Origin of the sequence: Streptomyces sp. Inha503, assembly GCF_047215865.1 — a bacterium.
GTDB lineage: Bacteria > Actinomycetota > Actinomycetes > Streptomycetales > Streptomycetaceae > Streptomyces > Streptomyces lycopersici.
Window position 1 is genome coordinate 11467964 of record NZ_CP178360.1, and the last position, 56220, is coordinate 11524183.

General features: G+C 71.4%; 47 protein-coding genes and 5 pseudogenes (2 of these 52 only partly in view). 29 read left to right on the forward strand and 23 right to left on the reverse strand.

Features of this window, described 5'->3' with window-relative positions:
* Window positions 1-2163, forward strand: the 3' portion of a protein-coding gene (locus ACJX2R_RS47200; protein WP_413105165.1) for a helix-turn-helix transcriptional regulator. The gene continues 690 nt to the left of window position 1, outside the view; 2163 of the gene's 2853 nt are visible here — the last part of the coding sequence; its start codon lies off the left edge, out of view; its stop codon occupies window positions 2161-2163.
* Between the two features lie 4 nt (window positions 2164-2167).
* Here ACJX2R_RS47200 and ACJX2R_RS47205 read toward each other — a convergent pair whose 3' ends face one another.
* A complete protein-coding gene (locus ACJX2R_RS47205; RefSeq protein WP_413105166.1) occupies window positions 2168-2647 on the reverse strand; it encodes an Lrp/AsnC family transcriptional regulator in 480 nt (159 codons plus the stop codon).
* Window positions 2648-2798: 151 nt separating this feature from the next.
* On the opposite strand from ACJX2R_RS47205, the gene ACJX2R_RS47210 reads away from it, so the two are divergent.
* On the forward strand, window positions 2799-5150 hold the full coding sequence (locus ACJX2R_RS47210) for a transketolase-like TK C-terminal-containing protein (protein WP_413105167.1): 2352 nt from the start codon (window positions 2799-2801) through the stop codon (window positions 5148-5150).
* A gap of 9 nt (window positions 5151-5159) precedes the next feature.
* Here ACJX2R_RS47210 and ACJX2R_RS47215 read toward each other — a convergent pair whose 3' ends face one another.
* On the reverse strand, window positions 5160-6347 hold the full coding sequence (locus ACJX2R_RS47215) for a YbfB/YjiJ family MFS transporter (protein ID WP_413106129.1): 1188 nt from the start codon (window positions 6345-6347) through the stop codon (window positions 5160-5162).
* A 442-nt stretch (window positions 6348-6789) separates the two neighbouring features.
* On the opposite strand from ACJX2R_RS47215, the gene ACJX2R_RS47220 reads away from it, so the two are divergent.
* The 4 genes and pseudogenes from ACJX2R_RS47220 to ACJX2R_RS47235 all read left to right on the forward strand — a co-directional run bounded on the left by ACJX2R_RS47220 (window position 6790) and on the right by ACJX2R_RS47235 (window position 9881).
* Entirely contained in the window at window positions 6790-7503 is a 714-nt protein-coding gene (locus tag ACJX2R_RS47220) for an SDR family NAD(P)-dependent oxidoreductase (protein WP_413105168.1), read from the forward strand.
* Between the two features lie 228 nt (window positions 7504-7731).
* A pseudogene (locus tag ACJX2R_RS47225) lies at window positions 7732-8232 on the forward strand (SDR family NAD(P)-dependent oxidoreductase); the annotation flags it as partial.
* 54 nt (window positions 8233-8286) lie between these two features.
* Complete coding sequence (locus ACJX2R_RS47230; RefSeq protein WP_413105169.1) at window positions 8287-8904, forward strand: TetR/AcrR family transcriptional regulator; 618 nt, start codon at window positions 8287-8289, stop codon at window positions 8902-8904.
* Between the two features lie 53 nt (window positions 8905-8957).
* The gene (locus tag ACJX2R_RS47235; protein ID WP_413105170.1) at window positions 8958-9881 is read left to right on the forward strand and encodes a LysR family transcriptional regulator; all 924 of its coding nucleotides are present in this window, start codon (window positions 8958-8960) and stop codon (window positions 9879-9881) included.
* 36 nt (window positions 9882-9917) lie between these two features.
* On the opposite strand, the gene ACJX2R_RS47240 is transcribed toward ACJX2R_RS47235, so the two are convergent.
* Window positions 9918-10868 (reverse strand): SDR family NAD(P)-dependent oxidoreductase, encoded by a 951-nt coding sequence (locus ACJX2R_RS47240; RefSeq protein ID WP_413105171.1) that lies wholly within the window; start codon window positions 10866-10868, stop codon window positions 9918-9920.
* 158 nt (window positions 10869-11026) lie between these two features.
* Here ACJX2R_RS47240 and ACJX2R_RS47245 point away from each other — a divergent pair, with 158 nt between their 5' ends.
* From ACJX2R_RS47245 to ACJX2R_RS47255, 3 genes are all read left to right on the forward strand, one after another.
* Window positions 11027-11611: a TetR/AcrR family transcriptional regulator gene (locus ACJX2R_RS47245; protein WP_413105172.1), complete on the forward strand. Its 585-nt coding sequence runs from the start codon at window positions 11027-11029 to the stop codon at window positions 11609-11611.
* Between the two features lie 121 nt (window positions 11612-11732).
* Window positions 11733-12428: a response regulator transcription factor gene (locus tag ACJX2R_RS47250; protein WP_413105173.1), complete on the forward strand. Its 696-nt coding sequence runs from the start codon at window positions 11733-11735 to the stop codon at window positions 12426-12428.
* Between the two features lie 5 nt (window positions 12429-12433).
* Window positions 12434-13744, forward strand: a complete 1311-nt coding sequence (locus ACJX2R_RS47255; protein ID WP_413105174.1) for a sensor histidine kinase — start codon at window positions 12434-12436, stop codon at window positions 13742-13744.
* 64 nt (window positions 13745-13808) lie between these two features.
* On the opposite strand, the gene ACJX2R_RS47260 is transcribed toward ACJX2R_RS47255, so the two are convergent.
* The 3 genes from ACJX2R_RS47260 to ACJX2R_RS47270 are packed head-to-tail and all read right to left on the reverse strand — an operon-like array spanning window position 13809 to window position 16871.
* On the reverse strand, window positions 13809-14687 hold the full coding sequence (locus ACJX2R_RS47260; protein WP_044567048.1) for a LysR family transcriptional regulator: 879 nt from the start codon (window positions 14685-14687) through the stop codon (window positions 13809-13811).
* Entirely contained in the window at window positions 14671-16278 is a 1608-nt protein-coding gene (locus ACJX2R_RS47265) for an MFS transporter (protein ID WP_413105175.1), read from the reverse strand. The genes ACJX2R_RS47260 and ACJX2R_RS47265 overlap by 17 nt, the downstream gene beginning before the upstream one ends.
* The gene (locus ACJX2R_RS47270; protein ID WP_413106130.1) at window positions 16275-16871 is read right to left on the reverse strand and encodes a flavodoxin family protein; all 597 of its coding nucleotides are present in this window, start codon (window positions 16869-16871) and stop codon (window positions 16275-16277) included. The genes ACJX2R_RS47265 and ACJX2R_RS47270 overlap by 4 nt, the downstream gene beginning before the upstream one ends.
* A 210-nt stretch (window positions 16872-17081) precedes the next feature.
* Between ACJX2R_RS47270 and ACJX2R_RS47275 the strand changes: the two genes are divergently transcribed.
* From ACJX2R_RS47275 to ACJX2R_RS47320, 10 genes are all read left to right on the forward strand, one after another.
* Entirely contained in the window at window positions 17082-17888 is an 807-nt protein-coding gene (locus ACJX2R_RS47275) for a 2-amino-3,7-dideoxy-D-threo-hept-6-ulosonate synthase (protein ID WP_164422713.1), read from the forward strand.
* A complete protein-coding gene (locus ACJX2R_RS47280) occupies window positions 17885-18922 on the forward strand; it encodes a 3-dehydroquinate synthase II (protein ID WP_262697774.1) in 1038 nt (345 codons plus the stop codon). Before ACJX2R_RS47275 ends, ACJX2R_RS47280 begins: the two co-directional genes overlap by 4 nt.
* Window positions 18922-20307 (forward strand): class I adenylate-forming enzyme family protein, encoded by a 1386-nt coding sequence (locus ACJX2R_RS47285; RefSeq protein ID WP_413105176.1) that lies wholly within the window; start codon window positions 18922-18924, stop codon window positions 20305-20307. The genes ACJX2R_RS47280 and ACJX2R_RS47285 overlap by 1 nt, the downstream gene beginning before the upstream one ends.
* Window positions 20308-20373: 66 nt before the next feature.
* Window positions 20374-20652 (forward strand): phosphopantetheine-binding protein, encoded by a 279-nt coding sequence (locus tag ACJX2R_RS47290; protein ID WP_198276827.1) that lies wholly within the window; start codon window positions 20374-20376, stop codon window positions 20650-20652.
* Entirely contained in the window at window positions 20649-20912 is a 264-nt protein-coding gene (locus ACJX2R_RS47295; protein ID WP_191063597.1) for a phosphopantetheine-binding protein, read from the forward strand. The genes ACJX2R_RS47290 and ACJX2R_RS47295 overlap by 4 nt, the downstream gene beginning before the upstream one ends.
* Window positions 20902-22113, forward strand: a complete 1212-nt coding sequence (locus ACJX2R_RS47300; protein ID WP_413105177.1) for a beta-ketoacyl-[acyl-carrier-protein] synthase family protein — start codon at window positions 20902-20904, stop codon at window positions 22111-22113. Before ACJX2R_RS47295 ends, ACJX2R_RS47300 begins: the two co-directional genes overlap by 11 nt.
* A complete protein-coding gene (locus ACJX2R_RS47305; protein WP_413105178.1) occupies window positions 22110-22712 on the forward strand; it encodes a hypothetical protein in 603 nt (200 codons plus the stop codon). The genes ACJX2R_RS47300 and ACJX2R_RS47305 overlap by 4 nt, the downstream gene beginning before the upstream one ends.
* Window positions 22709-24424 carry a class I adenylate-forming enzyme family protein gene (locus ACJX2R_RS47310; protein ID WP_413105179.1) on the forward strand — a complete coding sequence of 572 codons (1716 nt, stop codon included), beginning with the start codon at window positions 22709-22711 and terminating at the stop codon, window positions 24422-24424. The genes ACJX2R_RS47305 and ACJX2R_RS47310 overlap by 4 nt, the downstream gene beginning before the upstream one ends.
* Window positions 24421-24972, forward strand: coding sequence for a hypothetical protein (locus ACJX2R_RS47315; protein ID WP_413105180.1), 552 nt, complete (start codon window positions 24421-24423; stop codon window positions 24970-24972). Before ACJX2R_RS47310 ends, ACJX2R_RS47315 begins: the two co-directional genes overlap by 4 nt.
* Window positions 24969-25889: an NAD-dependent epimerase/dehydratase family protein gene (locus ACJX2R_RS47320; protein WP_413105181.1), complete on the forward strand. Its 921-nt coding sequence runs from the start codon at window positions 24969-24971 to the stop codon at window positions 25887-25889. The genes ACJX2R_RS47315 and ACJX2R_RS47320 overlap by 4 nt, the downstream gene beginning before the upstream one ends.
* A gap of 583 nt (window positions 25890-26472) precedes the next feature.
* Here the strand turns inward: ACJX2R_RS47320 and ACJX2R_RS47325 are convergent.
* The 7 genes and pseudogenes from ACJX2R_RS47325 to ACJX2R_RS47355 form a co-directional block, all read right to left on the reverse strand.
* Window positions 26473-26943 (reverse strand): annotated as a pseudogene (locus ACJX2R_RS47325) (LLM class flavin-dependent oxidoreductase); the annotation flags it as partial.
* Window positions 26944-26968: 25 nt separating this feature from the next.
* A pseudogene (locus ACJX2R_RS47330) lies at window positions 26969-27196 on the reverse strand (transposase domain-containing protein); the annotation flags it as partial.
* 11 nt (window positions 27197-27207) lie between these two features.
* The gene (locus tag ACJX2R_RS47335; RefSeq protein WP_413105182.1) at window positions 27208-28254 is read right to left on the reverse strand and encodes an aldo/keto reductase; all 1047 of its coding nucleotides are present in this window, start codon (window positions 28252-28254) and stop codon (window positions 27208-27210) included.
* Between the two features lie 135 nt (window positions 28255-28389).
* The gene (locus ACJX2R_RS47340) at window positions 28390-29313 is read right to left on the reverse strand and encodes an LLM class F420-dependent oxidoreductase (protein WP_413105183.1); all 924 of its coding nucleotides are present in this window, start codon (window positions 29311-29313) and stop codon (window positions 28390-28392) included.
* Window positions 29314-29441: 128 nt separating this feature from the next.
* Window positions 29442-29720: a hypothetical protein gene (locus ACJX2R_RS47345; protein ID WP_413105184.1), complete on the reverse strand. Its 279-nt coding sequence runs from the start codon at window positions 29718-29720 to the stop codon at window positions 29442-29444.
* A gap of 163 nt (window positions 29721-29883) precedes the next feature.
* Window positions 29884-30281: pseudogene (locus ACJX2R_RS47350) on the reverse strand (nitroreductase family protein); the annotation flags it as partial.
* On the reverse strand, window positions 30278-30877 hold the full coding sequence (locus ACJX2R_RS47355) for a glutathione S-transferase C-terminal domain-containing protein (RefSeq protein WP_413105185.1): 600 nt from the start codon (window positions 30875-30877) through the stop codon (window positions 30278-30280). The pseudogene ACJX2R_RS47350 and the gene ACJX2R_RS47355, both read right to left, overlap by 4 nt.
* Window positions 30878-31197: 320 nt before the next feature.
* Here ACJX2R_RS47355 and ACJX2R_RS47360 point away from each other — a divergent pair, with 320 nt between their 5' ends.
* The 5 genes and pseudogenes from ACJX2R_RS47360 to ACJX2R_RS47380 all read left to right on the forward strand — a co-directional run bounded on the left by ACJX2R_RS47360 (window position 31198) and on the right by ACJX2R_RS47380 (window position 34970).
* Window positions 31198-31305 (forward strand): putative leader peptide, encoded by a 108-nt coding sequence (locus tag ACJX2R_RS47360; RefSeq protein ID WP_317259499.1) that lies wholly within the window; start codon window positions 31198-31200, stop codon window positions 31303-31305.
* A gap of 32 nt (window positions 31306-31337) precedes the next feature.
* A complete protein-coding gene (locus ACJX2R_RS47365; RefSeq protein ID WP_413105186.1) occupies window positions 31338-32591 on the forward strand; it encodes an LLM class flavin-dependent oxidoreductase in 1254 nt (417 codons plus the stop codon).
* 19 nt (window positions 32592-32610) lie between these two features.
* Window positions 32611-33987: an NtaA/DmoA family FMN-dependent monooxygenase gene (locus tag ACJX2R_RS47370; RefSeq protein WP_413105187.1), complete on the forward strand. Its 1377-nt coding sequence runs from the start codon at window positions 32611-32613 to the stop codon at window positions 33985-33987.
* Window positions 33984-34331, forward strand: a pseudogene (locus tag ACJX2R_RS47375) (hypothetical protein); the annotation flags it as partial. The gene ACJX2R_RS47370 and the pseudogene ACJX2R_RS47375, both read left to right, overlap by 4 nt.
* Window positions 34329-34970 (forward strand): LysR substrate-binding domain-containing protein, encoded by a 642-nt coding sequence (locus tag ACJX2R_RS47380; RefSeq protein WP_413106131.1) that lies wholly within the window; start codon window positions 34329-34331, stop codon window positions 34968-34970. The pseudogene ACJX2R_RS47375 and the gene ACJX2R_RS47380, both read left to right, overlap by 3 nt.
* On the opposite strand, the gene ACJX2R_RS47385 is transcribed toward ACJX2R_RS47380, so the two are convergent.
* Complete coding sequence (locus ACJX2R_RS47385; protein WP_413105188.1) at window positions 34902-35837, reverse strand: NADP-dependent oxidoreductase; 936 nt, start codon at window positions 35835-35837, stop codon at window positions 34902-34904. The genes ACJX2R_RS47380 and ACJX2R_RS47385 overlap by 69 nt on opposite strands.
* Window positions 35838-35977: 140 nt before the next feature.
* On the opposite strand from ACJX2R_RS47385, the gene ACJX2R_RS47390 reads away from it, so the two are divergent.
* Window positions 35978-36457, forward strand: a complete 480-nt coding sequence (locus ACJX2R_RS47390; RefSeq protein WP_413105189.1) for a MarR family winged helix-turn-helix transcriptional regulator — start codon at window positions 35978-35980, stop codon at window positions 36455-36457.
* 21 nt (window positions 36458-36478) lie between these two features.
* Here the strand turns inward: ACJX2R_RS47390 and ACJX2R_RS47395 are convergent, their stop codons facing one another.
* The 8 genes from ACJX2R_RS47395 to ACJX2R_RS47430 all read right to left on the reverse strand — a co-directional run bounded on the left by ACJX2R_RS47395 (window position 36479) and on the right by ACJX2R_RS47430 (window position 50296).
* Window positions 36479-37693, reverse strand: coding sequence for an acyl-CoA dehydrogenase family protein (locus ACJX2R_RS47395; RefSeq protein WP_413105190.1), 1215 nt, complete (start codon window positions 37691-37693; stop codon window positions 36479-36481).
* Between the two features lie 39 nt (window positions 37694-37732).
* A complete protein-coding gene (locus ACJX2R_RS47400) occupies window positions 37733-38227 on the reverse strand; it encodes a flavin reductase family protein (protein WP_413105191.1) in 495 nt (164 codons plus the stop codon).
* Between the two features lie 228 nt (window positions 38228-38455).
* Complete coding sequence (locus ACJX2R_RS47405; protein ID WP_413105192.1) at window positions 38456-39826, reverse strand: PucR family transcriptional regulator; 1371 nt, start codon at window positions 39824-39826, stop codon at window positions 38456-38458.
* A 32-nt stretch (window positions 39827-39858) separates the two neighbouring features.
* On the reverse strand, window positions 39859-40581 hold the full coding sequence (locus ACJX2R_RS47410; protein WP_413105193.1) for a thioesterase II family protein: 723 nt from the start codon (window positions 40579-40581) through the stop codon (window positions 39859-39861).
* A 68-nt stretch (window positions 40582-40649) separates the two neighbouring features.
* Complete coding sequence (locus ACJX2R_RS47415) at window positions 40650-42434, reverse strand: amino acid adenylation domain-containing protein (protein WP_413105194.1); 1785 nt, start codon at window positions 42432-42434, stop codon at window positions 40650-40652.
* A gap of 13 nt (window positions 42435-42447) precedes the next feature.
* Window positions 42448-43626, reverse strand: a complete 1179-nt coding sequence (locus ACJX2R_RS47420; RefSeq protein ID WP_413105195.1) for an FAD-dependent monooxygenase — start codon at window positions 43624-43626, stop codon at window positions 42448-42450.
* Window positions 43623-49289, reverse strand: coding sequence for an amino acid adenylation domain-containing protein (locus tag ACJX2R_RS47425; RefSeq protein ID WP_413105196.1), 5667 nt, complete (start codon window positions 49287-49289; stop codon window positions 43623-43625). The genes ACJX2R_RS47420 and ACJX2R_RS47425 overlap by 4 nt, the downstream gene beginning before the upstream one ends.
* 440 nt (window positions 49290-49729) lie before the next feature.
* Window positions 49730-50296: a TetR/AcrR family transcriptional regulator gene (locus ACJX2R_RS47430; RefSeq protein WP_413105197.1), complete on the reverse strand. Its 567-nt coding sequence runs from the start codon at window positions 50294-50296 to the stop codon at window positions 49730-49732.
* An 88-nt stretch (window positions 50297-50384) separates the two neighbouring features.
* On the opposite strand from ACJX2R_RS47430, the gene ACJX2R_RS47435 reads away from it, so the two are divergent.
* Both ACJX2R_RS47435 and ACJX2R_RS47440 read left to right on the forward strand, forming a co-directional pair.
* Window positions 50385-51308, forward strand: a complete 924-nt coding sequence (locus tag ACJX2R_RS47435) for an SDR family oxidoreductase (RefSeq protein ID WP_413105198.1) — start codon at window positions 50385-50387, stop codon at window positions 51306-51308.
* 348 nt (window positions 51309-51656) lie between these two features.
* On the forward strand, window positions 51657-53282 hold the full coding sequence (locus ACJX2R_RS47440; protein WP_413105199.1) for a DHA2 family efflux MFS transporter permease subunit: 1626 nt from the start codon (window positions 51657-51659) through the stop codon (window positions 53280-53282).
* Between the two features lie 92 nt (window positions 53283-53374).
* Here the strand turns inward: ACJX2R_RS47440 and ACJX2R_RS47445 are convergent, their stop codons facing one another.
* On the reverse strand, window positions 53375-54538 hold the full coding sequence (locus tag ACJX2R_RS47445; RefSeq protein ID WP_413105200.1) for an ROK family protein: 1164 nt from the start codon (window positions 54536-54538) through the stop codon (window positions 53375-53377).
* Between the two features lie 168 nt (window positions 54539-54706).
* Here ACJX2R_RS47445 and ACJX2R_RS47450 point away from each other — a divergent pair, with 168 nt between their 5' ends.
* Both ACJX2R_RS47450 and ACJX2R_RS47455 read left to right on the forward strand, forming a co-directional pair.
* Window positions 54707-55666, forward strand: a complete 960-nt coding sequence (locus tag ACJX2R_RS47450) for a carbohydrate ABC transporter permease (RefSeq protein WP_413105201.1) — start codon at window positions 54707-54709, stop codon at window positions 55664-55666.
* A gap of 27 nt (window positions 55667-55693) precedes the next feature.
* Window positions 55694-56220 carry the 5' portion of a carbohydrate ABC transporter permease gene (locus ACJX2R_RS47455; protein WP_371105926.1) on the forward strand. Its footprint extends 385 nt past the window's final position, so 527 of the gene's 912 nt are visible here — the first part of the coding sequence; it begins with the start codon at window positions 55694-55696; its stop codon lies beyond the right edge, outside the window.

The following is a 56220-nucleotide window of genomic DNA, read 5'->3' on the forward strand; positions in this document are numbered from 1 at the left end:
AATCCGTTCCTGGCGATCGATCTGGTGCGTGCCTTCGCCGGTACGGACGCCGTCAAGGTGGCGGCGGGCGTGGCGAGCCTCGTGCACGATGGCATCCCCGCCGGTTTCCGGCGGAGCGTCGCCGCGCGGCTGGACCGGCTCCCGGAGGATGCCGTGCGCCTGCTCCAGATGGGGTCCGTCCTCGGCCGTGAATTCGACCTCGGGACGGCCGCCCGCATGCTCGGCAGACGGGTCGGCAGCCTGCTGTCGGGCGTCGAGGCCGCCCTGAACGCCGGTCTGCTCTCGGCCGACGGCCCCCGCCTCGCCTTCCGCCACGACCTCATGCGGCAGGCCGTCCACGAGAACCTGCCACAGGCCGTACGGACCGCTCTGCACCGGGAGGCGGCGGACAGTCTGCGTGGCGTCGGGGCCCGGTCGGCCGAGGTGGCCTGGCACGTCGTCATGTCGGGCGGTCCGGTCGACGAGGACGCCGTGACCACGCTGACCACCGCCGTAGGGGAACTGTCGGCGTCGGCCCCCGACGCCGCCGCGGACCTGGCCCAGCGGATCGCCGGACTGCTGCCCCCGCACGACCGGCGCCGCGTCACCCTGCTGACCGACGCCGCCGAGTACCTCGGCCGGACCCGCCGGGTGCACGAGGCGCTCGACCTGGTCGACGCCACCCTGTCGGACCGCCTCGAACCGCTGCCGGAGGCGCGTCTGCGCCTGGTGGCGGCCGAGATCCACCAGGCCGCGGGCGACGACGACGCCGCGATGACACACCTCCAGCGGGCTCTGGACCTTCCCGCGCTGCCGCCCGATGTGCGCGTACGGCTGTTGAAGACCAAGGGGACGGGCCATGTGTACCTCGGGGACATCACCGCCGCCGAGCAGACCGACACCGGGCTGGTCGCGGCCGCCTACCGCGGCGACGATCCGGCCGTCGTCGTCAGCGCCATGGTGTTCCAGTCGCAGACGTCCTTCTACCGCGGGCGCCTCGCCCGCGCCGTCGAGCTGGCCGAGGAGGCCGCCGGGCGCGTCGGCACGGAGTCCGGCGCGCTCTATCTGCGGCCCCCGCGGATCCCGGCGTTGTGGCTGGCCATGACGCTGCTCGCCACCGACCGGATCGCGGACACCGAGCGGATCCTGCGGGACGGACAGCGTGAGGCGGAGGCGCTGGGCCTCGGCTGGTCACTTCCCCACTGGCACGCCACTCGCGCCTGCGCCCTCCTCGAACAGGGAGCGCTGGACGACGCGGCCGTGGAGGCCGAGGCCAGTCTGACGGTGGCGGACGAACTCGAGATCACTCGACCGAACGCGCGGGCCCGGTCCGTGCTGGCATTGGTGGAGATCAGACGCGGTGACCTCGCCAGGGCGAGGGACCATCTCCGCGCCGCCGAAGCCGGTGCCGACCCGACCACGCAGCGGTACGGCCGGTGGGTGACGCTCGCGCGCGCCTGCCTGGCGGACGCGGAGGGCCTGGACGCCCCGGCGGCAGCGGCGCTCGCCGCTGGCTTCGGGGACCGTGAGCCCACGCGGCTGCTGGCGGTGCCTCCGTCCCACTGGCCCGGGATCGTGCGCATCGCGCTCCGCGGCGGGAACCCGTCGGTCGCGCAGGCCGTGTCCGGCGCCCTGCGCGACCTGACCGCGCGGGACGACAGCCAGCGGATCATCCGGGCGGTCCGCGCCCATGTGGACGGCCTGCTCCACAGCGACCCCCGTGGACTGGAGTCCGCGATCAGCGCCTACCGGAGCGGCGGCAGGCCGCTGGCCCTGGCCGCGGCCTGCGAGGACCTCGGCGAACTCCTGGCCACTTCCGCCGATACCGCCCCGGCGATCCCGTACCTCGAAGAAGCGGGTGAGCTGGCGTCGGCCTCAGGAGCCCTGCGCGACCACGAACGGATCAGACGGCGCCTTCGGCGGCTCGGCGTGCGCGCCGGCGCCCCACGGAGCCACACCGCCGGCCCTCCGGGGTGGGGGAACCTGACCGAATCCGAGCGCAAACTGATCCCGCTCGTCGTGGACGGTCTCACCAACCGGGCCATCGCCGACCGGCTCTACGTGTCCATTCACACCGTCAACACCCACATGAGGCACATCTTCACCAAGCTCGGCATCAACACGCGCGTCGAACTGACCCGGCTGGCGCTCGAACGGGGTGGCATCGCCGACGGGGCGAACTGAACGCTCACCCCGCCGCGGCACGGCGCAGCAGCGGGGTGAGGCGGTGGGGCACCAGCTCGCGCATGGCCAGGGCCGTGGTGGTGCGCTCGATGCCGGGGATGGCGAGGATCTGCCCCGCGATCCGGTACAGATCCTCCGCGTCCGCGGCGACCGCCCGTACCAGCAGATCGGTCTCGCCGCTGAGGCCGAAGACCTCCACGACTTCGTCGATGCCCGCCAGTGCCTCGGACACCTCGGCCAGCCGGCGCTGATCGACCCGCGCGGTGACGAACGCGGTGAGCGGATGGCCCAGCGCGTTCGGGGTGATCCGGCGTTCGAAGGAGCCCAGCGCGCCGCCCTGTTCCATTCTGGCCACCCGCGCCTGGACGGTGTTGCGGGACAACCCCAACTGCTCTGCCAGGGCGACGACGGTGGCCCGTGGCCGGGCGGCGAGGGCGAGCAGGATCCGCGCGTCGGTGGCGTCCACCCCTCGCTCACTGTTCATAGTGCTCAATCGATGTCCCTCATTCGACCCGGAGCATGAGCAGAATGCTCAACGAAAGAGAAGCATCTTGTGCAGTTGAAGAGCTATCTGTCTACTGACTGAGCACAAAATCATTTCCATGGCGCGGTGCGGATAGCGGAGGCGGTCGGCGATGGTCCTGGACCCGGAGCTGAGAGCGATCGGCGGCAATGGCTCGGGCCGTGCCCGGGAGGAGGAGCTCGCGGTGCTGGAGGCGGTCGGGCAGCGGGTGCTGTGGCTGTCCACCGCTATCATCGACCATGCCAACCGGGTGCGGCCGAACCCCTCGGGGCTGAAGGTCGGCGGGCATCAGGCGTCAAGCGCCTCGATGTCCTCGATCATGACTGCGCTGTGGTTCCACGCGCTCAACCCCGAGGACCGGGTGTCGGTCAAACCCCATGCCTCACCCGTGCTGCACGCCATCAACTACCTGCTGGGCGAGCTGGACGAGTCCTATCTGACCACCCTGCGCGCCTTCGGCGGCCTCCAGAGCTATCCCAGCCGGGCCAAGGACCCCGACCCGGTGGACTACTCCACGGGCTCGGTCGGCATCGGCGCCACCGCCCCCCTGTGGGGCGCCCTCGCACGGCGCTATGTGGAGGGCCACTTCGGCGGGGCCGGGAGGGGACGGCAGTACTCCCTGCTGGGCGACGCGGAGCTGGACGAGGGCGCGATCTGGGAGGCGATCCAGGACCCGATGGTGCCCAGCCTGGGCGAGGCGGTGTGGGTCGTCGACCTGAACCGGCAGTCCCTGGACCGGGTCGTCCCCGGCATCGCCGCGGACCGGCTGGAGGGCATGTTCGCCGCGGCCGGCTGGCAGGTCATCACCCTCAAGTACGGGCACGCGCTGCGGGAGTTGTTCGCCCGGCCGGGCGGCGAGGCCCTGCACGCGCGTATCGACGCCATGGACAACCCCGAGTACCAGCGGCTGCTGCGCTGCTCCGCCGACGAGTTGCGCGAGCGGCTGCCGGGCACCGGCTCCACCGCCGGGCCGATCGCGGACCTGATCGCCCCCCTGGACGACGCCTCGCTGCTGGCGGCGCTGCGCAACCTGGGAGGGCACGACATCGGCGCGCTGACGGACGCGTTCGACAGCGTCGACGACACCCGGCCGACCGTCATCTTCGCGTACACGGTGAAGGGTTACGGGCTGCCCACCGAGGGCCATCCGCAGAACCACTCCTCCCTGCTGACCGCCGACCAGATGAGGACCCTGGCCGACCGCCTGGGCACGGACCCCGACCGGCCATGGGCGGCCTTCGCCGGTGGATCGCCGGAGGCGGAGCGGTGCGCGGCGGCCGCCAGGCGGCTGCGCCGCCCCGGGCACCCGTCGCGGCAGGCCCCCGCGGTCCCCGAGAACCTCGACCGCCCGGCACCGACCGGCTCCGGCAACACCCAGCAGGCCCTCGGACGCGTGCTGCTGGACCTCACCCGGCGGGCACCGGAGGCGGCCGCCCGTATCGTGACCGTCAGCCCGGACGTCAGCTCCACCACCAACCTGGGCGGCTGGCTGAACAAGGTCGGTGTGTGGTCCCCGACCGAGCGCCCCAACTGGTTCGCCGATGACGCCGAGACGATCCTGCACTGGCGGGAGCGGCCCACGGGCCAGCATGTGGAGCTGGGCATCGCGGAGACCAACCTGGTCGGTCTGCTCGGCGAGCTGGGTGCCACCTGGAGCCGCTGGGGCCAGCCGCTGCTGCCGATCGGCGTCGTCTACGACCCCTTCGTCAACCGGGCCCTGGAGCCGTGGTCGTTCGGCATCTACGCGGGCGGCCAGTCGATCCTGGTCGGCACGCCGTCCGGGGTCACACTCGCCCCGGAGGGCGGCGCCCACCAGTCGATCACCACACCCTCGCTGGGCATCGAACAGCCCGGCTGTGTCACCTTTGAGCCCGCGTTCGCGATCGACACCGAATGGTGTCTGCTCGCCGCACTCGGCAACCTCGGCCGACCGGACGGGAGTTCGGCCTATCTGCGGCTCTCCACGCGGCCCGTCGACCAGTCCGCGGCCGATGTGCCCGGCGACCCGGCCGCCCGCGAGCGCCGCCGCCGTCAGGTGACCGCGGGAGCCTACCGGCTGCGCAGGCACGAGAGGCCCGTGGTGACCCTCGCCGCGATGGGTGCCGTGGTCCCGGAGGCCCTGGCCGCCGCCGACCGGCTCGCCGCCCTCGGCCACGGCGCCGACGTGGTCTGTGTGACCAGCCCGGACCTGCTCTTCCGCGCGCTTCAGGCCCGCCGCGGCCTGTCGCGGGACCCGAGCTGGATCCTCGACCAGGTCTTCCCCGCCGACCGGGCCACACCGCTGGTCACCGTGGTGGACGGCCATCCGCACACACTGGCCTTCCTGGGCACGGTCCAGAGCACGCCCGTCACCACCCTCGGCGTGTCGCGGTTCGGCCAGAGCGGTTCGATCGAGGACGTCTACCGCTACCACGGCATCGACACCGACGGCATCGTCACCGCCGCCCTCGACCTCGTCGACTGAAGGCGGAGGTCAGTCCGCCCGGGCCTCGGCGGTGCCGAGGCCCGTGGACCGCCGGTCGGATGCGGGCTCCGCGCGGACCACCGGGTGGCCGAGCGCGGGCATGTGATGGGGGAACCCGATCCGGAGGAGGGCGGCCGCGACGGCGGACGCCAGCACGACCACGGCCGCGAGGAGCAGGGCCTGGTGGTACCCGTGGCGCAGTAGCGGGGTGGCGACCAGTGGGCCGAGGATCTGGCCCACCGAGTACCCGGCCGTCAGCAGCGCGACCGCGCGGGGGAAGCGCAGATGCGCGCCGGTCGCGAGCGCCAGGGTACTGACGCCGATGAACGTGGCGCCGAAGAGCACCGCGGAGATCAGCGCCGCGGCGACGCCACCGATCAGCGCGGGCAGGGCGATGCCGACGGCCTGGACGCCCAGCGCGGCCAGCAGGAGGCCGGGGCGGGACCAGCGCCGGCCCAGCCCCGCCCACAGCGCGGAGGACGGAATGGCCGCGAGGCCCACCAGCACCCAGGCACCGCCGCCGATCCAGCCGGGGGAACTCTGCTCGATCGCGGCCACCAGGAAGGTACCGGCGATGATGTAGCCGACGCCCTCCAGCGTGTACGAGGCGAAGAGCGCGGTGAACCAGCGATGGGTACGCGGGCCGCTCGCCCGCCGCTCCGCTCCGGGCCGGGAAGTGGCGGGCGCCGACGCGGGCGCGGGTTCCGGCCGCAGAAACCACGCGGGAAGGGCGAGCAGCGCGCTCAGCCCGGCGGAGGCCCACCACACGGCTTGCCAGTCCGCGATGGTGCGCAGGGCGAGGACGAGCGATCCGGAGAGGGCGATACCGGCCCCCACTCCGCCGAAGGCCCACCCGGGCAAGTGGGCGGGGTGGTCCCGCAGATGGCTGAGCAGCGAGCTGACGGCGATGACGAAGATCACCGCACTGACCACTCCCGCACACAGCCGGAGCAGCAGCCATACATCGGTGGCGTGGGTCAGTGGCATCCCTGCCAGCGATACCGCCAGCACCACCAGACAACTCCGCAGCACGGCGGGGGAGCGCATCAGACGTGGCAGGAAGGTTCCGGCGAGCGCGCCGATCAGATAGCCGACATAGTTGGCGGTGGCGAGATTCGCACCCGTCGCCGCGGACAGCCCGGCCTGAGTGTGCATCAGGGGAAGGATCGGCGTGTAGACGAAACGGCCGACGCCCATGCCCGCCCCCAGCGCGGCGGCTGCCTGCGCGACATGAGTCCAGGGGGAGTGGCGGACGCTCCGGGAACCGGTGGCGTGGTGGCGCGGAGCTGCTGCGGTCACGATGTGGTCCTCGACGTCCTCGACGGTTTCGCGATACGGAAGCCTGGGGGCGTTGCGCTCCCATGGCCTCAGACTGCGGCCGCCACCAGGGCGAATGCCACGACCGGCTTGCTCCCTCCTGGTAGGCCCGGCCTCCTACGAGCAACCCCCTGACCAGGGCGTCCCTGTGACCGGCTTCCTCCCTCCTGGTAGGCGATGCCTCCCACCGCAGGTCACAGTCGTGCGGGGGCGGTGGGGCGCGTTTGGTGTTCCTGGTCGTTTGTCGACCGGTCGTCTACGTTCAAGGAGGGCCGGTGAACAGCGCCGGTCCGGACACCCCACCCCACTGGAGACAGTCACCATGAGCACTTCCGGTCAGAAGGTCGCCGTCATCACCGGCGCGTCCCAGGGCATCGGCGCGGGCCTGGTCGAGGCGTACCGCAAGCTCGGCTATGCCGTCGTCGCCACCTCGCGCGGGATCGCCCCCTCTTCCGACCCCGAGATCCTGACCGTCCAGGGCGACATCGCCGACCCCGCCACCGCCGAGCGCGTGGCCGGTGCCGCCATCGAGCGCTTCGGCCGCATCGACACCCTGGTCAACAACGCCGGCATCTTCGTCGCCAAGCCCTTCACCGAGTACACGCGGGCGGACTACGACGCGGTCACCGGCGTCAACCTCGGCGGTTTCTTCCGCATCACCCAGCTCGCCACCGAGCAGATGCTCCGCCAGGGCGGCGGACACATCGTCCAGATCACCACCAGCCTGGTCGACCACGCCCACTCCGCGGTCACCTCCGTACTGGCCTCCCTCACCAAGGGCGGACTCCAGTCGGCCACCAAGGCGCTGGCCATCGAATACGCCACCCGCGGCATACGCAGCAACGCCGTGTCCCTCGGCATCATCAGGACGCCGATGCACCCGGCGGAGTACCACGACACACTCGCCGCCCTCCACCCGGTCGGCCGGATGGGCGAGATCGGCGACATCGTCGACGCCGTCGTCTACCTGGAGGACGCCCCGTTCGTCACCGGCGAGATCCTCCACGTCGACGGCGGCCAGAGCGCCGGTCACTGACCACGGGCCGCCTGCCCGGGCGCCGGTACGGGGTGCCCGGGCACGCCCTTGCCCCGGGGTGCGGGTGCGCCGCTGTCGGGCGCATGATGGAGACAACGGGAGTGGCCGCGCCCGGGGCCTGAATCCGCCGAGCGGCCCCTCGGCGAAGTGGGCTCACTTCCACGGCCCACCTGCCCGGCGCCGCGGCCCGAATCGCAACTACCGCCTGAACCGGAGAGAGCGGTGGTCGGGCGGGTCGACACGCTCGTCAACAACGCCGGGGTCTTCGTCTCCAAGCCGTTCACCGACTTCACCGACGAGGACTATGACCTCGTGACCGGGGTCAACCTGCGTGGCTTCTTCGAAACTTCCCGCAGCGCCGTCGCCGCGATGCTCTCACGGGACGGTGGCGGCCACGTGGTGAACCTGTCCACGAGCCTGGTCGACCACGCCAACTCGCGGACGCCCTCGGCGCTCGCCTCGCTGACCAAAGGCGGACTGAACGCGGTCACCAGGGCGCTGGCGATGGAGTACGCGGCCCGTGGCATCCGGGTCAACACCGTCGCACTGGGCATCATCCGCACCCCCATGCATGCGGCCGAGGCGCAGGATGCCCTTGCCGCGATGCATCCGCTCGGCCGGATGGGGGAGGTCGACGACGTGGTCAACGCGATCGTCTACCTGGAGAACGCGCCGTTCGTCACCGGCGAGATCATGCACGTGGACGGCGGCCAGAGCGCCGGACACTGATCGGTAGATGACCGGTCCAGTTAGGGAGTAGTCGATCGGTCGTATACTGCCGACATGGGACGGACGAGCGATGCCCGGGAAAAGATCCTCAGCGCTGCGCGGTCGCTCATCGAGCTGCGCGGCTATTCGGCTCTGGGGGTGGCCGAGATCTGTAAGACGGCCGGGGTGCCCAAGGGCAGTTTCTACTACTTCTTCGAGTCCAAGGAGGCCCTCGCGCTGGCCGTGATCGACGAGCACTGGACCGCCCAGCGGCACGACTGGACCCGCATCCTGAACAGCGGCGCGCGGCCGCTGCAACGGCTGCGGCAGCTGTTCGAGGAGACGGAGGCCGCCCAGCGCGCCGGTCAGCGGAGCTGCGGGACCGTTTCGGGCTGCATGTTCGGGAACCTCACCCTGGAGATGAGCAATCAGACCGAGGCCGTCCGCAAGCGGCTACAGGAGATCTTCGAGACCCAGGTCGAGATGGTCGACTCGGTCATCGCCGATGCCGTCGAGCGCGACGAGGTCACCGTCGCCGACACCCGCGAAGCCGCTCGGTCCGTGGTCGCGCAGCTCGAGGGCCAGGTGCTGTTCGCCAAGCTCTACAACAACGCTTCCCGGCTCAGCGCGGTGTGGCCGAACTGCCTGGCGCTGCTGGGGGCTCGCACACCGCACGTGCCGGTCGGCGCCTGAGGTGCGGCGACGGCAGGTGACCGGCTCATGGGTGCCGCCCCACCGCGGGTAGCATGGCGATCGTGGAGCTGCGTCAGTTGCGGTATTTCGTCGCTGTGGCCGAGGAGCTGAACTTCGGCCGGGCCGCGGAGCGGCTCCTTATCGCCGGTCCCTCCCTGTCCCAGCAGATCAAGGCGCTGGAACGGGACCTCGGAGTCCGGCTCTTCGACCGCGACCGCCGTTCGGTGGCCCTCACCCCCGCCGGAGCTGCCCTGCTCCCGCACACCCGGGACCTGCTCGACCGCGCCGACGATCTCCGCAACCGCGCCGCGAGGATCGCGGGCTCGGAACCGGTCCGGCTCGGATATGTGAATTGGCTGCCTTCGGACCTGACCGCCCGCGCCTCGTCCGTGGCGCGTCTGCACATCGACGCATGGGTGGCGCCCTCCCACACCCAGGCCGCCCGCGTCGCGGACGGTGGCCTCGACCTCGCGGTGTGCTGGATCCGCACGGACGACCTGGAGAAGCGCGGACTCAGCGCCCGGCTGATCGGCGCGGACCGGCTCTACGCCGTCTCGGCCGGGCAGGACACCGGCGAGGTCCGTGCCCAGGGCACCGTCGTTCTGCTGGACGACGACGCCACCACATGGGTGTCCTGGAACGACTACGCGGAGCGGCTGGCCGCCGACACCGGCGCGCCCGCCGTGCGCATCACCGACGGTGGTGTCACCGGCCCCGTGTTCTTCGACCACGTACGCCGCCGCGGGCGGCCCATCCTCAACTCGCCCAAGGGCCAGACCACTTCACTGCCGCCTGATCTGGTGATGCGTCCCGTGATCGAGCCGAAGGTCTATTGGACCTGGTCCCTCGTCTGGCGCCGGGAAGAGCTCCGCCCGGCCGTTCTGAGCACCGTGGACGCCCTGACGGAAGGCGTCGGCGACTTCGGCATCCACGCGCCGGACGCATGGCTCCCTGACGGGGATCCGTACAAGCGGTAGTCCTCGTCCCGTCGGACCCGGTGGGGCATGCCGTGGTCAGGCGGTGGTCGCGAGCATGTCGCGGGAGATCCGCCACAGGCGGGCCGCGTGGCGGGCGTCCAGCGCATGGGCGGCCACTCCGCGCCGGAGGCCGGGCCGATGGGGCCCGGCCTCCTCGCAGTCCTCGAAGTACCGGCCGGTCACGCCCTCGGTCAGCGGGGAGGCGGCGAGCAGTACGGAGGTCGCGGCCCCCTGCTCGATGTTCTTCCAGGACACGTCGGTGCTGGTGGGGTCGAACGAGGCGGGGCTGTGGGAGATGTCCCCGATGTGGCGGCCGAGCCGGGTGCTCGTGATACGGCCGGGGTTGAGGGCGTTGACGGCGATCAGGTCCGATGCCCAGCGGCGGCTCGCCTCGACCGCGAACAGCACATTGGCGGTCTTGGACTGGCTGTAGGCCGCCCACGGGTCGTAGGGGTGCCGTTCGAAGTTGATGTCGTCGAAGAGCACATCGCCGTTGATGTGGCCGACCGAGCTGACCGCGGCCACACGTGCGCCACGGGCCGCCGCCAGGGCGCCGTGCAGACCGCTGGCGAGGGCGAAGTGGCCGAGGTGATTGGTGGCGAACTGGATCTCCCACCCCTCCTTCGTCCGCTGAAGTGGCGAGGCCATCACACCGGCGTTGAGGACCAGGATGTGCAGCGGCCCGCGCCAAGCGTCGACGAAGGCGCGCACCGAGCTCTGGTCGGCGAGGTCGAGCAGGGTGGCGTGCACCGATCCCGGGCCGCTCGCCGGGGAGATCTCCTCGGCGGCCCGCCCACCCGCCGCCAGATCGCGGACGCCGATGGTGACCTCGGCACCGGCGGCGGCCAGCACGCGTGCGGTTTCCCGTCCGATGCCGGAGGCCGCTCCGGTGACGAGGGCGCGCTTGCCGGTGAGGTCGATGCCCTCCAGAACCTCGGCGGCGGTCGTCCCGGCCCCGAAGGGGGTGGTGATGAGGTGGTCGGTCATGACGCGCTCCAGGAGATGGTGGCATGGGGGCGAGCGCGCGGTCGGTGGCGCGGTGGCAGCAGGCCGCCGTACGCTCGTATCCGGAACGGGTTCCGGTTCGCTTCTCGACGGTAAGCGGAACCGGTTCCGGTTGCAAGTGATGGCGAGAGGGGACCGGATTGACCGGCACCGAGGGGAACGCGGCGCGACAGCGCAGGCCGCTGCGCGCCGACGCGCAACGCAACGAGGACCGGCTGCTGGAGACGGCGGCGGCCGTGTTCGCCCGTGAGGGAGCGGGGGCCTCGGTCAAGGACATCGCCCGCGAGGCCGGTGTCGGCGTCGGCACGCTCTACCGCCGGTTCCCGTCCAAGGAACTCCTGGTCGAGGCGGTCTACCGGCAGGAAGTGCGGCGCCTGTGCGAGGCGGCGCCGCACCTCGCCGCCACGCTGCCACCGGTGGAAGCGCTGCGCACCTGGATGGAGCGGTTCATCGACTTCATGGCCGCCAAGAGCGGGATGGCCGACGCGCTGAGAGTGGTGCTGACCGACGACAGCGAGCGGCTACAGACCCGGGCCCTGCTCGCCGGGGCGATCGACCATCTGCTGTCGTCCGGGGAGGGCGGGTCGGCGGCGCGGCCGGAGGCCGACGCCCAGGACGTGCTGATGGCCCTCGGCGGGATCAGCCTCATGGCCGTCGGCGAGGACCGGCGCGACCTGGCCACCCGGCTCATCGACCTGCTCCTGCGCGGCGTCGTGGGGAGCTGACACGGTCGCGTGCCCGGCCCGTACCCCCGCGGGTATGCCCCGAGAGCCACTTCTGGCGCCTTCATGACCCTGTTCCGCACCCCTGACGTCGTACCGACGCGGATTGGGCCAAGATGAGCGAATGATCTACCCAGCCGATATAGACCGGTCGACTGCGGATCAGACACGGCTGTTACTGGTCGAGGACGACCGGGAAACCGCAGACATGCTGGTCGAGTTGTTCAGCTCAGAGGGTTACGACGTCGATGTGGCATTCGATGGCCAACGGGGGCTTCATCTCGCTCTGGGACGACGACATCAGGTGATGGTCATCGACCGGATGCTTCCGGGCATCGAGGGCCTGGACCTGGTGAAACGATTACGAAGGGTCGGTGTCACCACCCGGGTGCTGGTGCTCACCGCGCTGGGTGCACTCGACGAGCGTGTCACCGGCCTCGACTCCGGCGCGGACGACTATCTGGTCAAGCCCTTCGAAGTGGACGAACTGCTGGCGAGGGTGCGGGCGCTGCACCGGCGCCACCTCGTCGACGCCGAAGTCCTTCCGCTCGGCGACGGAGAGCTGGACCTCCGGCGCCGGGAGGTGCGCCTGGCCGACGGCACGGGCGTCGAACTCTCCCTGCGGGAATTCGGACTGCTCCGGGCGCTCGCCGAAGGCCCCCGGATCGTGCACGAGCGGGCACACCTCCGTGAGCATGTCTTCCCCGACACCTCGGCGGAGTCCATCGTCGACACCTATGTCTACTACCTGCGGCGGAAACTGGGCCGTGACGTCGTCCGCACCGTGCGGGGACGCGGCTACCAACTGGGGGCCCTGTGAACGCGATGCCGATCCGTTTCCCGCGCCGCCCGGCGCGGAGCCCCGAGCAGCGCAGGCTCGCCGCCGCCCAGTGGACGATCACCTGGCGGATCTCGCTGGTGATGTCGGTGATCATGCTGATCGTCGGGGGCATCGTCTACACCGTCGTGCTGTTCGCCCAGCGCGCCGACGCGGAGCGGGAAACCCAGTGGGGCATCGACCACAACACCGTCGAGAGCCCGCCGGTCTGTGTGTGGATGACCGTGGAGCGGGACGGAGTGGTCAGCAGCACCCCCGGCACCCCCGCCGGACTGCCCGTGAGATCCAGCCTGGCCGCGGTCCGCGCGGGTGCTCCCGCGGTGCTGGAGCGGGTGGAGCGGGGCGGTGAGCAGTACACGGTGCGCACCACCCGGCGTGGTTCGGAGCTCGTCCAGGCGGCGTACGGGGAACGGTTCCAGCGCGCCGACCGCAACCATCTGCTGATCGCCTTCGCGGCGGCCGAGGCGGTCGGTCTGCTGCTCGTCGCGGCCGCCAGCGGGATGCTCGCGCGACGGTCGATGGAGCCGCTCTCCGAGGCGCTGGACCGGCAGCGGCGGTTCGTCGCGGACGCCAGCCATGAGCTGCGCACCCCGCTGACCCAGTTGCACACCCGCGCCCAGTTGCTGGCCCGGCGCTCCGGCTCGGAGGCCCCCGAGCAGCTGGCCACCGACCTCCAGCGCCTGGTGACCGGCACCCGGCAGCTCGGTGACGTCATCGACGACCTGCTGCTGTCCGCGCGGCTGTCCCAGTCCCCAGGGTCCCGCGATCCGGTCGACCTGACCGCGCTCGCCGAGGAGGCGGTCTCCGCCGAGGACGCCCGGGCCCAGGAGATGGGGCTGGCCGTGCGGCTGCGGCCGGGGCCGGGACGGCATGTGGTGGTGGGCACCGCTCCCGCCCTGCGCCGGGTGATCGCCGCGCTGGTCGACAACGCGATGGGGCACACCCCGCCCGGCGGAGAGGTGACGGTGTCCGTGGACACCCAGCTTCCCGGCATCGTGTCGCTGTCCGTGCGCGACACCGGAGTGGGGTTCGCGCCGGAGGAGGCCGCGCGCCTCTTCGAGCGGTTCGCCAGGGGTTCCGCGGGCCGCGGCAGACGGTTCGGGCTCGGACTGGCGCTGGCCCGCGAGGTGGTCGAAAGCCATGGGGGACGGATCACCGCCGAGGGGCGGCCGGGACACGGTGCGCTGTTCACCGTGGAGCTGCCGGCGGCGCGGGTGGGGGAGACGGTTCCGCGGGAGCGGACGATCGCGTCGTGTCTCTCCGTCGGAGGCAGACGGCCCGACGTCCCCAGGGGCTGACAGCCTGTGTCATATTCCCCGGCCCGGTCCGCAGCCGGGCCGGCAGCCGGGTCCGCGGCCGGGCTCACGAGGCGTACGGCCGGCGCCAGTCGAGCGCACCGCCGTCGAGGTCCTCGGCGAGCCCGGCAAGCGGCGACTCGGCGTCCCACACCAGCCGTGTCCGGCGCCACAGCCGGCCGTTCGCCAGCCGTTTCAACGAGACCCCCGGGCAGTGGTCGCCCGGTGCGAAGAAGGCCCCGATCGCGTTCCCCGCGCTCACGATGGCCGCCGCGGTCGTCTGGTCGGCGCCGAAGTAGCGGAATCGGGGGGTGAACCCCGCACGCTCGCAGGCGATCCGCAGACTCAGGCCGAGACCGTCGGAGCGGTCGCCGGGCGCGACCCAGGTGTCCTCGGCCAACTCCTCGAGGGTGATCAGCTGCCGGTGGGCCAGCCGGTGGCCGGGGGACAGCCCGATCAGCACCGGCTCGGTGTCGAGGTCGCGGACGGCGAACTCGCGGACCGCGGGCGGCACGACGTCCGGGAACTCGCTGATGACCGCGAGCGCGATCTTCTCGGTGCGCAGCAGCTCCAGTACGGCCTGGGACGAGGGCTCCAGATAGGTCAGCTGTTCATGGTGCGGCAGCCGCTCCCGGACGAGCGCGGCGATCAGCGGCACCCAGGGGTTGTCCACTCCGCCCAGTCCGACGGCCCGCGGCGGTTCGGCCGGCTGGGCCAGTGCCCGCGCCGTGGAGAGCAGATCGCCGAACTCGTCGAGCAACTGCCTGGCCCTCCCCAGTACGTGGACGCCGAGCTCGGTCGGCACCACGCCGTTCGGGCGGCGGCGGAACAGCGGCCCGCCGAATTCCTGCTCGATGCGTCTGAGCTGTGTGGACAGTCCGGATTGGGCGATCTTCAAGGTGGCGGCCGCATGGCTGATGCTGCCCGATTCAGCCACGGTGAGCACGATTCGAAGATGGCGCAGCCCCATATCCACTTCCTGCCTCCGTCGTTGATGGTCGCGGCCGGAAATATCCGATGACGAGGACGGCACCGGCCAGGGACAGCAGCGCCGTCCACGCGGCGGTGACGTACATGGCGTGCAGATAGGCCCGGTCCGCCGCGGCGAGGAGCTCGGGCCGGTTCAGCGACCTCGCCACCGCCCGGGTGGCCTCCGCGGAGTCCAGGGCCCGGCTCCGTGGCCCGGGAGGCAGATCGGTGAGCGCGGGGCGGACAGCCCCGCGGTAGGTGGTGGCGAGGACCGAGCCGAGCACCGCGACCCCGAGCGTGCTGCCCACCGGCCGGGCCGCGGCGTTGATCGCCGCGCCGGCGCCGGTGAACCGCGGTGGCAGGGCGGCCATCATCTCCGCCGTCATCGGCGCGACCACCAGCCCGATCCCGACGCCCTGCGCGAACAGCGTCCCGGCGATCCAGGCCACCGGGGTCTCCGCGTCGAAGAGCAGATAGCCGCCGAAGGTGGCGCTCGACAGGAGTATCCCGGCGACCGCGCACCAGCGGACGGTCAGCAGCCGGGACAGCGCGGGGGAGACCTGGTTGCCGAGGACGATGCCGCCCGCGGCGGCCGACATCACGGCCCCGGCGGCCAGCGTCGACAGTCCGTGCACCCCTTGCAGATAGAAGGCACAGTAGAAGAGCTGCCCCGCGAGGCCGAAGAAGAGCAGCAGCAGGGTCACGCTGCCGCCCGCGAAGCGCGCCTCGGTGAACAGGCGCACATCGAAGCCCGGAACCGCCCGGCGGCTCTGCGACACCACGAACGCCGCCAGCAGGACGAGGCCGAGCGCCATGGGCAGCAGTGCGGCCGGGCTCGCCCAGCCGGACGGGCGGCCGCCCTGGATGACGCCGTACACCACAAGGCCCAGCCCCAGTACGGACAGCGCCAGGCCCAGTGGGTCGAGCACCCGGCGCTCGGCGTAGCGGAGCTCGGGAACCAGGAGAGCCGCGCCGGCCAGGCACACCGCGACCACCGGAAGGTTGACCAGGAACACCGAGCCCCACCAGAACCGGGTCAGCAGCGCACCGCCCACCACCGGTCCGAGCGCGACGGCGGCGCCGCCCGCGGAGGCCCAGACCGCGATCGCCCGGGTCCGGTCGGCCGGCGCGGTACCGCGGGTGACAATCGCCAGCGTCGCCGGTGTGATCAGCGCCCCGCCCGCGCCCATGAAACCGCGGGTGACGATCAGCTCCGTGGCCCCGTCCGAGAACGCGGCGAGCGAGGAGGCACAGGCCAGCAGCACCAGCCCGGCGACCAGGGTGCGGCGCGGTCCGTAGCGGTCGGCGAGCGCGCCACCGGCGAAGCTGCCCGCGGCGAAGACCAGCGAGTACGAGGCGTTGGCCCACGCCAGGTCCGCCGCGCTCGCGCCGAGCCCGTGGACCGGATCGGCGAGGGTTTCCATCGCCACGTTGAGGACCGTGTTGTCCAGCAGGACCAGCGTCTGCGCCAGGACCGCCACGGCCACGGTCCACCACTGCCGGGCGGGGGCCGCCACGGCGCGGCCCTCGTCCCCGGCCGCGTCCGACACGGCGGGCCGGTCGCTCACGACTCCAGCGCTCGTCTGCCCGCGACGACGGTCCGGGTGAGCTCCGCGACCCGGTGCCCGAGATGTTCCGCGGTGGCGAGGTCGGACTTGTGCACCGTCCCCGTTCTGTCGTCCACGGGGGACTGCGCGGCGGCGCCCTGGTAGAAACCGAGCCGGTTCGGGTCGAACTCGCTGCCGGAGGAGGAGTTCCAGCCGGGAGCCAGCCCGAGACTGACCCAGAGCATGCCGTGCTGTGCGGCGAAGGTGGCGAAATAGCCCAGGGTGCCGGCCTTGTCCCCGGCCATCGAGCCGGAGTTGGTGAAACCCGCGGCCAGTTTGTCCTGCCAGCGGCGGGTGAGCCAGCGCCTGGCGCTGGCCTCCGCGAAGGTGTGGAAGGCCGATGAGGCCGTGCCCATATAGGTCGGGGCCCCGAAGATGATCGCGTCGGCGTCGTCGAGCCGATGCCATTCCTGATCGGTGATCCGGTCGACCTGGACAGAGGTGACCTCGGTGTGCGGAACCCGGCTGGCGCCGGCTCGTACGGCCTCACCCAGCCTGGCGGTGTGACCACGTCCGCCGTGACAGGCGATCGAGATGCGAACCGGGTCGGTCAAGGCGGTCAAACCAGCCTCCTGGAAAACGCGGTTTCGGCTCCGTCGGAATAGCCGTCGGACAGCCTGTCAGAGCATTCTCAGAAATTCCTCAGAGCCGCATAACCGCAGAGTTATGGAGATTCGATATCCGCTCGCTATTGCATAGCCATGCCATTCTGTCTCCGCAATCCTCTGCGTGGTTCGCCCCCTTGGGAGAGGTGTGCCTGGCACATGACCGATATTGGTAAATCATTCCGGATGCGGAGGCTCTCGGTCGCGGGGGACGGAAGATATCTTTTCGTCCCGCTCGACCACAGTGTGTCCGATGGGCCGGTGGTGTCCCAGGCCCGGTGGAACGGGCTGCTCCGGGCACTGGTGGACGGTGGCGCGGACGCCGTCGTCGTCCACAAGGGCCGGGCGCGGGCGATCGCACCGGACATCCTGCGCCACTGCGCCCTGGTGGTTCACTTGAGCGCGGGAACCGTGCACGCGGCCGACACCGACGCCAAGGTGCTCGTCGGCGACGTCGAAGAGGCCGTACGGCTGGGCGCGGACGCGGTGAGCGTGCATGTGAATCTCGGCTCGGACACCGAGCACCGGCAGCTCAAGGACCTCGGGACCGTCGCGGCCTCGTGCGACCTCTGGAACATGCCGCTGCTCGCGATGATCTACCCGAGGGGACCGCGGATCGCCGATCCGCACGACCCGGCGCTGCTCGCCCATGCCGTCAACATCGCCGCGGATCTCGGCGCCGACCTCGTGAAGACCTCGATCGCCCTGCCGATGGAGCGGATGGCCGAGGTGGTGAACAGCTGTCCGCTGCCGATCCTCGCCGCGGGCGGCCCGCCCGACGGCTCGGACCTGGTCAGCCATGGGACCTCGTTGATGCTCGCGGGCTGCCGCGGTCTCGCGGTGGGCCGCCGGATCTTCTCCTCGCCCTCACCCTCCTCGCTGGTGGCACGGCTCGCCGCCGTTGTGCACGCCGCCGAAGCCGGAACGACCCCCCACCCCTCGACGATCGCGACAGGAGCCGCATGAAGTTCGCATGGATCGACCTCCGCACCGTTCCGCAGGCCCGGCTCGAGTCCGTCGTGGACGCCGCCATCCACACCCGGATGCAGGGTGTGCTCTGCGATGACGAATCCGTCCTCAAGGCGCTGCCCCCCACCGTTACCGCCGTCACCACCGCGGCGGTGACCGAGGAGAAGCAGCTGTACGGCCTCGACGCCGACGCGGCCTGGGTCGATGTGCACGACGAACCGTCGCTGCGGCTGGCGTGCGCCGCGGCGGTCGCGCTGCCCCACACCGTGGTCCGCTTCGCCGACCCGACCAAGATCCCCCTGGAGATCGTGCTCGCCGCGGCGGACCGCTCCGCCGGAAAGCTGATCACCGTCTGCGCGGACCTGGAAGAAGCCGCCACCGTGCTGGACGTGCTCGAACGCGGCTCGGACGGAGTCCTGTTGGCTCCCTCCGACGCCGGCGAGGTGTTCGCGCTGGCCCGCCTGCTGGAGGCCGGAACCTCCCCGCTGGACCTGACCACGCTGACCGTCGACCGCATCGAGCACCACGGGCTCGGCGACCGGGTGTGCGTGGACACCTGCACCCACTTCGCCGAGGACGAGGGCATCCTGGTCGGCTCGTACTCGACCGGTTTCATCCTGTGCTGTAGCGAGACCCATCCGCTGCCGTACATGCCGACCCGTCCGTTCCGGGTCAACGCCGGCGCCCTGCACTCCTATGTGCTCGGCCCGGAGAACCGGACCAACTACCTGAGCGAGCTGGGCTCGGGCAGCACGACCCTGGCCGTCAACTCCGAGGGCCGGACCCGGCCGGTCACGGTCGGCCGGGCCAAGCTGGAGTCCCGTCCGCTGCTGACCATCACCGCGCGGGCCGCCGACGACACCGTGGTGAGCCTGACCGTCCAGGACGACTGGCATGTGCGGGTGCTCGGGCCCGGCGGCAAGGTCCACAACGTCACCGAGCTGCGGCGGGGCGACGAACTGCTCGGCTATCTGGCCACGGACCAGCGTCATGTGGGCTTCCCCATCGGCGAGTTCTGCAAGGAACACTGATGAGCGCACCGATGCGGGAGCTCCTCGACGCGCTGTTCGACGCCCATCCCGATGAGCTGCCCTACCTCGTCCACGGCGACCACCCGGTGAGCCGTGGCGAGGTCCGGGCCGCCGTGGACATGGAGGCGGCGGTCTTCGCCGGGCACGGCATCGGCGAGGGGCATACGGTGATGCTCCAGAGCCCGCCGAGCTGCACCCAGATAGAGGTGCTGCTCGCGCTGTGGCGGCTGGGCGCCCAGGTGATGCTGGTCGACCACCGGCTCAAACCGTCCGAAGTGGACACCCTGCGCTCGCTGTGCCACCCGCAGTTCCTGGTCGCCGCGGGTACGGCGGGCCGCTCACCGCTCAAGTTCGAGCCCAGGTACGAGGTGGTCACCTCCCGGTACCCGGACGGTCGCCCGGCGACGACCGAGCACCGGCTGGTGCAGTTCAGCTCGGGTTCCACCGGGCTGCCCAAGGTGATCGGACGGACCCCGGCCTCCCTGTCGGCCGAGATCGAGCGGTTCACCCGGATCGAGGGGATGCCGGTCCTGGGCGAGCGGATGCTGCTGCTGAGCTCGACCGCGCACAGTTTCGGCCTGATCGCCGGGGTGCTGCACTCCCTCACCGCGGGCGTCTCGGCGGTCTTCGCGCGACGGGTGTCGGCCAAGGACATCCTCGCCGCCGCCGGGGACCACGACGTCCACGTGATCTTCGGTACCCCGTTCCACTACGAACTGCTGAGCACCGCCCGGGACCTGCCCGACCTGCCCGCCCTGCGCGCCGCGGTCTCCGGTGGCGAGATCATGCCGCCACAGACCGCCGCGCGGTTCGCCGAACGGTTCGGCACCGGCGTCGGCGAGTCGTACGGCACCACCGAGACGGGCGTCATCGCGATGGAGGTGAGCGGCGCCTCGCGGCCCTCGGTCGGCCGGGCGGCGCCCGGTGTGCGCCTGCGGATCCGCGAGGGCGAGCTGGACGTCTGGCTGCCGGACGGCTCACCGTATCTGCACGCCTCCGGCGGCGACCGGTTCGCCGACGGCTGGCTGCGCACCCATGACCGGGCCGAGCTCGATCCCTCCGGCGCCGTGCGGCTGCTGGGCCGTGGCGACTCCCTGGTGGTCATCGGCGGCCTCAAGGTCGACCTGACCGAGGTGGAGGCAGTACTGCGCCGCCACCCCGGCGTCAGCGGGGCCGTGGTCGTGCACGCCGGTGCCACCGAGGCCTATGTCTCGGTCGCGGCGGACGGCCCCTCGGCGGGGGAGTTGCTGCGCTGGTGCCGGGACCGGCTGGCCGACTACAAGGTGCCCCGCGTCGTCCACGTCCTGGCGGATCTGCCCCGCACCTCCAACGGCAAGCTGGTCAGGCGCCGCGATGCGCTGCTCGCCCGCGCCCCCGACCGCTGACCCGGCTGACCGCCCCTTGCCGACCACCCCGTATCGACCCCCTGTGGCACAGAAAGGTTGCGCACCATGGAGACGCAGACGGCCTTGCAGAAGGAGATCCGCGAGTTCGTGCTCAGCACGATCAGCGAGGAGATGAACCATCCGCTCGCCGCGGACGAGATCAGCGATGACAGCCCCATGGGCACCGGTGGCATCGACATCGACTCACTGGGCCTGATCGAGCTGCTCCTCCGCCTGGAGCGCCGGTTCGACGTGAAGTTCCCCGACAGCGACATCGAGCAGGCCGGTGCGATGAACCTGGGCGACCTGATCAACGATGTCGTGGAGCGGGGCGCCACGGCATGACCGCGGAATCCGAAGCCCGGCCGAGGATCACCACCGACGCCGTCCGGGAACTGCTGTCCGACCCCAAGATCTTCGCCGATCTGCCGCCCGGCCTGGACGACGACGCCGAACTCGCCCTGGACTCGCTGGGGCTGGTGTGGTTCCTGCACCAACTGGAGCTGCGCTACGGCCTGGAGATCGAGCCGGCCGACGCGTTCCTCGCCGAGTTCACCTCGATACGCCGGATCACCGACTACCTGGTGGGCGTCCATGGGCCGTGAGGTGCTGCTGACCGGATTCGGGGTGCGCACGGCCTTCGGCACCGGGGCGGACGCCGTGCGGGAGGGCGTGTTCGACGGGCGGCCCGCCTTCGCGCCGATCACCCGCTTCGACACCGGCCCGTACCGGACGAGCCTGGCCGCCACCGGCGGCCGGGCCGCCCCGCTGCGGGAGGTGCTGGCCGAAGTCGCCGGGGCGGCGGTCGCCACGGCCGGGCTGCCGACGGGTGCCGAGGCCGCCGTCCTGGTGGGGACCGCGGGCGACTTCACCGGCCTGACCCGCTTCTGGCGCGCGGCGGACGCGCCCGGCGCACCTGGCGCACCGGGCGCACCCGGTTCTCCCCGGTCTCCCGGCGCGGTGGACTCCGGCGGCGCCGCGGATCCCGGCGGCGCCGTGGAGACCGTGCCCGCGTGGCAGGCCGAGACCCTCGCGGACACCCTCGGCCTGCGCGGCCCCCGGCTTGCGTTCACCAGCGCGTGCGTCGCCTCGGCCACCGCGATCACACACGCCTGCCGGCTCATCGCATCCGGCCGGGCCGACACCGCGGTCTGTGCCGGGGCGTATCTGGTGGAGGAGGAGAACCTGGCCAAGTTCGACTCGGGATTCGCCCTTTCCCGGGACGGGATGGTACGTCCGTTCTGCGCCGACCGCAGCGGTCTGCTGCTCGGGGACGGAGCCGCCGCCGTCGTGCTCGAATCCGCCGAGAGCGCCCGGCGCCGGGGAGCACGTGCGCTGGGCGCGCTGACCGGCTGGGGCGCCGCCGGCGACGCCCACCACGTCGCCCGGCCCCACCCGGAGGGCGCCGGGCTGGTCATGGCCGCCGGCCGGGCCCTGCGGCGTGCGGGCGGCCCGCGGATCGACTATGTGAACGCGCATGGCACCGCCACCCGGTACAACGACCCCGCCGAGACTCGGGGCTTGCGCACGCTCTTCGGCGCGGCGGCCGCCCGGACGCCGGTGAGTTCGACGAAGAGCACCACGGGACATCTGCTGGAGGCGTCCGGAGTCGTGGAACTCGTGATCACCCTGCTCGCGCTGCGGGACGGGGTGCTGCCGCCCACCGCCGGGTTCACCGAACCCGATCCGCACTGCGACCTCGACTATGTGCCCAACCGCCCCCACAAGGCCGAGCTCCGGCGTGCCCTGACCGTCAACGCCGCGTTCGGCGGCGCCAACACCGCGCTGGTACTGGAGCGAGCATGATCGCCGCGATGTCCGGCCCCTCCGCGCCGCCGGTCGCCGGTTTCGTGGAGTCCGCCTTCAACCCGATGGTGTACCAGGCCGTCGAGCGATGCCTGACCGCCCGGCCGGGCGACGGCTCCAGGACCGCCATGGCCCTGGCCAGCACGATGGGGGACGCCGCCACCCTCGACCTCGGCAGCCGTCTGCTGGTGGCCGGGCAGGTGCACAATCCGCTGCTGTTCATGCAGTCCACCGCCAACGCGGTCCTGGGGCAGCTCAGCCGCGAGTTCGCCATCACCGGGCCGCTGCTCTGCCTGTCCACCGTGGCGGACCCGGCCGATGAGCTGCTGGCCGCCGCGGAACTGCTGCTGGAGGACGAGGAGCTGGACCGCGTCGTGCTGATCGGGGTCGAGCTGGCCGGTTCCGAGCGCACTACGGCGGCGTACCGCGAGCTTCCTTCCGGCCCACCCGCCGCGGACCTGGCGGTGGCCATCGTGCTGGACCGGGACGATCCGCTCCCGCGCACGCCGTCCGACATCCCGCCCGCCCCCTCGGGGGAGTACGGCACCCTTCGCGGCCTGGTCGAGCTGGCCGCCCGAATCCAAGGGACCACACCATGATCACCAAGCAGGAACGCGCGCGGATCAGCGAGGACGCCGCCCTGGGGGCCGGGAATGTGATCCACCGGCTGAAGGCGTACGGCAGACCGCTCGACGATCAGGTCCTGTGGACCGACGCCACCTGGCAGGCACCGGACGGCGGCCACCCCGAGGTACTGACCCTGGGCGAGCTGCACGAGGCCGTGGAGATCTACGCGGGCTGGTACCACGCCCAGGGCGTCGGGCCCCGCGACCCGGTGGCGATCCAGACCTGGTCCAGCACCGAGTTCGCCATCAACTTCCTCGCCCTCACCTCCCTCGGCGCGATCCCCTCGTTCGTCAACGGCAACCTCCGCCCGGAGATCGCCCGCGAGTACGTACGGCGCCAGGGCGCGGTCGGCGCCATCACCGACCAGGCCCACCACGCGGTCCTGGCCCGCGACCGGGCCGAACTGGGCCTCGGCTTCTGCGTCACGGCGGCCGACATCCGGGCGGAGCACCGCGCACCCCTCCCCGCGGCCTACCCGTACGCCCACCACGCCACCGACCCGATCATCATCTCCCACTCCTCGGGCACCACCGGTATGCCCAAGGCCGTACCGCACACCCACGAAACCCTGCTGTACGCGCAGTTGCACCGGCTGAAGCTGTCGGTCGGCTCCGCGATGGGCAGGCTGCTGGTCGCGCTGCCCGGCTCGCACAACGCCGCCATCTCGGTCATGCTCTTCGGCTTCCTGCTGCGCTCGCCCGTGCGCATGCTGTCCAGCCAGCGCGGGATCGACGTCCTGGACGCCATGGAGTCGTTCCGCCCCACTACGGTGTTCGCGTTCGCCGGAACCTACGGGGAGATGGCGGCCCAGGATCTCTCCGCGCGCGATCTGTCCAGCGTGGAGGCGTGGTACAACACCGGGGACGCGGCGCACGAGACCCACATCAGGGCGCTGATCGCGCAGGGCAGCCATGAGACGGTCGGCCAGGACCTGAAGCGCCGCCGGGTCTCCGGATCCGTCTTCACCGACGGGCTCGGCTCCTCCGAGACCGGCTACTCGCTCTTCCACAACGGACACCGGCCCGGCAAGTCGTCGTTCTCGCGCTGCGTCGGCAAGCCGATGAGCTTCGCCGAGGCGGCGGTGCTCTCCGAGGACGGCACACCACTGCCGCCCGGCGAGATCGGCCGCCTCGGTGTGCGCTCACCCACGCTCACCCCGGGATACTGGAACGACTCGCTGACCTTCCACCGGCTGCGGCTCGGTGGCTACTGGCTCACCGGCGATCTGTCCTATCGGGACGAGGAAGGAAACTTCTACCACCTGGACCGCGCACCGGACACGATCCGCACCCCCGCGGGCATCGTGTTCAGCACCCGCACCGAGGAGTTGCTGCTGCGCGAGCTGCCCGAGCTCGAGGACTGCACGGTGGTGGCGGTCGCGCCCGAGGGCGTACGCGCGGACTGGGACGGCGACGGGACCGCCGACGCCTACGCCCTGCTTCAGGTGCGCCCGGACACGGCGGACGAGGGGGACGCGGCGGACGCGTACAGGGGCGACGCCCGATGGACGGCCGACGTCAACCGGGTGCTGGCCGCCGAAGGCTTCCCGCAACTGACCGGGGCGCTCCGGATGGACGCGAGCGAGGTGGTGAAGGGAGCCACCGGCAAGGTGCTCAAGCGGGAGATGCGCGAACGGTTCCGGGCCCGGGTGGCCGACGGCGAGCTGGACGGGAAGGTGCGATGACCGCGCTCGACCATACGAGCCCCGGCACGGGCCCTGGCGCGAGCCCCGGCACGGGCCCCCGTCCGAGGACCATGGACGTGTACCGGCAGTGGTGGCTGCACGACGCGCGCTGGTACCAGGGCGTGGCCAAGAGGTTCGGACACGACGTGGCGAATGAGGTCAACGCCGAGGCGCTGCGGTATGTGGCCGTCCAGGTGGGCAAGCGGATCCGCCGCCAGTTCAGCGGAAAACCGGCCGCCGACCTCGAAGAACTCCGCCGCCGGTATGACGCCTGCTCCGAGTGGATGTTCCCGAACGAACTGCGCGACGGCGGTACCGCGGTGCTCCCGGACGGCGACATCGAGCTGACCATGCGGCAGAACTTCGCCGTGACCATGGTCCGGATGGCCGGTTCGCTCGACGGCTACGAGTGCCCGTGCACCGACATCCACGCCGGCTGGTCGGAGGGGCTCGGGGTCGAACTCACCCGCAACTGCGCCACCGCGTGCCTGCGGGACGGCGATCCCGCGTGCCGCCTGCTGATGCGGGCCCGGGGAGGTGCGGTATGACGGCGCGGGTCCTTGTCGCCGGGGCCACCGGGGTGATCGGCCGGGCCCTGGTCCCGCTGCTCGGCGCCCGTGGCCACCATGTGACCGCGCTGGTACGGGAGCCGTCCGGGGCGGCCGGTCTTGGCCTGGACGGCGTCGTGGTGGCCAACGCGCTGGACGCCGAGGCGGTGCGCGCTGCGGTGTGCTCGGCCCGGCCCGAGGTGGTGGTGCATCAGCTGACCGCGCTGCGCGGGCCCACCGCGGAGGGCCTGGAGCACACCGCCCGGCTGCGCACCGAGGGCACCGCACATCTGATCGCGGCGGCCGAGGCGGCCGGAGCGCGACGGATGGTGGCCCAGAGCATCGCGTTCGCCACCGCCCCCCGCGGCGGGCCGGTGCTCACCGAGGACGCGCCGCTCCACGTCGACGCACCGGATCCGGGCTGGGCGCTCACCGCCCGCGCGATCACCGAACTGGAGCGCCGGGTACTGGGCGCCGCAAACCTCTCCGGCATCGTGTTGCGCTACGGCACCCTGTACGGTCCTGGCACCCTCTACCACCACGGCGGTGCGATCCGCGGCGCGGTGGCGCGCGGCAGGCTGCCACTGCCCGAGCCCGCCACCGGCGTCACCTCGTTCCTCCATGTCGAGGACGCCGCACGGGCCGCGGTCCGTGCCGTCGAGGCGGATACCGGCGGTGTGTTCAACGTGGCCGATGACGACCCGGCCGAGGCCGCGGTCTGGCTGCCCGAGTACGCCCGGCTGCTCGGAGCGCCCCCGCCCCGTACGGTGCCGGCGCCACTGGCCGAGCGGATGCTGGGCTGGCTCACCGCCCACCAGCTGACCGCCATGCGCGGCGCGTCCAACGACCGCGTACGGCAGGCGCTCGACTGGAAGCCCTCGATACCCAGCTGGCGGAGCCGACTGGCCGCCGACTGACCGCCGCGCGGCCGGGCCCACCACGGGCCCGGCCGCGCCACGGCGGAGGAACCCCCGCCCCGCGGTCACGCGGCGACCACGCCCGCGGAGCACGGGGCGCAGCCCGCAGTCGATGGCCGACGGCGTCGCCGGTCACCCCGTACTTGGCACAGCGGAGCCCGCCCGCGTTGGTCGCGATCCCCGCGTGGCACGACCGGTGTCCGCAGGTCGTGGGCGTGCCGCAGGGCCGTCTGGACATGTGCGGTGTGCGTGGCGTGGACGACCGCGAGCGGAAGGCCCGCCGGGCGGCTTCCGGAGCGGTCGGTGGCATACGGGCCGGTGGCCCCGGGGCCGGTGCCCAGTGTCCCGCCGGGCAGGTCGCGGCGCAGCGCCGTGTCTTCCTGCGGGGCGTGTTCCGGGGCGCACTCGACGTCCCGGAAGTGGCGCTCGCCAGTGCGGCCGCACGGCCTGGCGGTGGTGGACGGAGAGGCTCATGCGCGATCAGCGCCACCGACGGATCGCCTTCGCCGAGCGCGTGCAGGATGCGCGCGGTGGGCGCCACCCCGAGGGCGGGACCCCCGTACCGCTCGCCGACGGTCGGACGTCAGGCGGCCGAGGTGGCGGCGCGGTGCGCCAGTTCCTGACGGACCAGCGGCAGTACGTGACGCCCGTAGTCGATGGCGTCGTTGAGCGGGCCGTAGCCGCGGATGGACAGCAGCTCGCAGCCGATGTCCACGTAGTCGAGCAGCGCCTTGGCGACCGTCTCCGGGGAGCCGACCAGCGCCGTGGAGGCACCGGCGGCGTTCGTGGCCGCGGCGGGCACGGTCCACAGGCAGCGGTCGTGCACCCCGCCGCGCTCGGCGACGGCCAGCAGCCGCCGCGATCCGACGTTGGCCGGGGTGCCCCGGCCGACCGCCGGGTAGTGGCGGCGCTTGGCCCGCTCGGCGTGGTTGGCCTTGACCGCGCCCAGCGTGCGGTGGGCCTTCTCCCAGGCCAGCTCGTCGGTGGGGGCGACGATCGGCCGGAAGGACACCCAGATGCGCGGCCGGGGACGGCCCGCGGCGTCCGCGTACGCGGTTGGCGGTCGTGGCGAACAGCACCCGCAACGGCTCACAGCCCAGCCGCTGCCGGGCCCGGAACAGCGAGGACTTCGCCGGCACATGCCAGCCGCCCAGCAGCCCCTGGCCCCGCAGCCCCTCCACCAGGTGCCGCATCACTTCCGGATACGGAGCCGGAGAGAACAACGCCGGCCCCAGCACGAAATACACCACCAGCCGCGCGGGAAGCAGCCGCCTGCGTTGCTCCGCGCACCCGCAAGCCGCCACCACCCCTCCGGGGCTCAGTCGCGCGCGGCCGGGCGGCGGCGGGCGGCCGGGTCGGTGAGCGACGGGGGCTGGTAGCCCTCGTCGGCCGGGCTGATCGTGATGCCGGGCGGCACGATCTCGTCGATCCGGTCGAGCACGTCCCGCGAGAGACGGACGTCGACGGCGCCGAGCTGGCTCACCAGGTGCTCCTGGGTGCGCGGGCCGATGATCACAGTCGACACGGCCGGGTGCTCCAGCACGAACGCCAGGGACAGGTGAATCAGCGACAGACCCGCCTCGTCGGCCAGCTCGGCGAGCCGCTCCGCCGCCTCGCGCTTGCGCTTGTTGGCCGCCAGCTCCGGATCGTGCCGGTGCGGCTGGCGCCCCAGACGGCTGGACACGGCATGCGTGGTGTCCCCCTTGCGGTAGCGACCGGACAGCCAGCCACCGGCCAGCGGGCTCCACGGCAGGACACCAAGACCGTACCGCTCGGCGACGGGCAGCACCGCCCGCTCCGCCGCCCGGGCCAGGATGGAGTACGGGGGCTGCTCGGTGACGGGACGCTGACGGCGCAGGCGCTCGGCGATCCACTGGCCCTCGACGATCTGGTGCGGCTCGAAGGTCGTGGTGCCGAAGTAGCGGATCTTGCCCTGCCGTACGAGGTCGTCGAGGGCGCCGAGCGTCTCCTCGAAGTCGGTGGCGGGGTCGGGCCGGTGGACCTGGTAGAGGTCGATGTGGTCGGTGCCCAGGCGGCGCAGGCTGTCCTCGACGGCCCGGTGGATCCAGCGGCGTGAGTTGCCCTGGTGGTTCGGGTTGTCGCCGATCTGGCCGTGGAACTTGGTCGCGAGGAACACATCGTCGCGGCGGCCGTCCGCGAGGGCCTTGCCGACGATCTCCTCGTTCTCGCCCTGGGAGTACACATCGGCCGTGTCGATGACGTTGATGCCCGCGTCGAGGGCCTGGTGAATGATCTTGACGGCGTCGTCGTGGTCGCGGTTGGCCCAGGCGCCGAAGTTCATCGCGCCGAGCGTCAGGGGGCTGACCTTCACGCCGGTACGGCCGAGGGTGCGGTAAGTGGTCATGCCTTCAGTGTCTTCCTTCTCTTTCGGGATGTTGGGCTTGGGACGTTCGGGTCGGGACGTTCGGTCCGGGATGGTCGGTTCGGGACGTCAGGGAGGACAGGGGAGGGGCGCGGGCCAGCGGGTGAACCCCGGGGTTCAGCCCGCGAGCTCCCCCAGGAGCGCCCAGGTGCGGCGCCGGGCGGCCTCACCGGCGGCCTCCGTCCCAGAGAACACCACCTCCGTCGCCCCGGCGTCCCGGTAGCGCCGCACCTCGGCGGCGACGGCCTTCTCATCGCCGATCACGGACACATCGACGGCCCGGGTGCCGCCGGAGAGTGCGATGACCCGCGCGTAGGAGGGGATCTGTTCGTAGAACGCGAGCTGTCCGGCCACCGTCTCGCGTACCGCGTCGGCATCGTCGGTGACCACACCGTGTACGAGCGCCACGATGCGGGGCGCGGGACGGCCGGCCGCGTCCGCCGCCGCGGTGACGGCGGGGACGATGTGCTCGGCCAGGGCCCGGGGCCCGGCGAGGTACGGCAGGATGCCGTCGGCCAGCTCCCCGCTGGCCCGCAGCGCCTGCGGGCCCATCGCGGCGACGAGCAGCGGTACTCCGGTCCCGGCACCCGGTACGCGGGCGGGGATCGGCGTGGTCGCGGTGAGCAGTTCGCCGTGGAAGTCGGCGGCGCCGGTCTCCGTCAACTGCCGCAGTGCGGTGAGGAATTCACGCAGACGGGCGATGGGGCGTTCGAAGGGGATGCCGAAGCCCGCCTCGGTCAGGAGCTTGGTGCCGAGAGCGAGCCCGAGGTGGTACCGGCCGTGCGTGGCCGCCTGTGCGGTCTGGGCCTGGCTGGAGACGAGCAGCGGGTGACGTCCGAAGACCGGGATCGCGGACGTGCCCACGTGCAGATCCGGTACTTCGCGCCCGACGATGGCCGCGAGCTGGGGCGAGTCGGCGCCGAAGGTCTGCCCGAACCAGGCGGACCGCAGCCCGGCGGCCGAGGCTTCCCTGGCGAGGTGCACGGTGGCATCGATCTGGTTGTCCGCGTCTGCCGCGGTGAGTGCGACTCCTACAGTCATGTCTGGGTGAACTCCCGGGACCGGCCGCACATGCCCATTCCGATGTGACGGCTGTGTGTCGGCGGTGTTCTCCCCCGCGGCGCGTGTGCCACGGGGGCGTACCGTCCCCAGCCGACCGAAGCGCGGGCTCAGAAGAACCCGTTCAGCGGCGGCGGTTCGGCGTTGAGGAGGTAGTCGCCCACCACACGTGCCTTGTGGGCGATCGGATTGTGGCTGACCAGGGTGCGGGCGTTGCGCCAGTGGCGGTCGAAGTTGAACTCGCGCCGGGTGGCCGAGGCCCCGCCCACGTCGTACAGCCGCTCCGCCACCCGCAGGGCCGCCTGCGCGGCCACCGCCTGCGCGGCCACCACCTGTGCCTGCGCCACTTCGGTGGCCGCCTGGGCGAGCGCCGGTTCACCGCCCGCCACGCCGTCCTCGCCGCGGGGGCCTGCTCCGCGACGCCCTGCGCGACGAAGGCGTCGACGTGCGGTGCGAGGACGGGCTCGTGCTGTGGGGGCCGGTCGCGCAGGAGCAGAGCGCGCTGCTGCACCTGGCCTCGTACGGCGTGACGGTGGCACCCGGCAGCCCCTGCCACGGCGGCGTCCCGGACCAGCCGATGTTGACCACCATCAGCGCCGAGTGCTTCGTGTCGGCGAAGAACTCTCGATCGACGCCCTCCGTGTCGAATCCGCTCATCGGCCCGGCGGCCAGCCCGGCGGCGCGCACCGCGATGATTAAGTACGCCGCCTGGAGCGCGCCGTCCGGGACGGCCGACGAGCGCTCAACGGCGAGCACGGCGACCAGCGGTGCCAGTGCGGTCTTCTCCCGGTTGCCCCGCGACATGTGGCGCAGCAGCCTCTCCCGGCCCGTGGCGGAACGCACCAGAACCACTCGCAGCGGTCCGCGAAGGCGTTGGCGGTGTGGGCCTGCCGGAACAGCAGGTTCTGGGACGCGGAATCCAGGGCCAGGAGGCGGTCCGTGCCGGTCACGCCGCCCCCTTCCGCACGCCGTGGGTGAGCGCGAGGCCATGGTGGAAGGCGGGATGGGAGCGCAGTCGGCGCACATAGCCGGCGAGGCGCGGATACCGGGTGGCGAGGGGCACCCCGTCGGTGTCGCGGTCGTCGAGGTACACGAGCGCCGCCCATAGGTCCACATCCGCGGCGGTCAGCTCGCCGCCCAGAACGAAGGGCCCGGAGGCCAGCCGGGCGTCGAGCGGCGCCAGCGCGGCGGGGAGGTCCGCCAGGAGCGCGCGGACGGCGTCGATGTCGGCGGCGACCGCGGCCGGACGCAGCCGGGGCCGACCCGGTTCGCCCGGGTCACCGAGGCGCGTCGCGAGATCGCGGAGGATGTCGGGCGTGTGGTTGCTGACCACGCGTCCGCTCCACCGGTCGCACAGCGCGGGCACGGTCAGCGGTCCGTCGTAGTGGTGCCAGGTGGCCTCGTAGGCCCCGCGCAGGGACGTGGCCGCCTCGGACGTGGCCCCCGGGGAGGCGACGAGTGTGGTGGCGATGGAGTCGCCGAGCCGCAGCAGGGCGAGGGTGATGGCGACGCGCAGCGAACACGGGCACCCGGGCGACAGATACACCTCGTACCGGTGCGGTGCCGGATAGAAACCGCCGGCGAGGTCGGTCCCGATGCGGCTGCGGATGCGGTGGGGCGTTGCGGGTCCGAACGGTCGCGATCAGTCCGGAACATCTCCACCGATCCCGTCATCGGGGTGCCACGCGTCAGCGGGGTCGCCCACACTTTTGTCGGGTTACCCATGGGCGCCGGGGAATATGCCGCGGCGCCGTCCGAGTTGACGATTGCGTGAGGTCACCGGCCTCACGTAGCGTTCCGAGATATCAGCCTGGGCCCGAAGGCCCGTCGGAGACACGGGAACGGGAGGCGATGGTGTCGCGGCCGATGACCAGCCCGCCCGCGCCGACTCCGGCCCTGGGCCGGGGTGTCCGCCTGTACTCCCGGCACCACATCGACCTGCTGCGCGTGGCCGGCGCGCTCTGTCGCCGCTGACCTGATCACCTCAAGGACACCGCGCCCTCCCGATGAGGCGCGGTGATCACCCATGGCCGACCAGGGAGGCACCCTTCGTGTCCGAGTCCTCATCCACCCCCTTGCACCTCGCCGTCGCGCTCGACGGGGCGGGCTGGCATCCGGCCGCGTGGCGCGAGCCGCAGGCCCGCCCCCGGGAGCTGTTCGACGCCGCGTACTGGACCGATGTCGTCACCGAGGCCGAACGCGGGCTGCTCGACTTCGTGACCTTCGAGGACGGGCTCTCGCTCCAGTCCACGCACCGCACCGAGCCCGACGGCCGCACCGACCAGGTGCGCGGGCGGCTGGACGCGGTGCTCATCGCCTCCCGGGTCGCACCGCTGACCCGGCACATCGGGCTGGTGCCGACCGTCGTCGCCACCCACACCGAGCCGTTCCACATCTCCAAGGCGATCGCCACCCTGGACTACGTCAGCACCGGCCGCGCCGGGCTGCGGATCCGGGTGTCCAGGCGGAGCCACGAGGCGGAACACTTCGGCCGCCGGGACATTCCCCGCTTCGGCCCCGAGGATCTGGACAGCCCGGTGGTCCGGGAGCTGACCGCCGAGCTCTTCGAGGAGGCCACCGACTACATCGAGGTGGTACGCCGCCTCTGGGACAGCTGGGAGGACGACGCCGAGATCCGGGACGTCGCCACCGGTCGCTTCATCGACCGCGCCAAGCTGCACTACATCGACTTCGAGGGCAGGCACTTCAGCGTCAAGGGCCCCTCGATCACCCCCAGGCCGCCCCAGGGACAGCCGGTCGTCAGCGCGCTGGCCCATCAGAGCGTGCCCTACCGGCTGGTGGCGACCTCCACCGACATCGGCTACCTCACCCCGCACGACACGGACCAGGCCCGCGCCACCGTCGCCGAGATCCGCGCCGACCAGGCCGCGGCGGGCCGGGCGGCGGAGCCCGTGCACCTCTTCGGCGACCTGGTGGTGTTCCTCGACGACGAACCGGGTGCCGCGGCCGCCCGGCTGGAGCGCCTGGACGCCCTCGCGGGCTACCCGTACACCAGCGACGCCAAGGTGTTCACCGGGACCTCCGCACAGCTCGCGGATCTGCTGCTGACCTGGCAGCGGACCGGGCTGTCGGGCTTCCGGCTGCGCCCCGGTGCGATCGGCCACGACCTCGAGGCGATCACCCGCGGCCTGGTGCCCGAACTCCAGCGCCGCGGCGCCTTCCGCCGGTCCTACGAGGCCGACACCCTGCGCGGGCTGCTGGGCCTGGCCCGCCCCGCCAATCGCTACGCCACCGTCTGAGCCGGAGGGACCACCGACCATGAGCACACCGCTCAAGCAGATCCACCTGGCGGCCCACTTCCCCGGCGTCAACAACACCACGGTGTGGAGTGATCCGGAGGCGGGCAGCCATATCGAGTTCAGCTCGTTCGCCCACTTCGCGCGCACCGCCGAGCGCGCCAAGTTCGACTTCCTGTTCCTCGCCGAGGGGCTGCGGCTGCGCGAACAGGGCGGCCAGATCTACGACTTGGACGTGGTGGGGCGGCCGGACACCTTCACCGTCCTGTCCGCGCTCGCCGCCGTCACCGACCGCCTCGGCCTGACCGGCACCATCAACTCCACCTTCAACGAGCCCTACGAGGTGGCCCGCCAGTTCGCCAGCCTCGACCACCTGTCGGGCGGGCGCGCCGCGTGGAACGTCGTCACCTCGTGGGACGCCTTCACCGGGGAGAACTTCCGCCGCGGCGGCTTCCTCCCGCAGGACGAACGGTATTCCCGGGCCAAGGAGTTCCTGGCCACCGCCACCGAGCTGTTCGACTCCTGGCGGGGCGACGAGATCGTCGCCGACCAGGCATCCGGCACCTTCCTCGGCGACGCGCGGGCCGGCGCCTTCTCCCATCAGGGACAGCACTTCGACATCGCCGGGCAGTTCAACGTCCCGCGCAGCCCACAGGGCCGCCCCGTGATCTTCCAGGCCGGTGACTCCGAGGAAGGCCGGGAGTTCGCCGCGGCCGGCGCCGACGCCATCTTCAGCCGGTACAGCGCCTTCAAGGAGGGGCAGGCGTTCTACACGGACGTCAAAGGCCGCCTCGCCCGCCACGGCCGCACCCACGACCAGCTGCTGATCCTGCCCGCCGCCACCTTCGTCCTCGGCGACACCGACGCCGAGGCGCGGGAACTGGCCCACGAGGTACGCCGCCAACAGGTCAGCGGCGCCACCGCGATCAAACACCTGGAGTTCGTCTGGAACCGCGACCTGTCCGCGTACGACCCGGACGGCCCGCTGCCCGACATCGACCCCGACCCCGGTGAGCACACGATCGCCCGCGGCCGCGCCCAGGTGCGGATGTACCGCGATCCGCTGGCCGTCGCCCGGGAGTGGCGGGAGCTGGCGGCGGCGAACAAGTGGTCCATCCGCGACCTGGTCATCGAGACCGGCAACCGCCAGTCGTTCATCGGCTCCCCGACCACGGTCGCCGAGACCATCAACTCCTTCGTACAGGCCGACGCCAGCGACGGCTTCATCCTCGTACCGCACATCACCCCCGGCGGGCTGGACGCCTTCGCGGACACCGTCGTCCCGCTGCTCCAGGAGCGCGGTGTGTTCCGCACCGAGTACGAGGGCACGACCCTGCGCGACCACCTCGGCCTGGCCCACCCCGGCACCGAGTCGCACCAGAACCGGGCCGCGTCATGAAGTTCCTGGCCATCACCCTCATCGTGCACGCCCCGGACCCGGTGACCGGGATCCAGAAGCCGACCGGTGAGCGATTCCGCGAGGTGATCGACGACGCGCTGCTGGCGGAGGAGCTCGGCTTCGACGGCTTCCGCCGGTCGCCTCGAGCCGAGGTGTGGCCGAGACCTCTCCAGCGGCCCATCCGGGTCTGGCACGGCAGCGCCACCAGCCGGGAGTCGGTCGACCTCGCCGTGGTCGGCGCCGGGACGGCGGGCTACTACGCGGCCCGCACCTCACAGGAGGCCACCGCCGCCTACCGCCCTGTGTTCGAAGGCCGTCTCGCCTTCCAGAAGCAGCTCGGCATGGAACCGTCGCGGACGCGGGCGGGCTCACCGACGCCCAGCACCGCGCCTGGGTATGTGAAGGGGGTCGTGTTCGAGCACGTCCTGGAAGAGGACTTCTGTCTGATCTCCAGCGCCAGGCTCCCGCCCGTCGCCAACCGTGGCGACACCATCACACTCAAGGAGGCGAGCCGGCTGGGCTTCATCCTGCCGAGCGAGGTGCACACCGTGCGGCGGATCACCGACGCCGCCTTCCACGCCGCGGGGCTGCACTGTTCGGTCGTCGCCGAGATCGAGCCGGGCATGGTGCTGCGCGACGCGGGGGTGAGCGGGCTCGGGGTGACCGTCCTGCCGCTCACGGCGAGCCGAGCCCACTTCGCCCCCGATGAGGTACGCGCCTACCGTTTCGCCGATTCCCAGCTCCACACCGCGATGTCCCTGTGCACCCCCGAGGTGCAGCCCCTCACGGAGGCCGCCACGTTGGTGCGGACCTGCTGCGTACGCTTATCCGGGACCAGCCCGGCCCCGCCGGACGGCGCGAGCCGAGCGTCGCGGCGAACGGCGTTCATCCATGAGCGTGGCCCGGCCGGGTGCTCAGGGAGCGGTCAGGACGGTCTTGCCGGGCAGCCGCCCGGTGGCGGCCTCCTCATGCACCGCGCGTGACTCGGCCACCGGGCGGCGGTCGGCGATGTGGATCCGGAGCCGACCGTCATCGACCATGGCGACCAACTCGGTCAGCTGAGCTGCGTCGCCGCGGACGAACAGGTTCGCGGCACGCATCGACCGGGCGGGTTCCTCGGGAATCGGGCCGGCCGCGCTCGCGGCGACCCCGCCGTCGGCGACATAGCGCGACAGCCGCGCGGCATCTTCCGGTGTGACGCGCACCAGGTTCAGCAGGACATGGAACGGACCACCCACGGCGGCCGGGCCCTCGGCGGGATCGAGGTGGCCGACGACCCGGGTCGCGCCGTAGCTCCGCAGGCGCTGGGCGTGGAGCGGACCGGCCGCCGCGGTCACATGTGCTCCCGCGTCGGCGGCGAGCTGCACCGCGAGGCCACCCACCGCACCCCCTGCCCCGTTGACCAGGACGGTCTGCCCGGGCTTCAGCTCGGCGAGTTCGAACAACGACTGCCAGGCCGCCAGGCCGGTCAGGGGCAGCGCCGCGGCGTCGGCCAGTTCGATCGTCCGGGGCGCCGCGACCAGGGCCTCGGCCGGGGCGAGCGCGTACTCGGCGGCCGCACCCGCGGCGTTGAGGGGCAGCATCGCCACGACCCGGTCACCGACCTCCAGACCCGTCACCTCCGCGCCGAGTTCGGCGACGGTGCCCGCCAGATCGATCCCGGGCACATGCGGGAGGGCGACCGGGATCATCTCGGCCAGGACCCCGGCGCGGATGTGATCGTCGACCGGGTTGAACGATGTGGCCGCCACCCTCACCAGCACCTGTCCGGTGCCGGGGGCCGGGCGCTCGATGTCCTCGTAGCGCAGGACCTCGCTGCCGCCGAAGCCGTGGTAACGCACTGCCTTCATGGCGCTTTCCTCCAGTGTATTTGCGTATGTCAACGCAAGGGGCTCAATCAATTTTCACTTGCCTAGGCAACTCAGAAAGTAACCCCAAGGACTTGCCCAGGCAAGTCATTCGAGTTGCCTGGGCAAGTACGATGGGTCTCATGGACACTCAGTCACCCTGGCTCGACGACGATCAGCAAGACGTGTGGCAGGCACTGCTCACCGTCGTCATCGCGCTTCCGGCGGCCCTCGACCGCCAGCTGCAACGAGATGCGGGCATCTCCAATTTCGAGTACGGCGTTCTGGCCCGGCTGTCCATGGCCGGTGAGGCCACGATGCGACTCAGCGACCTGGCCCGGGAATGTGACAGCACCCAGCCCCGCCTGTCGAAGGTGATGGACCGCTTCGAGGCCCGCGACTGGGTAGCCCGCCGGCCCGATCCCACCGACGGCCGATACACCCTCGCCACCCTGACCGACGCCGGGCGGGAGAAGGTCGTGGCGAGCGCACCGGAACACGTCGCACAGGTGAGGCGACTCGTGTTCGACCCCCTCAGCGCCGCGCAGCGCCGCCACCTCGGCACCGCGCTCACCCGCATCGCCGCCACCGTGCGCCGGGAACTCGAAGGAGAGGGCCGCTGACAATCGTCGGCGAACTTCGTCCTACACCATGGCGGACACCGTGCCCCGGATGCCGAACAGCGACTTCCCGTAGATCTCGGCGGCCACTTCGGGGTTGAGGACGGCGTGTCGGCTCCCGGTCTCGATGTCGCGCCAGATGCGCTGGAGCGGGTTGGACTCGCCGAAGCTCGAAGCCCCCTGGGCCGAGCACACGGTGCGGACCGCCTCACGCGCGTGGACCGCCGCCATTCCCGCGTCCATCCGCATCCGTGCCCGGGCGTCGTAGTCGGGGAAGACCCCGGCCCGTGCGGCCTGGTCGATGTCGGCCGCCGCACGGTAGGCGTGCAGTCGGGCGGAGTCGGCGAGCGACGCCGCGCGCGCGGCGGCGAGTTGGACGGTGGGTGCCTGGGCCTGGGAGGTGTAGCCGGTCAGGGTCAACGCTCGCTGCGGAGCCCTCTCCACCAGGAGCTCGACGGCGGCCGCGGCCAGCCCGAGCTGGGGCCCGGTCAGTACGAGCGCGGCGGTCGGCACGAACGGTGCCCGGTAGAGCGCCTCGTCGGTGAAGGGTGTGGCGTAGCGGCCCTCGATGGCGTCGGGGACGGAGTGGAAGCGGTGTGCGGGTACGAAGAGGTCCTCGCCGAGGAGGGTGTTCGATGCGGTCCCGCGCATGCCCGCCACGAACCAGGTGTCCTCGATCGTCAGCTCCGACATCGGCGCGAGTACGATGCCGACGGCGTCCGGGGTGCCTTCGGCGTCCGGCCGGGTTACCCCGAGGACCGCCCAGTCGGCGTGGGCGCACCCGGAGGCGGGGGCCCAGCGCCCGCTGACCCGGTACCCGCCCTCGGCCACGTGCGCGGTACCGGAGGGCGTCACGACACCGGCGACCCGGGCGTGCGGGGTGTGGGCCCAGACGTCGTCCTGGGCGCGGGCGGGGAAGAGCCCGACGAACCACGCGTTGGCGTTGAGCAGCGCGGTCACCCAGGCGGTGGAGCCACAGGCGCGCCCGATCTCGCGGCTGACCTCCAGCAGGGTGCGGTGGTCGGTCTCCAGACCGCCGTAGCGGGCGGGCCGCATCAGCGAGAGCAGACCGGCCTCGGCCAGGGCGCCGATGTTCTCGGCGGGCACTGCGCGCTCGCGGTCGGCCGAATCGGCGTTGCCGGAGAGCAGCGGCCGCAGTGCGGCGGCGCGTTCGAGGAGTTCGGCCCGCAGCTGGTGCGCGGCGTCGGTGGTGCGGGGAACGTCCGTGGTCATGTTCATCGTCGTCACTTCGGTGTCAGGGATCATCCGGGGTACGGGTCAGCTCGCGACGGCGAGCGGGGTGTGGGTGCCGAAGATCCGGCGCGCGTAGATCAGCGGGGCCGCGGCGGTCAACTCGGCCTCCTCGGGGCTCACGACGAGCAGGACGTGGTCACCGCCGTCCAGGTGGCGTTCGACGCGTCCGGCCGTCCAGCCCGCGGACTCGGGCAGGTAGGGGAGTCCGGCGCGGACGGTCCAGGTGACGCCGTCGAACTTCGAGCCCGCCCCCTGGTGCCGGCGGGCGAACCGGGTCGCCAGCTCCCGCTGGTGGGCGCCGAGGATGTTCACCCCCACCCGGTCGCCCGGCCGGAGGTGGGCCAGCAGTCCCGAGGCGCGGTCAAGCGCGAAGCTCACCAGCGGAGGGTCGAGCGAGAGCGAGGCGAAGCTCGATACGGTGCTGCCGCGCGGCCGCCCGTCGGCGGTCGTCGCCGTGACCACGGTGACCGGGGCACACACCCCGCTCATCAGCTCGGTAAAGGTCTCTCGGTCGATCATCGGGGGCCTCCCGTTGGGCTGGGTATCCGTCTGCCGGAACGCACGGCCTCGAGCGGCACTTCGTCCGACATCAGGAAGTAGACCCCGGCTCCCGGGATGGCTGCTTGGTCCGCCGGCTCAGGAATCCGGCCTCCCATTGGTCCGCCGGGCCGGTTGTCGATCCGCCGGGCCGGGCCACGACCGCTTCATCGGGCTCACCGCTTCATCGGGCTCACCGGTTTATCGGGCTCACCGCTCGACGTCGCGCGGCAGGAGCACCGCGTCCCCCAACTCCTCGGCGAGCGCCAGGGCGGTGTGGAGGGCGAACCTGCGGTCGTCGAGGCCGTGTCCCAGCACCTCCTGGGCCCGCTTCACGCGGTAGGTCACGGTCCCCCTGGCCACGTGCAGGCGTCGGGCGACATCCACGAGGCTGCGCTCGGCGCCGATGTAGTGGTAGAGCGTGGTCCGCAGTGCCTCCATGGGCGCGCCGCGGGCGGCGAGCCCGCCGAGTTCACGTCGTACGAAGTCACCGGCCGCGTCGAGATCGGTGGCCAGCAGCGCGATGGCGGCGACGTCGGCGTAGGCGGTCGCGTACCTCGGAGCCCGTCCGGCCTCGCGCCGCAGCCGTTCGACCCTCTCCCCGCGCTCGGCCTCGCGGTGGGAGCGGCGGAAGCCCGCGACGCCGGAACCCGGGGTCCCGAAGGCCGCCCGCATCCGCTGCCGGGACAGTGCCTCAGTGATGGTCTCCCATGAACCGGGTGAGTGAGCCCCGTTCGTCGCGTCCGACTCGTCCGTCCCGTCCGGAGGTACGGTGCCCCACGCCCACAACCGCCCTGAGGCCACGGGTATGACCAGCGTCGTGGTGGCGCCACGGGCCCGTAACACCTCGATCGCCGCCGCCTGGAGCGTGGCGCCGCCCTTCGGCGAGTCCGACCACACCACCACCGCCTCGTGGGTCCGCCGCAAGTTGTAGCCGAGGACCCCCGACGCCTCGTCGACGTCCGCCGCCGTGGCATCGCTCAGCAGGGAACGCACCAGGTCGGCCCGTGCCGCGGCCGCGCTGGTGCTCCACACCTCGTGCTCCACGAGGTAGGTGCGGATCATGGTGTCGGAAAGCTCATCGACGTAGGAGAACAGCTCGCGGGAGACCGCCGTGACCTCGTCGACCGCCTCCTCCGGGTCGACCAGCTCGGCACAGGCCCGCAGGAACGCCTCGGTCGTCGCCGCGTGCCCGACCCGGACGCCGTGCAGCACCCGCTCGAGCGGTATGGCCCGGTGAACGAACTCGCGGATGCCCGCCAGGATCGCCTCACCGGTGGGCGGGGCGGCTGCCGGGCCTTCCGCCAGAGTGAACAGCGCCCGCAGGGTGGTCGCTTCATTGCCCCGGCGGAGCAGTTCGACCGCGGCCGGACTCCCGCCGAGGACCGGCACCTCGCCGAGGATCCGCCGCAAGACCACGGAATTCAGCTCGATGGCCCAGCGCACGGGGTCCGCGCCGAAGCGCGCGACGGCGTCCTCGACGATGGCGCGCGGGCTTGCCGCCCGGTCGAGGTCGACCTCACCCCGCGGACCCAGCCGTGCGATCCAGGTCCGTCGCAGCCGCCCACCGGTCTCGTTCACATCGCCATACTCGGTCCAACCCGAGGGGCTGATCAACTGGGGGTCCCCGAAGCCCTCGCGGGGCCGAAAACCGCGTCGAGTTCGGTGAGCAGCGGCTTCGGGTCCAGTGAGAAGTACATGTGGTCGCCGGGCAGCTCGAGCAGTTCGGTGGGCTGCGAGGTGGCCTTCGACCAGAGCTCCGCCTCCTGCCGGGACACCAACTGGTCGTCGGCCCCGCGCAGCACGGTGAGGGGGATCGGCAGCAGGTCGGTGGAGCTGGGTGTGTACTGATCGTTGATGCCCAGGTCCGCCCGTAGTGACGGCAGCAGCAGTCCGCGCAACTCGGCGTCGTGGAACGCGGGGTGGTCGTATCCCACGACTTCGCGGACTCGCGCGACGAATTCGTCGTCGGTCAGCGAGCCGCTTCCCGTGACCGGCCTGGGCAGCCAGGGTGCGGCCGCGCCGCTCACGATCAGGCGTTCGGGCAGGCGTGGTCCTTCGGCGGCCAGGCGCTGTGCCGTCTCGTAGGCGACGAGCGCGCCGAAGCTGTGTCCGAAGAGGGCGAACGGTGCCTCCCGGGGCATCTTCCGGATCCGGTCGACGCACAGGTCGACGACCTCGGCCATGCTGGTGAGGGGTTCCGCGGCGAACAGCTCCTCGCGGCCGGGAAGTTGGACCGGGTCCACTTCCATCCACTGGAAGGAGTGACGTTTCCACTGGCGGAAGAGACTGGCGCCGGCTCCGGCATAGGGGATGCACAACAGTGCGACAGGCATGGGGGCTTACCTTTCCGAGGTGGTGGAGAGCGGGCCGCCGGCGGCGCGGCGGCCCGCGATCGGCCTGCTCAGGTCCCGTCGGCGAGTGAACGGACGAGCCTTGCCATATCCCGCAAGGTGGTGGTGAGGTACAGGTCCCGCAGCGGCACGCTGCCCAGACCCGATTCCCGGATTTCGGTGGCGAGGAGCGCGAAGAGCAGCGAGTTGCCTCCCAACTCGAAGAAGTTGTCGTCCGGGCCGACAGGTGTCTCCAGCAGGCGTTGCCATAGGCCGGTCAGCCGCTCGGTCACCGGATCGGTCGCTTGTGCGTCCGCCGCGTCGGTGGCTTCACGGACCCCGGGGGCCGGAAGCCGACTGGTGTCGATCTTGCCGTTGGGGGTGAGCGGGAACGCGTCGAGCGCGGTGATGGTGGCGGGCACCAGGTACGCGGGAAGCCGCTGGGCCAGCAGCTCGCGGAGCGTGCTCACCCGGTCGGGCCGGGTGGTCACCACATAGGCGTCCACACAGGCGTTCGCCGGGCCGGCGGTGGCCCGCACCACCGCGGTGGCGTCCTGGACGTGCGGGTGCTCCAGCAGTACGCCGCGGATCTCGCCGAGCTCGATCCGGTGGCCGCGGATCTTGACCTGGTCGTCGAGCCTGCCGAGGTGCTCCAGTTCGCCGTTGCCCAGCAGGCGCCCGCGGTCACCGCTGCGGTACAGCGGTCCGCCACCGCCGGTGATCCGGTCGGGGACGAACCGCTGCGCGGTCAGCTCGGGCCTGTTCAGATAGCCGTCGGCCACTCCGGCGCCGCCGACGTAGATCTCGCCGACCGCCCCAGGGGCGGCCTGCCGCCCCCGTTCGTCCAGGACGTGCAGGGTCCAGCCGGGCAGCGCGTGCCCGACCGAGCGGGTGCCCTGACGGGCGTCCTGCGGGGTGAGCGTGCGCCGGGTGCAGTGCACGGTGGTCTCGGTGATGCCGTACATGTTCTCCACCCGCGTATGCGGGTAGCGCTCGAACCAGGGAATCAGCACCCGGGTGTCGAGCGGTTCTCCGCCGAAGACCAGCAGCCGCACCCGGAGTTCGCCGTCGCCGAACCCCGCTGTGCGCAGCAGCGGTGTGAAGGCCGACGGTGTCTGGTTGAGTACGGTCACCCGCTCGGCCGTCAGCAGGGCGTGGAACTCCCGCGGGTCGCGTGCGGTCCAGTGCTCCACGACCACCAGCCGTCCGCCCGTGAGCAGGCAGCCCCAGACCTCCCATACCGAGAAGTCGAACGCGAAGGAGTGGAACAGGGTCCACACGTCGTCCTGGCCGAAGGCGAACTCCGCGGCCGTGGCGGCCAGCAGTGCCGCCACGTTGCGGTGTGGCACCAGAACGCCCTTGGGCCGCCCGGTGGAGCCCGACGTGTGGATGACGTACGCCACCGTGTCGGGCCCCGGCAGCGGCAGCGGCCCGGCCGGGCGCGTGGCCACGGCGGTCACGGGAATCGGCTTCAGGCCGGGGACGTGGGTATCGGTGACCGCCACCTCCAGCCCGGTGTCCTCGCTGATGAAAGCCAGCCGCTGCGGCGGGTAGTCGGGATCGAGCGGCACATAGGCGGCGCCTGCCTTGAGCACGGCGAGCAGGGCGACGACCAGGTCGATGCCGCGGGCCAGACACACGCCGACCCGGTCGCCCGGCCGCACACCGTGTTCGCGGAGCGCGGCCGCGAGACCGGTGGAGCGGGCGTCAAGACCGGCATAGCTGATCGTCTCTTCGCCGCAGGTCACCGCGGGCCGGTCAGGGGTGCGGCGGGCCTGTCGCGCGAACAGTCCGGGGATCGTGGCGTCGGCCGCGGCAGGGGTGCTCCGTGCCGCTGTGTCCGGCTTCTCAGGCAAGGTCCACCGCTTCTCAGACAAGGTCCACCGCCGGGACCGGCGGGAAGGCGAGCACAGCGGTGTCCTCGGCCACCAGCCTGCGGCGCGGGGCGCAGCGGAGCCGGAGGTCCCGGAGGGTGCGCCGCCAGGGGTTCTCCAGGTGCTGGGCGTCGCTGGCCGCCCGCGAGGCCGTCACCAGAAGGCGGGTCCGCTCGCGGCGCAGGTCCTCGTACCGGCGCAGGCCCTGGACCGGGTCACCGGCCGCTTTCAGGCAGGTGGCGAGTACGACGGCGTCCTCCATCGCCACGGCGGCGCCCTGGCCGAGGCTGGTCAGCATCGGGTGCGCGGCGTCGCCGAGCAGCGTGACCGGCCCCCGGCCCCAACGCTCCAGGAACGGCCGGTCCTGTGCGGGGACCGCGAGGATGTCCTCCTCCGGAGTGACCCGGATGACTTCCCGCACCTCGTCGGCCCAGCCGGTGTAGGCACGCAGGATCTCTTCCTTGCCGCCGCGCCAGTGGTGCGAGTCCTGGGCGGGCATGTTCTTGGTGCCCCACCAGTAGGCCCGGCCGTGGCCGATGTCGATCAGTCCGAATCGTTGGCCGCTGCCCCAGTAGTGACCGACGTAGCCACCGGTGAACCGGCTGTGTGTGAAGGGGACGATGCCCAGCCAGCAGACGTAACCGCCGTCGCGGGCGTCGTCGAGCCCGGCCAGTTGGCCCCGGACGGCGGAGTGGAAACCGTCCGCGCCGATCAGCACATCGCCGCGCGCCGCGCGCCCGTCGTCGAAGACGACCTCGGCGCCGGCGCCGGAGTGCCGGAATCCGGTGGCGGTGGCGCCCAGTTCGATCCGGCAGTCGTCCGCCTGGACGAGCAGTGCCTGCTGGAGGTCGGGGCGGCCGATGCAGAAGCTCGGTGCGCCCAGGTCGCGGCAGACGTCCGGGAAGGGCCTGGTCTTGATGAGCCGGCCGCTGCCGGTCCTGATCTGGAACAGTTCGATCCGCCGGCCGTACTTCTCGAGGTGCAGGTCGATGCCGAGGCTCGCCAGCGCGTTGACCGCGTTGGTCATCACCGAGAGCGCGGAGCCCATGGCCCGCAGCTCGGTGGCCCGCTCGTAGACCTCGACCTCGATGCCGACCCGGCGCAGGGCGATGGCGGTGGTCAGTCCGCCGATGCCCGCGCCCACGACGATCGCCTTGAGCGGTCCTCGGCTCACCGGGCACCTCCGGTGGTCTCGTCGACCATCCGCATGATCTTCGCGGCCATCACGGGTACGTACGGCTCTTCCATGATCAGCAGGTGGTCGCCGGGCACCTCGACCACGGTGAGTTCACCGGTGGTGCGCCGGCCCCAGCCGTTGTCGGGTTCCCGGTGCAGGGTGCCCGCGGTGGTGTGCATGTCCAGCAGGACCTGCGGCAGCGGCTGCGTGGCCCGCATCAGGGTGAAGTCCAGGTCGAACGTCTCCTTGCTGTAGTCCAGGGCGGCACGCCAGTTGGCCGCGTACACGCCGAAGAGCCGGCGCACGATCGCCGCGGAACTGCCCGGCGGCAGCACGCCCAGGTCCACACCGCGCTGCGCGATGAACTCGAACTTCTCCGCCAGGGTGGCCATGTCCCGCGGGATGTGCGCCGCGGGCGATTCGCCGCCCAGTTCAAGGAAGAGCAGCTCCCAGAAGAACCAGGCCAGCAGGGCGTCGTCGTCGATGCTGGTGAGCTTGCCGGGCTCCAGCGCGACCGTGTCCAGCAGGAACACGTTCGAGGTCCGCTCACCCTCCTGCTGGAGTTGCCGTGCCATCTCCAGCGCCACGAAGCCGCCGAAGGACCAGCCGCCGAGGGCGTAGGGGCCCCGCGGCCGCACCTTCCGGATGGCCGTGAGATAGCTGCTCGCCAGTTCCGGCACGGATCGCAGCGGCTCGCTGCCCAGTTCGGTACCGGGCGCCTGAAGGCCGTAGAACGGCTGGTCGGCCGGGAGGTGCCGGTTCAGCTGGGTGAAGCACAGCACGTTGCCGCCCGCCGGGTGCACGAAGAATAGCGGGGGGCGCGTGCCGTCGGTGCGGAACGGAACGAGCGGATCGAACGTGGCCAGCGCACCGCCGGAGCGCAGGAGCCCGGCCAGGCCCGCGACCGTGGGAGTGGTGACGAACCGCGACATGGGGATGTCCGTCCCGTACCGCTGCTTGATCAGGACGATCAGGCGCATCGCGGTGAGCGAGGTGCCGCCCAGGTCGAAGAAGTCGCTGTGCACCCCGACCTGGGGCACCTGGAGCAGCTCGGCCAGGATCTCCGCGAGTGTCCGCTCGTACGCGTCGCGCGGCGCGGTGGTCTCGTCGGGTGCGTCGGTCCGCAAGGGGACGCGGCGCAGCGCCGAGTCGTCCCGCTTGCCGCTCGGTGTGAGCGGGAGGCTCGGCAGCCACTGGATGTGCGAGGGGACCATGTGCTCGGGCAGGGTCCGGCGCAGTTCGGCGCGGATCCGCTCCAGACCGGCCTGGGTGTCCCCGTCGGCGTCACCGACCAGGAAGGCGGCGAGAAAGGCGTCCGTGCCCTCCCGACGGCGGGGCACCACCGCGACCTCGCTGATCCCCCGGAAGCGGTCCGGGTTGCCGGTGATCGTGAGCTCGACCTCGGCGGGCTCGACGCGGAATCCACGCACCTTCACCTGTGAGTCCGCCCGGCCGAGACAGAGGATGTCGCCGCCGGGCAGTACCCGGCCGAGGTCGCCGGTGCGGTACAGCTTGCCCTCGCCGGTGAACGGGTTCGGCGGGAAGCGTTCGGCGGTCAGCCGCGGTCTGCCGATGTAGCCGTCGGCCAGGCAGGCGCCGTCCAGGTAGATCTCGCCCCGGCTGCCCGTCGGTGTCGGCCGTAATCGCTCGTCCAGCACATGCACCGCGCAGCCCGCGATCGGCGAGCCGATGGGGGGAAGGGACGGGAACGCGCTCGCCGGTCCGGTCATGGTGAAGCTGGTGACCACGTGTGACTCGGTGGGGCCGTACTGGTTCTCCAGCACTACGTCGGGCAGCGCCGCACACAGCTGCCGGATCTCCTCCGTCACCCGCAGTTGCTCACCCGAGGAGACGATGACCCGCAGATGGCCCGGCACCAGGCCGAGTGCGTGCGAGACCTCGGCGAGCTGCTGGAGCGCGACGTAGGGCAGGAAGACCCGTTCCACCCGGGCGGTGTCGATGAGTTCGAGCAGCACCCGGGCGTCCCGGCGCTGCGTCTCGGAGAGCAGCCGGAGGGTACCGCCGGAGGTCAGGGTGGAGAAGATCTCCTGGAAGGAGACGTCGAAGCTCAGCGGCGCGAACTGGAGTGTGGTGCCGCCGGGTGCCCCGCTGGGCGCGCTGTTCTGCCAGGCGATCAGGTTCGCCAGTGAGCGGTGCGGCATCCGCACGCCCTTGGGCTCTCCGGTGGAGCCGGAGGTGAACAGCACGTAGGCGGTGTCCTCGGGGGAGATGGCCGCCACCGGCAGGTCCTGGGCGCCGGGGTGGCTCCGGCCGGTGACGGTCTCGAGCAGCAGCACGTCTTCCCGGTCACCGGCGAGGTGGGCGTGTGCGGGGTCGCTGATGACGCGGACGGGCCGTGCCTGCTCCAGCATCAGGCGCAGCCGCCGCGCTGGGTAGCTCGTGTCCAGCGGGACGCTGGCCGCACCGGCCCGGGCGATGCCCAGGACCACCGCGATCAGCTCCGGCGATCTGTCCAGTGCGATCGCCACCCGGTCACCGGTACCGACCCCGGCGGCACGCAGGTGTCCGGTGATCCGGTCGGCGGTCTGCCGCAGTTCCCGATAGGTCCACCGGCCGCCGTCGAAGGCCACCGCGATCGCGTCCGGGGTGCGTGCGGCCTGCTCGGCGAAGAGGGTGACCACATCCGGGGGTGTCGCGGCCCGAGGTGTCCGGGCCGGTTCCGGCGAGAGGAATCCGAAGTCCACGCGCTCCTGGGGACGTTCGGTGAGCCGCCGCAGTACGTGGATGTAGGTGTTGACGAACAGCTCGGCGTGGTCGGGGGTGAAGACGGTCCCGTCGAAGTCGGCACGTAATCGGATGCCGTCGTCGACCGGGTCGACATACGCGTTGACCAGGATCTTGAAGTTGGTCTCCTCCCAGGTGCGGAAGTCCAGCAGCCGTACCTGGGGCAGCCGGAGCGCGGCGGCCAGCTGGTTGAAGTGGACGTAGTTGAAGGCGGACTCCAGGACGAAGTCCCCGTCGTCGTCATCCTGGATGGCGCTCAGCGGGTAGCGCCGGTGGGGGTGGCTTTCCTGCTCCCGTGCGAACAGCGTGCGAGCCGTCTCGAGCCAGGTCAGTCCCGAGGTGTTCACCCGGACCGGCATGCTGTTGAGGAACAGGCCGAGGATCCGCTCCGCCTCGGGAACCTCGGGCCGGCCGTGCGTGATCAGACCGGTGACGAAGTCCTCCGCGGAGAACTGTGTTCCCAGCGTGAGGCAGTGGGCGGCGAACAGCACGGATTTGACGGGGAGTTCGTGCTCGGCGGCGAAGTGGCGCACGGATTCCTCCAGGCGCGCGGGCAGCTCGGCGTGGTGCACGACCTGCCCCGTGCCGCCGGGGGACCGGGAGAGGCGGAATCCGTCCAGCTGCGGCGGTGCCGCGCCGCTCAGGGCCTTCTGCCAGTACTCGCGGCTGTCCGCGGAGTCCAGCGCGAGCAGTTCCTCGCGGACGTGGTGGGCCGGTGAGGGCAGTTCGCCGTCCGGGACCGCGGCGATGTCCGCGCCGATGCCATGCGCGTAGTCCTGGAACAGCTCGGCTATCAGGTTCGCCACGCTGCCGCCGTCGAGGATCGCGTGGTGGAAGCTGAAGACCAGTTCCAGGGCGCCGTCGCGGACGTGGACCTGGAACAGGTAGAGGGGTGCCTGTTCGAACTCGTACCGGAAGAACCGCCGTTGCTCGATATGCGCCAGGATCGCGGCGTCGGCGTCGGTCTTCGGCAGGGTCCGCAGATCCACGATGTTCAGCCCGCCCCGCACCTCGTGGTGCACGAGCTGTAGCGGCTGCGAGTAGGAGGCCAGGTCGAAGGAGGAGCGCAGCACCGGGTGACGCCGGACGAGCCCGGCGAAGGCCGCCCGGAACTCCTTCTCGTGCCAGGCCGCGGCGATCGAGTACTGGAACACGTCGTTGTACACCGCGGAGTTCTCGTGTCGGCGGCTGTGGTACAGCAGCCCGAGCTGCACCCGGGTCAGCGGAAAGGCGTCCTCGAGTGCCGTGAGCCGTCCTCGGTCCACGGCGGGAACCAGCTCCAGGGGCGCCAGGGCGGAGGACTTCGGCTCGTTTCCGGAAGTCCGGACCGCCTGGGTGGCCAGCTTCGCGACCGTGGGGCTCTTGACGATGTCGGTGACGGAGAAGTGGATACCCTTCCGCTCGCCCGCGGCGCGTACCTTCAGCATCGTGATCGAGTCGCCGCCGAGCACGAAGTAGTTGTCGTGGACGCCGACCGAGGGCACGTTCAGCACCTCGGCCCAGATGGCTGCCAGCTCGGCCTCCATTTCGGTACGGGGGGTGCCGTCACCGGACTCCGGCAGGGCCTCCTCGGAGTGTGACCGGCCGTCGGCCTGCCGCGCGCTCACGCTCGGCAGGCTCCGCATGGCGGCCGTCGCGGGGAGTGCGCCGACCGGGCGGTCCGGCTGGTCGAGTCCCTGCCGGATCAGGGTACGTACCGCCTGGACGACCTCGGTGATGGGAAGGTCGTCGTCGAAGACATCGGCGGCGTACACCAGATCGACACCCAGTTCGCTGGTGTCTCCATGGGCCTGGACGACGATCGCGAGCGCGTTGCCCTCGAGGAGTTCCAGCTCCATGCCGGTGTGCACCGACAGACCGGGCACACTCGGCGGGGCCGGGAAGTTCAGATAGCTGATCGTCACGTCGAAGAGCGGGCCGACGTCCGCCGGGGACCGGTCGCGCAGCACATCCGCGAGCGGAACGCGCTGATGTTCCTGGAGCTCGCGGACGCGGCCCCGCACCCGCTGCGCCAGCTCCGTCATCGACCGGCCGCCGTCGGCCGCGACGCGTAGCGGCAGCACATTGGTGAACAGGCCGAGCACCTGCCGCTCTTCGGCCGAGTGCCGGTTGAGCATGGGGATGCCGAGGATCGCCTCGTCCGTCCGGTGCATCCTCGCCAGGCAGGTGCCGAAGGCCGCCGCGATGACGGAGAACGGGGAGTTCCCACCCGCCAGGATCCGGTCGACGACTTCCGCTTCGACGACGAAGGAGGTGCGGCGGCCGAGCGATGGGGCGGCGTTCTTCCGGGCGAAGAGCCGGGGTTCGGCTCCGGACAGGGCGGAGTTGAGGAACTGGCGGTCCTGCCTGTAGGACTCGGAAGCGCGATAGCGGGTGTCCTCGGCGATGAAATCCACGAAGGACGGCGCGGTGAAGTCCGTGGCCTCCTCGCCCCGTCGCACTTCCGCGTAGCGGACTCGGATCTGCTTCCTGACCTCGTGCAGTGACCAGCCGTCCGAGATCAGGTGGTGCGCCGTGAGGTGGAAGTGCGCCTCGGTGTCGCTCGTGCGCAGCAGTACCGCGTCGTACAGCCGCTCGCCCAGGACCGGCAGCCGTACCGCCCCGCGCTCGTCCGCCCGGGCCGCACGGGCCGCCTCCGCGTCGGTCCCGGCCCGGAAGTCCACCACCGTCAGCCGTGGCTCCTCCGGCTCCAGCCACTGGTAGGGCTCGCCATCGGCGCTTCCGAAGCGGATCCGGAACGCGTCGTGGCGGGCCAGTACGTGCTCGACGGCGGCCTTCAAGGCCTCCAGGTCGATGTCCCCCGAGAACTTTTCGCGCAGTGAGATCGAGAATTGTGGTGACGTGGGTGAAAGGGCGTCCGAGAACCAGATGTCCCGTTGGTAGGCGGTGAGCGGGTACAGCGGGCGATCACTCATATGGCTCTTCCTCGGCTGGGTCGAGAGAGTGTGCGTCTTGTCGTGGTGCGTACCGCGGTCGTTCGGGGTGACGTGGCTTCGGGAACGGGCGTGACGAGGTCCGGTCCGGCGGGGCGTACGGATCCGCCGGCCAGGGTTTCGGGGTCCGCCAGTGGTCGCGGTTCGGGAATCCGGCTCAGGCCGCGGGGCCTACATGCCGGTCAGGTGCGTCCGGCAGCGCGCTGGGCGCCGACGGGAGTCCGCCGCGCGGAAGGTGTCCCGTGGCGGCTGCCGCCACGGCAGGGTCAATCGGCCTGCGAACCATGGTGTGAGCGTGCGGAAGCCCTCCATGGACAAGCAGGCTAACAACGCGGAGGGGAAAAGATGATGTTCTGTGGACACAACTAGTGGAAGTACTATCCACAGAGCGTGACGGGGCGTGTCGGCAGCCGGGACGATGCCTAGTCGCGCGCGGTCACGGCCTTGAGTTCGTCCAGCGATTCCCGCATCAACCGCGACATCTCACGTTCCTCCGGTGCCGTGAGCCAGAGCTCGAAGCCGACCTTGAAGACGGCGACCGCCGCCTCGGCGGTCAGGCTCGCGGCCGGTTCCGCGACACCACGTCGGCGCAGGGCGTCGGCGAGCGCGGCTGACATCGAGGCGAGCTTGATCAGCTCGCGCTCCCGGAGTTCCGCGTTCGCCACGATGACGGCCTGGCGCTGCCGGGCGTGCTCGCGCCGACCCTCGAACGCCGTGGAGACCGCGTCGAGCCCCGCCGTTATCGCGTCGATCGGCGCCACGGACTCCGGCGCCTCGGCGACGGCGGCCACAAACAGCTCCTGCAACGCGCTCGAACCGTCGAACAGCACCTCGCGCTTGTCGGCGTAGTGCCGGAAGAAGGTCCGCTCGGTGAGGCCGGCCCGTTTGGCGATCTCCGCCACCGTGGTCTGTTCGTAGCCGAGCTCGCCATAGAGCTCCAACGCCGCCTTCGCCAGGCGTCCGCGCGCGTTCGGCTCCCATCTACCCATGCTGGGATCCTACCGCGATGGCAGTGACTGACATCAGGTGCTAAGGTCTGATGACAGTCACTGACATCGATGATTCGGAGTATCCCTCATGCGCGTCTTCGTAACCGGTGCGTCCGGTTGGATCGGCTCCGCAGTCGTTCCCGAGCTCATCGGCTCGGGGCACCAGATTGTCGGGCTCGCCCGCTCCGACACCTCCGCCGCCGCCCTCACCGCCGCCGGGGCGGAAGTGGTCCGCGGCACCGTTGACGACCTCGACGTCCTGGGGAGCGCCGCCGCCGCGTCGGACGGTGTGATCCATCTCGCCTTCAAGCACGACATCGCCTTCACCGGCGACTTCCAGGGTGCCGCCGAGGCCGACCGCCGCGCCGTTGACACCTTCGGCGACGCGCTCTCCGGCACCGGCCGCCCCTTCGTCCTCGCCTCCGGCCTGGTCGGCCTCGCGCCCGGGCGGGTGGCGACCGAGCGGGACACGCCCACGATCGACGGTTCGCCGGTCTCGGTCCGGTCGGCCACCGCCCAGGCGGTGCTCGCACTCGCCTCGCGAGGTGTGCGCTCGTCCGTGGTGCGACTGTCTCCGACCTGCCACGGTGAGGGGGACAACGGCTTTATGGCGGCCCTGGTCGCCATCGCCCGGGCCAGGGGTGTCTCCGGCCACATCGGCGACGGCGCCAACCGCTGGCCGGCCGTCCACCGCCTCGACGCCGCACGGCTGTTCCGCCTGGCGGTCGAGAAGGCCCCGGCGGGATCGGTGTTGCACGGTGTCGCGGAGGAGGGTGTCCCGATCCGGGACATCGCCGAGGTGATCGGCCGTCACCTCGAGGTACCGGTGGCCCCTGTGGCCCCCGAGGCCGCGGCCGAGCACTTCACCTGGCTCGGCGGCTTCCTCGGCCAGGACGTCGCGGCGTCGAACGCCCTGACCCGCGAACTGCTGGATTGGCGGCCGACCCACCCCGGCCTCCTCGAAGACCTCGACAAGGGCCATTACTTCCGAGTCCCCGCCACCCCCTCCTGATCCACATCCGCCACGAAGGGATCGAGCGCGTCGCCGTCCGGGTCATCTCCCGTAGGTGCGGGCCGAATACGGTGTGTTAAGCTCCCAACCGGCTTCTCACCGTTGGGCATTCCGCCTCGCCAACCAGCTTCACCCGGGTCCCGATGACACGGGGAAGGTGGAAGTCACTCATCACATCCTGGAAAAGGGTGTTCTGTGATGGTGGCGACGCGTGTCGGCCCTTCTGGTTCCATCCGAGCCCCGGGGGATCTGCCCGGGACCGTGTTCCAGCCATATCGCCTTTCCGGCATCAGCGGCCTGGTCCGTGTCACCGCCCCGCAGACGGTTCCCCTCAGGGAGGTCTCCGGAGTGCCGGAAGTCAAATCCCCCGAGCAACCCACCACGCGGCGTCCGTGGCTGGTTCTCGCGATCATGTGCATCGGCTTCTTCATGTCGTTGCTCGACGGATCCATCGTCAACGTAGCCATCCCCACGCTGATCCACAGCATGGACGCCTCCTACGACCAGGTGCTGTGGGTCATCGACGGCTATCTGCTCCTCTTCTCGGTGCTGCTGATCACCACCGGGCGGCTGGGCGACATCTTCGGATACCGGCGGCTGTACGTGATCGGCATCATCGTCTTCACCATCGCCTCGGCGCTGTGCGGGCTGGCCGGTTCACCGCCCCAACTGCTGGCCGCCCGGCTGGTCCAGGGAGTGGGCGGCGCGCTGCTGTTCCCGCAGGTCATCTCGTCGATCCTGACGATCTTCCCGCCACGACTGCGTGGCAGGGCGTTCGGCCTGTTCGGGGCGATCGTCGGCTTCGCCCCGATCGTCGGCCCGGTCCTCGGTGGTTTCCTGCTCGCCCACCTCAGCTGGCGCTGGATCTTCTTCATCAACGTACCGATCGGGATCGCCACCGCCGTACTGGCGCTGACCTTCGCCCCGCCCATGCGCTCGGAACGCCGACACCGACTCGACCTGGCCGGTGTCGCGCTGGCCACCGCCGGGCTGAGCGGCATCGTGTTCGGCCTGATCGAGGGAGAACGCTACGACTGGGGCACCATCACCGGGCCGATCAGCATCACCTCGGTCATCGTCGCCGGCGTCGCGCTGCTGGCGGTGTTCGTCCTCCGGCAGCACCGGCAGCGGGACGAGCCGCTGATGCCACTGGCCCTGTTCCGCGCGCGCAACTTCGCGGTCGGCAACTGGGTCGGGTTCGTCTTCCAACTGGGCATGATCGGCATCATGTTCGTGCTGGTGCTGTACTTGCAGATGGTATGCGGGTACTCGGCGCTGGAGACCGGCCTGGTGGTGCTGCCGAACGCCGTGCTCACCGCCGTCGGCTCGATGTACGCCGGGCGGCTGTCGGACACGTTCGGCGGTAAGTACGTCCTGCTGACGGGGATGACGCTGCTGGCCGTCGGCCTGCTGGTGCTGGTCGCCATGGTCGGCCCCGGCAGCGGCGCATGGAGCCTGCTGCCCGGTCTGACCATCATCGGGATCGCCAGCGGCGCCACGTTCGCGCCATTGCAGCAGGCCACCATGGACGGTGTCGATCCCCGGCTGGCCGGGGCGGCCTCCGGAGTCTCCAGCACCACCCGGCAGATCGGCGGTGTCCTCGGCACCGCCGTACTGGGCGCCCTGCTGTCGGCCCGTCTCTCCTCGACCCTGCGCGGCGAGGCCGGGAAACGGGCCGGTCGGCTACCGGAGGATCTGCGTGCCCAGTTCATCGACCGCAGCACCGCCGCCGCACATGACTACCGTCCGCCCACGCCGCCCGACGGCCTGAACCCCGCCACGGCCGGCCTGTACGAACGCGTCACCGCCGACACGTTCGCCACCGGCTTCGTCAACGCCATGCAGACCGCCCTCATGGCATGCGCCGTGGTCCTGGTGGCCGCCGCCCTGTGCTGTTTCCTGTTCAGCCCGCACAAGAAGCCGACGGCCACGCCCGCTCCGGAGCGGCGAGCCGAAACCACACCGCACGACTGACCCGGCGATGACAACGGTCGCGGCCCGGTGGCCGCGACCGTTGCGCGGACGCCGTCATCGCCGCGAGCCACTCCGAAGACGCGGCGTCCTGCCTACGCCGAGCCCAGGACCAGCACCTGGATAGCCAGGACGGCGGCGCCGCGGGCCCAGTCGTGGAAGTCGGAAACCTTGGTTTCGAGGTTGACCTTGTCGGCCTGGGGATGGCGGTTGGCGAGGATGGCCTCCTCCACCGCCGCCCCGGCCACGTCGACCAGGCCCACCCCCTCGCCGGCCAGCAGGATCTTCTGGGGCATCGCGAAATTGGCGATCTGGGAAACGATCGTGCCGAGGGCCCGGGCCGCCTCGTTCACGACCCGGGCGGCCATGGGCTCGCCATCGGCGGCGAGGCCGAGGATCTCCTCGTACGTCATCTCCCGGCCGGTGGCGGCATGGAGCTGGTAGCGGATGCTGGGGATGGTCAGCAGGGAGACGGCGCTGCCGCGTTCTCCGTACGGGGTGAGCGGCCCGTGGGGATCGACCATCCAGTGCCGTCCCCGGCCGAGGCTCAGACCGTCCTCGGAAGAGACCACCCTCCTGCCGCCGCTGACCAGTCCGTAACCCAGTCCGGCCCCGATGGTGAGCACCGCGAACCGGTCGAGGCCGCGGCCCGCGCCGAACCAGCACTCGGCCTCGACCAGCGCCGCCACGTCGTTCTCGACGACCGTCGGCAGCCCCGTCCGCTCCTCGACCAGTTCGGCCAGCGGCACCTCGTCCCAGTCGAGGAAGGGCGACCGGATGACGACCGAGCGGTCCCGGACACCGGCCCCCACCCCGATGCCTATCCCGGCTGCCCGGGGATGCGCCCGGGTGAACTCCTGCGTCATCTCGCGCAGCAGATCGATGATCGCCGCGGGCTCGTGTGTGGTCAGCGGCCGCTCGTCGCGGGCCATGATGTCGCTGCGGAGCGTGGTGACAACCCCGTACACCATGTCCTCGGTGATCTTGAAGCCGATGAAGAGCCGGGACTCGGCGACCATGTCCAGCGGCTGCGAGGGCCGTCCCTGGCGCACCTCCGCCAATGCCGCACCCTCGGTGCCCTTCTCGACCAGCAGACCCGATTCGATCAGCGGCTTGGTCAGCCGGGTGAGGCTGCCCGCCGAGAGGTTCAGCCGACGGGCGAGTTCGGCGCGCGACAGCGGACCGTGCACGAGCACCTCGATCGCCACCGCGCGTTCCCCGGGACTCAGCGGCAGCCAACTGGCGTCAAGTGTGGTCATCAGGGGCCGACTCCTCCATGCTTTTCTTTCGCTTCAGAAGTAATTCTGTCACTCTACGACATCATGCGTCGCCTCAGAAGACGCTTGCACAACTCTTGACGGCTGGATTCTTCCGCGTCAAAAGTAAGTGTCCACCTGAGGACGAGCCGCAGACGAAAGAGCCTCCTGATGACCGTCGCCTCCAGCAGCCCTCCTTCGCGCCTGCCCCTGCGCCGTGCCGAGGAAGCCACATCGAAACCCAAGACCCGCAGAGGCCGGGGAGCCGGTGACGACGGAGCCCTCGCGGCCGTCTTCATCGCCCCCGCCCTGTTCGGCTTCCTGGTCTTCCTGCTCTGGCCGACGCTGCGAGGCATCTATCTGAGCTTCACCCGCTTCAATCTGCTGACTCCGGCCGAGTGGGTCGGCCTCGACAACTACGACAGGATGATCCGCGACCCCGTCTTCTGGCGCTCGCTGGCGGTCACGGTCGAGTACGTGGCCATCAACATCGGGGTGCAGACGGTCGCGGCCCTCGCCATCGCGGTTCTGCTCCAGCGGTTGACGCGGTCGGCCGTACTGCGGGGCATCGTGCTCACCCCGTATCTGATGTCGAACGTCGTCGCCGGCATCGTCTGGCTGTGGATCCTCGACACCCAGATGGGCATCGGCAACGAGATCCTCCAGGGTCTCGGCTTCGACCGCGTTCCCTTCCTCGCCGACGAGACCTGGGCGATCCCCACCATCGCCCTGATCAACGTCTGGCGGCACGTCGGCTACACCGCGCTTCTCCTCTTCGCGGGCCTCCAGGCGATACCGAACGACATGTACGAGGCGGCCAGGGTCGACGGCGCGAGCGAGTGGCGGATGTTCTGGCGGATCACGATGCCACTGCTGCGGCCGGTGCTCGCGGTCGTGCTCATCATGACCGTGATCGGTTCGTTCCAGGTCTTCGACACCGTCGCGGTGACCACCGCGGGCGGTCCCGCGAACGCGACCAATGTGCTCCAGTACTACATCTACGGCGCCGCCTTCGGCCGCTTCCAGTTCGGCTACGCGTCCGCGATGTCCGTCGCCCTGCTGGTCGTGCTCAGCGTGATCACCATCGTCCAGTACCGGCTCACCCGGGCCGGCCAGACCGATCTCGGCTGACGGAGGGGAAGAACCGGCATGGTTGCCATGACCACAGCGACACCGAGCGTCCGGCGCGTCCGGCGCGGGCCCACTCCCGGACGGGCCATGGCCTGGACCGTGATGGGCCTGATCGTCCTCATCACTCTGCTGCCCTTCTACTGGATCCTGCGCACCGCGCTCTCCTCCAATTCCGCGCTGGCCGGCGACCCCGCCAATCCCCTGCCGGTGGACTTCACCGTCGGTGGCTTCGAACGGGCCCTCGGCCTACAGTCCGCCGAGGAGGCGATCGCACAGGGCGGTGCGGGCGACGGGTTGGTCTTCTGGCGTTATCTGCTCAACTCGGTGATGCTCTCGACCTTGATCACCGTGTGCCAGGTCTTCTTCTCCGCGATGGCCGCGTACGCGTTCGCACGCCTCAAGTGGCGCGGCCGGGACAAGGTGTTCGGGCTCTTCCTGGCCGGTCTGATGGTGCCCGCCATCTTCACCCTGCTGCCGAACTTCGTGCTCATCAAGCAACTCGGCCTGGTGGACACGCTGCTCGGGATCGCCTTGCCGACGATGTTCATGACCCC

What these genes read in the sequence shown, in the direction of transcription:
- ACJX2R_RS47215 (WP_413106129.1), bottom strand. Translation starts at nt 6,347, where the DNA reads ATGGGCGTCGGCCGTTTCGTCTACACGCCGATCCTTCCCCTGATGCAC.
- ACJX2R_RS47435 (WP_413105198.1), top strand. Translation starts at nt 50,385, where the DNA reads ATGCGCGTCTTCGTAACCGGTGCGTCCGGTTGGATCGGCTCCGCAGTC.
- ACJX2R_RS47385 (WP_413105188.1), bottom strand. Translation starts at nt 35,837, where the DNA reads ATGAAGGCAGTGCGTTACCACGGCTTCGGCGGCAGCGAGGTCCTGCGC.
- ACJX2R_RS47340 (WP_413105183.1), bottom strand. Translation starts at nt 29,313, where the DNA reads ATGACTGTAGGAGTCGCACTCACCGCGGCAGACGCGGACAACCAGATC.
- ACJX2R_RS47410 (WP_413105193.1), bottom strand. Translation starts at nt 40,581, where the DNA reads ATGCCTGTCGCACTGTTGTGCATCCCCTATGCCGGAGCCGGCGCCAGT.
- ACJX2R_RS47290 (WP_198276827.1), top strand. Translation starts at nt 20,374, where the DNA reads ATGGAGACGCAGACGGCCTTGCAGAAGGAGATCCGCGAGTTCGTGCTC.
- ACJX2R_RS47320 (WP_413105181.1), top strand. Translation starts at nt 24,969, where the DNA reads ATGACGGCGCGGGTCCTTGTCGCCGGGGCCACCGGGGTGATCGGCCGG.
- ACJX2R_RS47380 (WP_413106131.1), top strand. Translation starts at nt 34,329, where the DNA reads ATGGAACCGTCGCGGACGCGGGCGGGCTCACCGACGCCCAGCACCGCG.
- ACJX2R_RS47275 (WP_164422713.1), top strand. Translation starts at nt 17,082, where the DNA reads ATGACCGATATTGGTAAATCATTCCGGATGCGGAGGCTCTCGGTCGCG.
- ACJX2R_RS47305 (WP_413105178.1), top strand. Translation starts at nt 22,110, where the DNA reads ATGATCGCCGCGATGTCCGGCCCCTCCGCGCCGCCGGTCGCCGGTTTC.
- ACJX2R_RS47255 (WP_413105174.1), top strand. Translation starts at nt 12,434, where the DNA reads ATGCCGATCCGTTTCCCGCGCCGCCCGGCGCGGAGCCCCGAGCAGCGC.
- ACJX2R_RS47235 (WP_413105170.1), top strand. Translation starts at nt 8,958, where the DNA reads ATGGCGATCGTGGAGCTGCGTCAGTTGCGGTATTTCGTCGCTGTGGCC.
- ACJX2R_RS47280 (WP_262697774.1), top strand. Translation starts at nt 17,885, where the DNA reads ATGAAGTTCGCATGGATCGACCTCCGCACCGTTCCGCAGGCCCGGCTC.
- ACJX2R_RS47300 (WP_413105177.1), top strand. Translation starts at nt 20,902, where the DNA reads ATGGGCCGTGAGGTGCTGCTGACCGGATTCGGGGTGCGCACGGCCTTC.
- ACJX2R_RS47285 (WP_413105176.1), top strand. Translation starts at nt 18,922, where the DNA reads ATGAGCGCACCGATGCGGGAGCTCCTCGACGCGCTGTTCGACGCCCAT.
- ACJX2R_RS47310 (WP_413105179.1), top strand. Translation starts at nt 22,709, where the DNA reads ATGATCACCAAGCAGGAACGCGCGCGGATCAGCGAGGACGCCGCCCTG.
- ACJX2R_RS47205 (WP_413105166.1), bottom strand. Translation starts at nt 2,647, where the DNA reads ATGAACAGTGAGCGAGGGGTGGACGCCACCGACGCGCGGATCCTGCTC.
- ACJX2R_RS47210 (WP_413105167.1), top strand. Translation starts at nt 2,799, where the DNA reads ATGGTCCTGGACCCGGAGCTGAGAGCGATCGGCGGCAATGGCTCGGGC.
- ACJX2R_RS47230 (WP_413105169.1), top strand. Translation starts at nt 8,287, where the DNA reads ATGGGACGGACGAGCGATGCCCGGGAAAAGATCCTCAGCGCTGCGCGG.
- ACJX2R_RS47395 (WP_413105190.1), bottom strand. Translation starts at nt 37,693, where the DNA reads ATGAACATGACCACGGACGTTCCCCGCACCACCGACGCCGCGCACCAG.
- ACJX2R_RS47445 (WP_413105200.1), bottom strand. Translation starts at nt 54,538, where the DNA reads ATGACCACACTTGACGCCAGTTGGCTGCCGCTGAGTCCCGGGGAACGC.
- ACJX2R_RS47430 (WP_413105197.1), bottom strand. Translation starts at nt 50,296, where the DNA reads ATGGGTAGATGGGAGCCGAACGCGCGCGGACGCCTGGCGAAGGCGGCG.
- ACJX2R_RS47450 (WP_413105201.1), top strand. Translation starts at nt 54,707, where the DNA reads ATGACCGTCGCCTCCAGCAGCCCTCCTTCGCGCCTGCCCCTGCGCCGT.
- ACJX2R_RS47390 (WP_413105189.1), top strand. Translation starts at nt 35,978, where the DNA reads ATGGACACTCAGTCACCCTGGCTCGACGACGATCAGCAAGACGTGTGG.
- ACJX2R_RS47335 (WP_413105182.1), bottom strand. Translation starts at nt 28,254, where the DNA reads ATGACCACTTACCGCACCCTCGGCCGTACCGGCGTGAAGGTCAGCCCC.
- ACJX2R_RS47220 (WP_413105168.1), top strand. Translation starts at nt 6,790, where the DNA reads ATGAGCACTTCCGGTCAGAAGGTCGCCGTCATCACCGGCGCGTCCCAG.
- ACJX2R_RS47240 (WP_413105171.1), bottom strand. Translation starts at nt 10,868, where the DNA reads ATGACCGACCACCTCATCACCACCCCCTTCGGGGCCGGGACGACCGCC.
- ACJX2R_RS47295 (WP_191063597.1), top strand. Translation starts at nt 20,649, where the DNA reads ATGACCGCGGAATCCGAAGCCCGGCCGAGGATCACCACCGACGCCGTC.
- ACJX2R_RS47365 (WP_413105186.1), top strand. Translation starts at nt 31,338, where the DNA reads ATGAGGCGCGGTGATCACCCATGGCCGACCAGGGAGGCACCCTTCGTG.
- ACJX2R_RS47250 (WP_413105173.1), top strand. Translation starts at nt 11,733, where the DNA reads ATGATCTACCCAGCCGATATAGACCGGTCGACTGCGGATCAGACACGG.
- ACJX2R_RS47315 (WP_413105180.1), top strand. Translation starts at nt 24,421, where the DNA reads ATGACCGCGCTCGACCATACGAGCCCCGGCACGGGCCCTGGCGCGAGC.
- ACJX2R_RS47400 (WP_413105191.1), bottom strand. Translation starts at nt 38,227, where the DNA reads ATGATCGACCGAGAGACCTTTACCGAGCTGATGAGCGGGGTGTGTGCC.
- ACJX2R_RS47370 (WP_413105187.1), top strand. Translation starts at nt 32,611, where the DNA reads ATGAGCACACCGCTCAAGCAGATCCACCTGGCGGCCCACTTCCCCGGC.
- ACJX2R_RS47425 (WP_413105196.1), bottom strand. Translation starts at nt 49,289, where the DNA reads ATGAGTGATCGCCCGCTGTACCCGCTCACCGCCTACCAACGGGACATC.
- ACJX2R_RS47360 (WP_317259499.1), top strand. Translation starts at nt 31,198, where the DNA reads ATGACCAGCCCGCCCGCGCCGACTCCGGCCCTGGGCCGGGGTGTCCGC.